This window comes from Candidatus Methylospira mobilis (assembly GCF_009498235.1).
GTDB classification, from domain to species: Bacteria; Pseudomonadota; Gammaproteobacteria; order Methylococcales; family Methylococcaceae; genus Methylospira; species Methylospira mobilis.
Map to the genome: position 1 here is coordinate 3,738,382 of NZ_CP044205.1, position 57,671 is coordinate 3,796,052.

Below are 57,671 nucleotides of genomic sequence, written 5' to 3' on the forward strand. Positions count from 1 at the left end.
AGCGGCGGTATCGGCTCCATCGGAACCGTGTACGGCATTTTCATCTATGCTGTCGGCAAAATCGGCACGTATAGTGCCGGGAGCAGCCTGCTCAGGATTGGTTGCGCCCATCAGGTCGCGGTTTACGGCAATCGCATTTTCACCTTCCAGCACCTGGATCATGACCGGACCGCTAATCATGAAACCTACCAGATCGTTAAAGAATGGGCGCGCCTTATGTACGGCATAAAAGCCTTCGGCCTGCTCGCGGCTCAAATGCGCCATTTTCGCCGCCACAATCTTCAAACCCGCCTTTTCGAAGCGGGCGTAAATCTCGCCGATTACGTTTTTGGCAACGGCATCGGGTTTGATGATGGAAATAGTGCGTTCAACTGCCATGAATACTCCTCTAGGATTTGACTTTATAATATACAAATAAAAACGAGTATTGTCGCATGATATGCATCGTGTGGCGAATATTATCGAATATTGAGAAGCCAGCCTGCAGACAGGAAACTGCCGATATCAAGTGTTCGCATAAAAAACGGGCCCAACATTTCAGCAAGCTGCCGGAACGGATAAAAAACCATGAAGCCCCTATTCTCGCGTGGTATTATCCCCTCCGTACAACGCCGAACTTCTTCCTCGCCAGCCGCACCCTGCGCAGCGACTTGCATTGCCGCTACTCAAAACTACGAAAGGTCGAACCCGGCGAACAGAGCGGCGCATCGTACTGCTTGGGCATACGGATGGCGCAGCTCTGATTAAGGCCTGACCGTCGAAATCCAATTCTATTTCAGGGATTCCGCACGGCTTTCAATAATAAATCAGCACTTGCGCGGATGCTCAGCGCGCCCGGTCCAGCCTACCGGCGCCATACTAATCGGTGAAAACAAACGGAATACCCAACCTGTCCTGACGGTTGCGCCGAACAACGGCAGTGGAGTACAAGACAAGTATGCTGAAGCCCCTCCCCACCAATCTTCGTTTTCGGCAGATTTGATCAGGCGGCCTGCATCATCTATGCGCTGACTACAGGAGGATTTCCGGAGATAATCAGGCCTGGACGTAGAAATCGGCAGCATTCTCTTCCGCAAAGGCTTTTTCAACAGACAAATTAAACAGTAGAAACACACCAGAAATCAATAAATAAAGTCGCACTGAAAACTGAAACACTCAAATGACCGACTTGTTTAAAAAACTTAAAGGTACGGAAACGATACCATTGATCGCCATAGCGGACGCCCTGCCGTGCATGATCGGCTATTGGGACAGAGATTTGCGCTGCAAATTTGCAAATCGTGCCTACCTGGAATGGTTCGGCAGGTCACCGGACGACCTACTCGGCGAGTCGATACAAGATCTGCTGGGAAAGCGCCTATTCGATTTAAATAAACCCTATATTTCCGGCGCGCTGACAGGCGTTAAACAACAGTTTGAACGTACGCTGACCAAGGCAAACGGAAACATCGGCTACACCCTGGCGAACTACATTCCCGACATCAACACCGAAGGCGCAATTACGGGATTCTACGTCCTAGTCAGCGAAGTAACGCCCGTTATAGAAACGAAAATTGCGCACAATCAGACCCCCGGCATTTTTCTCAATACTGCCAACGACAGCATTATCGCAACAGCAGACAAAGCCGACGATCCCGGCATTAACTCGCTCTCTCACCGTATATTGTTTGCATCGGAGAATAGCAAGTGGCTGCTCGACACAGACAAGCGCTACCTCTTCGATCCCAACGGTCGAGTCCTGCATCTGACATCTACAGAGACAGATATTCTAACTTTACTTATTTATCATTGCGGGGAGCTAGTTACTCGCGCCAACATTATTTCCGCTCTGGGTTTTGACTACGCCATTTCTGCAATAACGCGCTTAAACACTCAAATGAGTCGGCTTCGCCAAAAACTTTACAAATTTGATGAGTGTTTATTTATTCAAACCTGGCGAAATAGAGGTTACGCATATATAGGACCCCAGATTATTAGCACTCGCCCCATACACTCATCTGTGAAACGCTGAAAACTATTTTTCTGTTTCTAAGAAACTTTCTTTTTCATAACACTTTGAGGCCAAGCACGACAAGGAACAATGTATGACAGTCGGCATATAAAAAGGCTTGAGTAAACGCTGGTTTCATCGATTTTTACCACAAAGCCACATTGCCAATCCTTTGATTTTACATGCCTGGAGTCGGCCGATTTTGATTAAATCCGCGTTTCCTTATAAAGCCATTCGTTTATCAAAACTCCTGCCAATCGTTTACACCGTCAGCAGAGGCCACCGTCGCGGTCTTATGCCTCGCGGTCGTTGTTGCGGATTTCTGCGGGTCTGTGTGCGCAGTGGCGGACGACCGACGGATAGCGATGTTATGTTGCCCGCCGGCTTCGTTGGCGAGTTTGAAACGGGCAACTATTTTCGCCATATTAACAGCTTGATCTTCAAGGGATTCGGCAGCCGCTGCCGCTTCTTCCACCAGCGCGGCATTCTGCTGGGTCACTTCGTCCATCTGTGTGATAGCTTGGTTTACTTGAGCGATGCCCGAGCTCTGTTCCACGGAAGCGGCGGAGATTTCCGACATAATGTCGGTCACCCGTTTGATGCTTATGACGATTGCCTCCATGGTTTCTCCAGCCTGCGCCACCAGCTTGGTGCCGTTATCGACCTTCGCCACCGAATTGTCGATTAACGCCTTGATCTCCTTGGCGGCCGCAGCAGCGCGCTGGGCGAGATTGCGCACTTCCGCCGCCACCACCGCAAAGCCTCGCCCCTGCTCTCCGGCTCGAGCTGCTTCTACCGCTGCATTCAAGGCCAGGATATTGGTTTGAAAAGCGATACCATCGATCACAGAAATAATGTCCACGATCTTGCGCGAGGATTCGTTGATCGAATTCATGGTGTCGACTACATTACCGACTACTGTGCGCCCCTTGGTGGCAATATCGCTTGCACTACCAGCGAGCAGATTGGCCTGCTTGGCGTGCTCAGTGTTTTGTTGTACTGTGGAGGTGAGCTCATCCATGCTGGCCGCGGTCTGTTCCAAAGAGCTGGCTTGTTCCTCGGTACGCTGCGAAAGATCTTGATTCCCTGCCGCTATTTCCGTAGTGGCGCTAGCAATGGAATCACTGCTTTCCTTGATGAGGGTAATGACATCAAACATGTTTCCGACCAACGCATTGACGCTGGAGCAGAGCTGTTCAATCACGCCTGTTTTACCTTCCATGGGAATATTTCGAGTAAGATTTCCGTCCATGGCGGCTCCGACAACCTCCTTAGTCTGTTCTACAGCCAATTTCATCGCTTGAGCGGTTTTGACCTGTTCGGTGATGTCGGTAGCATATTTAACGACCTTGAACGGTTTTCCGTTCATGTCCATGATCGGGTTATAGGAGGCTTGAATCCAAACTTCCTTTCCTCCCTTGCCGATGCGCTTATACTGGCTTGCGTCATATTCTCCACGCCCCAGTTTTTCCCAAAACTGGCGATATTCCAGACTCTCGCTATAATCCGGATCTACGAAAATACGGTGATGCAGTCCCTTCACTTCATCCAGCCTGTAGCCGAGGGGATTGAGGAAGTTTTCATTGGCATAAAGAATCTTGCCATCCAGCGAAAACTCGATGACTCCCATAGCCTTACTGATAGCAGCCAATTGTCCTTTAAAATCGGCGTTGAGCTGTTGCTGTTCGGTAATATCGGTGGCATATTTAACGATTTTGAAAGGTTTGCCGTTTATATCGGCGATCGGGTTATAGGACGCTTGAAGCCAAACCTCCATCCCTCCCTTGCCGATACGTTTGTACTGCCCCGCATCGTATTCACCGCGCCCAAGCTTCTCCCAGAATCGGCGATATTCCTGACTCTCGCGATAATCCGGATCCACGAATATACGGTGATGCCGGCCTTTAATTTCATCGAGCGTATAACCGCCGAGCGTATTCAGAAAGTTCTGGTTTGCATTGATAACCGTACCGTCCAGAGAAAATTCTATTACAGCCATCACTTTATTGATCGCGGCGACTTGCCCCGTCATATCTTGCATTAAGGTCTGTTCTGCAGCTTTCCGAGAAGCATCCCTTTCGCCAAAAATAGATCGTAGAACTCCCATTTACTTTCCTTTCATTACTATTGCAAAACAATCAAAAAACCTAAAAATTAAATATGACTGCTCAAGACTTATCCTTGGTCGTCAGTTGACCAGCTCCATATCGCGACTCATGACAAGTTCTTCGAGATCGACAAGGATAAGTATACGATCCTCGACTATCCCAACGCCAGTAACGTAATTAGTATCAATGCTGGAATCGAACTCTGGAGCGGGTTTGATCTGAGTGGCGCCGAGGGCAATCACATCGGAAACTCCGTCTACCGCTATGCCGACAATCCGGCCGGCCACGCCGATAATGATCACCACAGTGAGGTCATTGTACTCTACCTTAGCAAGATTGAATTTGATACGCATATCGATAATTGGCACGATAAGGCCGCGCAGCCTAACAATACCTTTAATGAACTCCGGCGTATCGACCAACCTGGTTACGGCGTCGTAGCCGCGTATTTCCTGAACATTGAGGATAGGCATGCCATATTCTTCCCTACCAAGCGTGAAAGTCAGATATTCGTTGGTGTGGGATGGTAATAAAGGTGATGATTCTTGGTTCATAGCTGATAACTCTTTTTTCAAGGCCTGCGTCTTATGAAAAAGCGCTCTGCGCCATAGTCAACCTGGTTCGTTAGCGATGCGCGAGGAGGCGCGTATTTCCACGCGGCACTGTCTTATAACTGTCATATTTTCGTTGACGCCATTCTAACGCTGAAATTGATAAAATTCGCGAAGCCTCTGCAAAATGTAATACTTTGTAAGATTGAACAGCCTGGGGCGCCGCGATTTAATCAAAAACGCAGATCAAATAAACGCATAATCAAATAGTTACCATTCTTTTTTTGTGGCAAAAAACGGACAACCGGTTCACTAGATGAAACAAGTGTCCTTTGCTGCGTTGGCTAAAATGAACAAGAAGCGCAAAATCGAGCACGAACGTTTTCTGGATGAAATGAAAGCGGTCGTGCCTTGGCCAATTCTGACTGTCCTGATTGAACCCCACTATCCCAAGGCAGACAAAGGACGCCACCCACGGGACCTGGAAACAATGCTGCGCATCTATTTCATGCAGCGGTGGTTTGCACTCTCCGATCCAGGCATGGAGGATGCGTTCTACGATGTGCCTTACATGCGAGCTTTTGTCCGGATGGACTTGCTTGATGAATCAATGCCGGATGAAACAACGATTCTAAACTTCCGTATGACTCTTTTGCGCTCTTGGGGCTCATATCGCGGTTGCCGCGCAAACCTGCCGCCTGACGGCCGGACGGGGGCGGCGGCAGTTGTGACGATTAGCGCCAAGCGCCAAATAACCTGGCTGATCGCATTACCAAACGAAGAAGTCCCTGCACAGCAATCAACCCAACGGCAAAACCGCCGATGAACAAAATCGACTGATATTGCTCATTCAATTCAGATAGATAACGGCCTAAAAAATAACCTGCGATGACCGCGATTCCGACCTTGGCGCGTCTGATGAATTCAGGCAGATGATGATTAACGGATATTTTGTTTTGCATTGCGGTTTTCTCTCACACGCTCCAAACGTCTATCGGCATATAGTCGCACGATAGCTTTCGATGCCGGATTTTATCACCATACGCAGTCTTGGGGTCATGGTTGAACCTGAGTGCCGGCAACAAGCTATTGAAAAAACATTCCTTCGCGGCTTACCATAACTACTGCCGTTTGAGTCCAATATGATATGAAACACGCCTGTAATGATTCGGCACACACAGAAAACACCGGCTTATGCATGTGGATTTACCCTGATCGAGCTGCTGGCGACGCTGGCCGTTATGGGTATCGTATTGAGTATAGGCATACCCTCTTATCATGAACTGATACGCAGCAACCGGCTGACCACGCAGATCAACGAATTCTCCTCATCGCTGAATCTGGCGCGCAGCGAAGCGATACGCCGCGGTATCCGGGTCACAGTTAGAAAACACGGAGACGAATGGGAGTCCGGCTGGCAAATTTTCACGGACTTATCCAACAACGGCCTTTTCGACGAGTCGTCGGGAGACGAACTGCTCAGACAGCACGACGCTTTGGCAGGCGGCTATACGCTGCGCGGCAACCATAATTTCGTTAACTTCGTTTCGTTTCTCCCCGACGGCAGCTCCAACAACATGGGCGCGTTCGCGCTGTGTGACAATAGCGACGACTCATACATACCGCACCCCGGCGCTTCGAAACTGATTATCATCAACAATATCGGCCGCACACGCATCGGAGCCGACAGCAACGGCAACGGTATCCCGGAAAAAGAAACGAGCAACGGCAACGCGACGGATATCAGCTCATGCGCTTCGCCATGAAACCGGCTGCGGGATTTACCCTGCTGGAAGTCCTGGTGACCTTACTGATTCTGTCTATCGGCCTGCTGGGACTGGCAGGACTGCAGATAACGGGATTGCGCAGCAGTCAGAACAGTTACTATCGACTGCAAGCGACATTGCTGGCGCAGGATTTATCGGAACGCATGCGCGCCAATAAGGCAGGCGTCAGCCTGGGTGCTTATGATGCCGCACCGGATGGCGCGAGCGCTGCCGATTGTACGAGCGCGGTTTGCTCGCCGGAGCAGATGGCGGCTTACGATCTGGCGCAGTGGCGGGCCGACATCGCCAAACAGTTGACGGCAGGCAGCGGAGAAATTTGCCGAGGCGCGCCCTCCTGCGGCACAGGCCCTGCTTTTACCGTCACTATCCGCTGGTACGAAAAACGCGCAGGCGCGCAACCCAGGGAGTTTACAACCAGCTTTCAGCCTTAAGGCCGGCCTCAAAAAAACCGTGCGTTGATCAGAAAGTGCACGCCGATGCTGGCGAAATACCCCAGCAGAATCACAGGAAACCATTTCATGTGGCCGCTGAAAGTATAAAATCCTTTGCTTTGCCCCAATAAACCGATGCCGGGCGCGGAACCGATCGCCAGCAGGCTGCCTCCGACGCCCAGCGTCAGCGTAATCAGCAGCCATTGTCCTTGCGGAAGGTCCGGGTGCATGCTCAGTACCGCAAACATCAAAGTACCGTTGTCCACGAACGCGGAAGACAGGCCAATCAGAATATTGGCCGTGGTCGGACTATGCTGTCCGTACAGCAGGTGCGACACCGTGTCCAGATAACCGATGAAACCCAGCCCGCCGATACCGACCATCGCGCCGTAAAAAAACAGCAGGGTGTCCCACTCCAGACGTCCGACCTTTTCGAAAATATTGTAGCGGTTGCTGCTGCCGATGATTTCTTCGGCGACATCCGGCACCCCGGTGCAATCGAGTAAAACCACCTGATCGCGCTCCGAGGTTTTTTGCAGAAAGAACGTAAAAAACTGCAGCAGCGACAGCCCCGCCATCATGCCGGCGGCGGCGGGCATATGAAAGTAGGTATCGGAAAGGACGGCCAGTCCAACCGTGGTTGCAAATAAAAAAATGACGCGCTTGGCCCCGCGCTGCATGTTCACATGCAAGGATTCAAAATCGGGTTTGTCTTTCGGCACCGCGAAATGCATGATGCAGGCAGGTATCAGAAAGTTGACTACGCAGGGAATAAACAGGTTAAAAAAGTCTCCAAACCCCAGCATGCCGCGCTGCCAGACAAACAGCGTTGAAATGCCGCCCAGCGGGCTGAACGAACCGCCGGCATTGGTCGCAATCACTATGTTGATACAGGCCAGCGATACGAACTTCGGACTTTTCTTGCCGACCGCCATCACCACGGCGCCCATCAGCAGCCCCATGGTCAAGCCGTTCAGCGCGCTGGACAGAAAAAACACCAGTACGCCCGTGATCCAGAACATCCTGCGGTAGCTGAAGTGCTTGCCGACCAGCCAGATGCGCAAGGCGTTGAATACTTTCATGTCTTCCATCGCATTCAGGTAAGTCATCGACACCATGATGAACAGGAACAGCTGGATATAAGCCAGCAGGTTGCCGGTAAAGGCATTGACCGCAACTTCGGTAGCTCCATGCCCGCGGTAAACATAAACAATGGCGAACCAGATCAGCGACGAAGCCAGCAGCATCGGTTTCGATTTGCGTAACTCGGTAGACTCTTCGAACATGGCCGCCACATACGCGATGATGATGGCCGCCAGGGAAAAATAACCGACCCAGTGGTGAGTCAGATCGATTTGCAGATTATTGGCCGCTGTCGCGCCGTCTCCGGCAAAAGCCGGCAAGGGGGCAAGCAAAGCGGACCCGGCAAACAGCTTATGTGCTTCCTTACGCATGATGAAGGGTCAGTCAGTCGTCGAATTTAACCGCGGCCAGCCAGTACGGAAACTGTTCGCATGGGGCTGTGCGGGGTTTGTGGTGATCAACTTTTCGGTTACGTTTCCAGTGCCGCTGTAAATCCGCCGCTCCGTCAACTCTAAAGGGGCAATTGCTGTCGTAGCGTGGAGGATATATACAAAAGTAACTATTCAGCTACCGTTGCCTATCTGTGTAGGAGCGGGCTTTAGCCCGCTCCTACACAACTTTTCTGCCGGAAGCTCTCGCAGATTCCGTTAGCCGAACTCAGCACATGTTGAATAGTTACCGATGAAATATTTATATCGACTCAGTTATAAAAAGCAATCGTAAAATGTTATCACAAAGCGTTTCTTTTATCCGATTCCCCCAAAGAAAAACCGGGGCTTTTCGAAAATGCCGGGCAGCGCACAGGCAACCTGTGAGTACGCTGTGAAATAAAAGTCTATTTCAAGACTGGTGCCTAGCAACCACTCTTTTACTACATTATCAGGGCATATCAACCTTCCAACACCAACAAAGTTACATATACGCATACTATTCAATCAGATACCAACAATGGCCTGACGATTGCATAAAAAGGCGTGCATAGCTTTTTTCTTTTCGGGATGCAGGGCTTCGGCTTCGCACTATTACCTGAATCGCGTTGTAAACTTACCGGGAGAGGCGCTTTGGCTCTGTTTTTCGCCTATTTATCAGTACTTGCTGCACTACTTTCTGGCTTTGCGGCAATCGCCGCACGCTCCGGCGTGCGGCTGCCTGCGTCGATAAGCGCAATTTTTCTGTTCGGCAATCCGGTGGTTTCCGGTTCGGACGAAAAGCTTGATGGTCAAATAAACAAGCAGGTTGCGCGTCGCTTGCGCAGCCTGGTTTTCATCCTTCTAGGCGTTTCCGGCGGGGCAGCTCTCAGTTCGGGGTTGACCGCTCTATTGGCCGGGAGCGCCGCGGTAGCCCAGCTGCCGTTCGGCCTGCCCTGGCTGCACTGGCACATCCGCATCGACGCGCTATCCGCTTTCTTCCTCGTCATTGTCGGCATCGGGGTCATAGCCGTCAGTCTATATGCTCCCGGTTATCTGCATGAAAGCCGTGACAGCGGCAGGTCTTTCGGCCGCCTGAGCGTCGCAACGGCGCTGTTTATCGCCGGAATGGAACTGCTGCTGCTGGCTGACGATGCGTTTTTTTTCGTCATCGCCTGGGAGCTGATGTCGGTTTCCAGCTACTTTCTGGTTGCGCACCGGCATGAGCGCGCGGCTAACCGGCGCGCATCTTTTTTATATTTGCTAATGGCTCAAGTGGGAGCAAGCGCTATTATTTTGAGTTTCGGCGTCCTCGCCGGTTTTGGGCACGCGTTCACTTTCGACGCCATGCGCGCCGCCGATCTTTCGCCCCTGTGGGCTACGGCCGCTTTTGCGCTGGCGCTGATGGGCTTCGGCATGAAAGCGGGGCTGGTTCCTCTACACGTCTGGCTACCGGAAAGCTATCCGGTTGCGCCCTCTCATCTTGTAGGGCTGATGAGCGGGGTCATGTCCAAACTGGCGGTCTACGGACTGATACGCTTCAGCTACGACCTGCTCGGTAATATCCATTGGGAGTGGGGCGTGGTTGTTCTGCTGCTGGGCACCGCTTCTGCGGCGATGGGGATACTTTACGCCATGCAGGAAAACCAGCTTAAACGCCTGCTGGCTTATTCATCCATAGAAAATATCGGCATAATTTTTATCGGACTGGGATTCTCCATGATCTATATCGGCAGCGGGCATCGCGGCATGGCGGTGTTGGGGCTGATAGCCGCGCTTTATCACACCCTCAACCATTCATTGTTTAAACATCTTTTATTTCTTGCGGCCGGCTCGGTGCTGCATCAAACCCGCCACCAGACCGATATGGAGTATCTGGGCGGATTAATCCGGCGCATGCCGAAAACCGCTTTTCTATTCCTGATCGGATGCATAGGCATATCAGCCCTGCCGCCGTTGAACGGTTTCGTTTCCGAGTGGCTGACCTTTCAGGCCGCCTTGCAGGCTCCCGCCATCGAAAACGGGATTCTCCGCAGCATGATACCGGTCGCATCGGCAATACTGGCTTTCAGCAGCGCACTGGCGTCGGCCTGTTTCGTCAAGGCGTTCGGCGTTACCTTTCTCGGACAGCCGCGCAGCCGCCACGCTCACCACGCCAATGAAGTGACGCACCGGGGCATGCTTTCCGCTCCCGCGCTACTGGCCGCTTTGTGTTTGCTGTTCGGGTTGTTTCCCAACGTAGTGATACATATGCTGGGCAATGTCAGCGCGCTGTTGCTGGAACAGCCCATGCCTGAGGCAACCGCGCGCGGCTGGCTGTGGCTGACTCCCGGAACACAGGTGAAGTCATCCTATTCCGCGCCGTTGATAGTCGGAGTTCTCGCAGCCGTCGGATGGATAAGCTATCGCTTATCCAACAGAAAAAACGCGCAAGTGCGCAGAGCCGCGCGCTGGGATTGCGGTTTCGGCGCGCTGACTCCGCGCATGCAATACACGTCCACTGCCTTCTCGCAGCCTATCCGGCGCATTTTCCTTCCCTTTCTCGACGCGAAGGAAAACGTCGAAACCAGCGTTGCCGAGCGCAACAAGCTGCAAGTCACCGAGGTGCGCCATCAACTGGATGTCGGCGATCACATCTGGCGGGCGATCTATCTCCCGATTGCGCATTCGGTTGAAACGGCGGCAAAACAGATCAGTCATATCCAGGGCGGAAATATCCGCACCTATCTGGCCTATTCTTTCGTCACATTGGTGTTTCTTCTGGGAGTGGTGAGTTAATGCGCTGGTTATTCGCTTTATTCGAAACCCTGATCTTCATCGGCAGCGCTCCGTTACTGGCCGGATGGATAAAATGGGTCAAGTGCCGTCTGCAAAACCGTAAAGCGCCGTCCGTTCTTCAGCCCTACCGTAATCTCTTCAAGCTGTTTACCAAAACGCCGGTCGTCGCAGAGCAGGCGTCATGGCTGTTTCTTGCCGCGCCCTATGTAATCTGCGCATCAATGATACTATCCGCGGCTATCGTGCCTTTTATAGCGGCGCATCTCCCTACGGCTGAGGTCGCGGACCTTATCGTACTGGTCGGTTTTTTTGCGCTCGGGCGGTTTTTTCTGGCCTTGGCGGGCATGGACCTCGGCACCGCATTCGGCGGCATGGGGTCATCGCGGGAAATGACAATTTCTGCATTGGCCGAACCCGCCATGCTGATGGCAGTGTTCACCCTGGCCATGAGCGCATCCACCACCAATCTATCCAACGTCACGGATTACGTGCTGAATAGCGGCCTGGTGTTGCGACCATCGTTTATTTTCGCTTTGGGCGGCATGCTGCTGGTAACGATAGCAGAAAACGGGCGCATACCGGTCGATAACCCGGCCACCCATCTCGAACTGACCATGATACACGAAGCCATGATACTGGAGTACAGCGGGAAATATCTGGCTTTCATAGAGTGGGCCAGCCAGATTCGCTTAATGTTGTACGGTGTGGTCATTTGCAACGTCTTCTTGCCATGGGGTATTGCCGACGAGCTCACGCTGCCGGCGCTGAAATATGGCGCGCTGGCCATCGCCGGTAAACTCATGGTGCTGGGGATTTTGTTGCCGGTTTGCGAAACGGCATTCGCCAAGATGCGCGTGTTCCGGATACAGGAATTTCTGGGCTTTGCGTATCTGCTGAGCCTGCTGGGCATGCTCAGCCACATTATTCTCGAGGTCGACAAATAATGAATGTCACGCTTACACAGCACACGCTCCACGAACAGGCGATTCTTTTTATCGCCGCATTGATAGTCTTCATATCATTCCTGATGCTGGCGCAAAAACGTCTGATTAACCTGGTCCTGCTGTTTGCCGGTCAAGGCCTGCTGTTGTCCCTGGCGACAGCGATAGTCGGCTATTCGCAATCGTCGCATCACCTGTACGGATCTGCGCTGATCACACTGATATTAAAGGTAGCCATCATTCCCGCCATGCTGTTCAGGCTGATCGTGAGCCTGGATATCGAAAAAGACGCGGAAAAGGTGCTATACCCCGGCGTTATCATGATGATAGCCGCATCGCTGGTGCTGTTCAGTTATTACGTGGTGCTGCCCATTGCGCAGCTGTCCACGCTTGCCACCCGCAACACCATTGCCGTGAGCCTTGCGGTCGTGTTGCTGGGCATGCTGCTGATGATTTCCAGGCGTCAGGCCGTGGCTCACGTCGTCGGTTTCATGGCTATCGAAAACGGTTTGTTCTTCGCCGCAGTGGCATCAACGCGGGGTATGCCGCTGGTAGTCGAACTGGGTATTGCATTCGATGTGCTCGTTGCAGCCATATTATTTGGCGTATTTTTCTTTCACATCCGCTCCAGCATCGAATCCCTGGATGTCGACCGGCTCAACCGCCTTAGCGAGGTCGAGTCATGATCGCGCTCTATCTGGTTCTTATTCTTCCCTTGCTGGGCATGGTTTACCAGGTTTTCTTCGGCCACTTGCCCAATGCAGGAGGCATGAACGTCAAATTCAACGCAGCAACGTTTCTGATAACGCTGTTCCTGGCTTACGAAGTGCTGGATCAAGGCCGTCTGGTAACGCGCGACGAACAGTTTTTGCTCGACGCATTCAATGTTTACCTGATCGTGCTGACTGCCTTTATCGGCACCACGACGGCCATGTTTTCCAACCCCTATATGGAAAACGAACGGAAGCACGGACGTCTGACCGAGCAGCGTTTGAAATTCTATCTGGTCATGTACCAGGGCTTCATGCTGAGCATGTACCTGGTGTTGACCACCAACAACATGGGGTTAATGTGGGTATCCATGGAGGCAGCCACGTTGACCACGGTTTTGCTGGTCAGTTTGTACCGAACGCCCGAGTCGATAGAAGCCGCGTGGAAATACTTCATCCTTTGCGGCGTCGGTATCGCGCAGGCGCTGTTCGGCACCGTACTGCTTTACTTTGCAGCCAACCAGATCGGTCTTACCGGCAATGATGCTCTGTTCTGGTCCGTGCTTTACCAGCATGCGGCGGAACTGAACCCAACCGTACTCGGCCTGGCGTTTGTATTCCTGTTGATGGGCTACGGCACCAAGGTCGGTCTGGTGCCGATGCATCACTGGCTGCCCGATGCGCATTCGGAAGGACCCACGCCAATGTCGGCGGTTTTATCCGGATTATTGCTGAACGATGCGCTCTATGCGGTCGTACGCTGCAAAATGGTGGTGGACAGCTCCGTGGGGACGCATCTCGCCGGTTATATGATGATGGGATTCGGACTCCTATCATTCCTGGTAGCCGCGCTGTTTCTGCATCGCCAGCGCGACGTCAAGCGGCTGTTCAGTTATTCTTCCATCGAACATATGGGCTTGATGACTTTTGCCTTCGGCGTCGGCGGCGCGTTGGCCACTTTCGGCGCATTGTTGCACATGACCGTCCATTCCCTGACCAAATCAGCCATTTTTGTAACGGTAGGCCATGCCGCACAAATCAGCAAAACCCAGAAAATTGAAAAGATTCGCGGACTTATCAATACCCAGCCCATGGTCGGCTGGGGACTGCTGGTCGGCACGCTCGCAATCGCCGGCTTTCCTCCCTTCGGCGTATTCACCAGTGAATTTCTGGTATTGACGGCTACCATGGAGGCCTATCCCTGGCTGACGCCCTTGTTATTGCTGGGCCTGGGCGTCGCGTTTGCCGGCTTGTTCCGTAACCTGCATCCGATGGCTTATGGCGCGCCGCCCAAAGGACAGATTCCGGTTCGGGCCAACTTGTGGCCTGTCATGGCGCACCTGGCCCTGGTGTTATGGCTGGGATTTGCAATTCCCGACGTGCTTTCCAACTGGTTTAATCAAGCCACGTTGCTGATAACAGGGAGTATGCCGTAGTGGAGAATACAACTTTGCGCTCACGCTTTCAGTGGCTGCCTGAATTGCAGACCAGCCTGGTGTATCGCGACATTTCTTTAAAAGAGATAATCAACGACGGCTTGCAACCGGCGCGCCTGTTCGAAGTCGCCCACCAACATTGGGGGGCGGATCTGGCGCATGAAGTCAAGCAAATGAACTTCCGCTTTGTGGCGCTGTGGGTCGAAGACGGAGAAGATAGCTTCACGCTAACCGCATGCCTGGAAAAACAGGCGGACTATATACTGCTGCGCTGTTTTGTTCCGGGAGAAATTGCGGAGGCGCCCTCCTTCACGCCTTATTTCCCGGCTGCGGATAGAATGGAAAGGCACGCAACCGACTTGTTCGGCATTCGTTTTCCTGATCATCCCGACCCGCGCCGCTGGACCCGCCATCAAGCCTGGAGCGAACGACAGTTTCCGTTACGCAAAAACTTCCCTGTGTCCGGCACTCCCTTGCCCTTAACCCCTCCCGATCATAACTACCCGTTTATCGGAGCGCAAGGCAACGGCGTCTACGAAATCCCGGTGGGTCCGGTGCATGCCGGCACTATCGAGCCGGGGCATTTCCGTTTTCTTGCAGTGGGTGAAACGGTGCTGAATCTGGAGGAACATCTGGGCTATGTCCATAAAGGCATCGAAAAAATCGCGGAAGGGCGCGACCCGCAAGGACTGGCCCGGCTGGCGGGCCGGGTTTCCGGCGACGCTACCGTAGCCCACGCCTGGGCGGCGTGCATGGCGATGGAGAACGCGGCCGGCATAACCGTACCCGCAAGAGCGGTGTTTCTGCGGGCAATTTTCGCCGAACGCGAGCGTATAGCCAATCATCTGGGCGATATAGGCGGAATTTGTAACGATGTCGGTTTCGCCTTCGCCAATTATCAGTTCAGCCGTTTGCGCGAAATATGGCAACGTGACAATTATGCCTGGTTCGGGCACCGTTTTCTTATGGATGCCGTCGTCCCGGGCGGCGTGGCAAAAAATATCGATGAGAAAATCGTGGATGCAATGCGATCCGCCCTTTTACGCTTGCGCGGCGAACTTGATGAATTGCGCCCGATACTGGAAAACAACGGATCGCTGCAGGATCGCCTGGTTACGGCCGGCTATCTGTCGCAAGAACTTGCCCAGGCCTTCGCTTGCGTGGGATATATGGCCCGCGCCAGCGGCGTCGACTACGATGTGCGCCGCGATGCGCCTTACCCGCCTTACGATGCATTCCCGACCAAGGCGGTCTGCAGTGCGGACGGCGATGTAGCCGCGCGCTTGCATGTGCGTTATGAGGATATTTATGCCGCGCTCGACCTATTGGAGCGCCTGCTTGCGTCGTTGCCGCGGCAACGGGAAATCCTTGCCGCCTGGCATGTTCCTCCGGCGGGCGCCGAAGGTATCGGCATCCTGGAAAGTTGGCGCGGCGAACTGCTGTGCCATGTCCGGTTCGGCGAAAACAACCGCATTGCCCGCTATTATCCCCGCGATCCCAGCGTGCTGAACTGGCCTTCGCTGGAAAAACTGATCCACAATAATATCGTGCCGGACTTCCCGCTTTGCAACAAATCGGTCAATGCATCGTATTCCGGTCAGGATCTTTGACGCCAACCTCTCTCGCCGAGCGATATCAATGAGCTTATTTGGAAAAATATTTAAAACCGGTATCATCACCGAACGCTTCGACGCCTACAGCGACGCAGAAATGAATCAAGTTGGTGCAGAATTGAGGCGCGTGGTCGATCGCCGCTTCAGCGGCAACCTCGTCATCAGGCAGGTGGATCCCGGCTCCTGCAACGGCTGCGAACTGGAAATAAACGCGCTCGGCAACGGGTTTTATGATATCGAGCGCTATGGCATCAGCTTTGCGGCTTCGCCTCGCCATGCCGACGTTTTGCTGGTAACAGGACCGGTGGCGCGTCATATGCAGGCCGCCCTGCTCGCCACGTACGAGGCCACCCCCGATCCCAAATGGGTAGTCGCCGTCGGCGACTGCGCGGTCAACGCCGGCGAATTCGGCCAGACCTATGCAAGTTGCGGCGCGGTAGAGCAGGTCATTCCCGTCGATCTCGTTATCCCCGGTTGCCCCCCTACGCCGTTGAGTCTCATGAAAGGATTATTGAAACTGGCCGGACAATGAAACTGCGCGAGCCGGAATGACCGGGCAAAACACTTAACGTCTTCGCATGTTTGTCAGAAGGCCGTAGCCAGGCGGAGCCTGCTCGGCAACGATTTCAAAAGGGTCTGGCGCTTTGATGGTAAATATTGGCACCGGACCCGCTGCTGAACCTAGATTAAAGCAATCACTACAAACACGCCCATCAGCGCAGTAAACAGCAAAGGTGCAACTTGTTCCAGGAATTCCGGATCATTGCTGGCTTGCAGAAGGTTTTTCATATGGGTGTTAATTCTCAACGTCGTCATGGCATGAATATCCTGTTTTTTTGATTTTGTATATTCTATACCTCAGCACAATTCGGACCATAAAATTATTATAAAAATTTCAACACACTAACTTAACTCCTGCTTTCCATTCATGCTCATTTTGGTGCAAATTCACCACGAATCCACAAATGAAACCCATGGACCGAAATTCGCATGCCTGTTAACTATTCAGCGCCTTGGAGCCTGCGACTATTCGGCATGCCGTGGAACAGGAAAAAAGAGGTGGGACAGGGAAACCTTTTACAACTCGCTCAGCAAGCCTGTGGGAGTTGCTGGAAAGTGTAAAATACGCGATCCCCGCGAGCAAATCAGGCTGCAGCCCATCCCTTCGCCCTTTTCAGCAAAGCCTTGACTTCCGCATCGCTGGTTTGTGAAAAATCGTCGTAAGCGCCCCCGACGCTGTAAAACGGCTTGGGAATATCCAGACAAATCATTTCATCCGCCATTTTACTTAGCAATGCGCAGGCAGAATCTGAAGCCACCGGCGCCGCGACGACCACTCTACCGGCCTGCTGTTGGCGGGCGGCAAGTAGCGCGGCCTGCATATTGGAGCCGGTAGCCATTCCGTCGTCGACCAGGATCGCAGTTTGCCCCGAGAGTACCGGAGCCGCGCTGCCGCCGCGATAGGCTTGGTTGCGCCGGAATAACTCCGCATGCTCCGCTTTGATTACCCGCTCGATTGCTGCGGAGGAAATGTGCAGGCTGCGCACCAGATCTTCATCCAGCACCTGTACATTACCGTTGGCGATGGCCCCCATGGCGACTTCTTCATGTCCTGGAATGCCAAGCTTGCGGACCAGCATCAGATCCAGCGGCAGATGCAGAGCAAGAGCGATTTCGAATGCGACCGGCACCCCTCCGCGCGGCAAAGCCAGCACAAGAGTATTCGGTTGCCCCTTGTAAGAAACAAGCGCTTCCGCTAATTGCCGCCCCGCATCATTTCGATTTTGAAAATACATGGCGAGCACCCCGCTGCTGTCTATTTACCCGGTTGTTTTCGTGCTTATATACTCGGTTTGATACTGTCGAAATCAAATTTAACTATATTATATTCAGCACGGTCCGATTCAAGCTTCATCGCTCCGCCAAAAGTTCTCCGCAAGACGTTTTTCAACATCACCTTCCCGCTTAAACTAAAGCGTACCGCCCACTCCGAAATTGGTACTGCCTATCGTAACATTCTTTCACAAGCCTGTTTAAATCGTCGCTGTTGACAGCATTTCAGCATACGCGCATGCTCTAGCACTACTTGACGCTACGAGGCTATGCATGATCTCTCGAGATTACTTGCGCTGGATATGGTTCGAGGCTTCCGCCCAATTGAGTCGCAGCGACCGCCTGCATCGTTCGCGCGTAAACCCGGCAAAGGCGTCGAATCAACCGAACTGGGAGCCGCCGGTCGATGTATTTGATCTGGGAGACCGCGTGCGGGTGCTGGTCGCATTGCCCGGCGTGGAAGCGTCCACCATCGAAGTTTCGTTCGAAGCGGGGGTGCTGCGCATTTTCGGACACCGCCCTTTCCCGGACGTCTCATGCCGTGCAGCCATTCGTTTGATGGAAATCCCGTGGGGCCGTTTCGTGCGGCGCATTGAGCTGCCGGACTTTCGCTTGAGCCCAGAATCCTTTGAATTTTCAAACGGCTGTCTCGACATTAGCTTGCTTAAGGATTGAATGTTGCTGTAATCAATCAGACACAGGACTATCACCATGCTTCCTTCCGAAACCGATCAATCACCGCTCGGCGCTCCCGATCAAACGCGGCAACATGCGACATTGCCCGATACGCTGGCCATTATCCCGATGCGCAATACCGTGCTGTTCCCCGGCGCGGCGCTGCCGATTACCCTCGGCAGACAGCGTTCCATCCAGGCCGTTCAGGAAGCGGCGCGCGCCAATCAGCCGATAGGTCTGGTGCTGCAACGCAACCCCGAGTGCGAGGAACCCGGCGCCGGCGATTTGTACGAGGTCGGCACCGTAGCGGTAGTGATTCGTTACATGGCGGCGGCAAACGGAACGCACCATCTGGTTTGCCAAGGTACGCAACGTTTTAAAATCCGCGAGTTTCTGCCCAATATGCCGTATCCGGTAGCGCGCATTGTGCTGATCGAAGACGCCGACCCGAACGATTTGCACACGCCGGAAGCGCTTGCCCGCCTGTTGCAGCTGCAGGAACGTACTTTGGCATTGCTGCAGGCGCTGCCTGAACCGCCGGCCGAATTGATCGCCGTAGTGCGGCAGGCCGACTCCGCCTCCACGCTGGTCGACCTGATACCCAGCGTCATGGATCTCGAAGCGACCGAAAAACAGGCATTGCTGGAAACTTTCGACTTATCGAAACGAGTCGACCGGGTACTGGAAATACTGGCGCACCGCACCGAAGTCATGCGTATCTCGCAAGACATCATGACCCGGACCCAAAAGAAACTGGAAGGGCGCTCGCGGGAAATGATACTGCGCGAACAGATGCGCACCATAGAAAAGGAACTGGGAGAAGAGGACGGCGGCGCGCGCGAGGAAATCGCCAAACTCAGGCAGGCCATAGCCGACGCGGCGATGCCGGAAGAGGTTGAAAATCACGCCAACAAGGAACTTAAACGCCTGGGACAAATGCAGGCCGGCTCGGCTGAACATTCCATGCTGCAAACCTATCTGGAATGGTTGTCGGAACTGCCGTGGGCCAGAACCAGCGCCGGCGAAATCGATATCGCCGCCGCGCGCGCGATACTGGATGAAGACCATTACGGCCTGCCGAAAATCAAGCGGCGCATATTGGAATATCTGGCCGTGCAAAAACTGAAACCGGAAGGCAAAAGCCCGATTCTGTGCTTCGTCGGGCCGCCCGGAGTCGGCAAGACTTCGCTCGGTCAAAGCATAGCGCGCGCTACCGGGCGCAAGTTCGTTCGCGTCAGCCTCGGCGGCGTACACGACGAAGCGGAGATACGCGGCCACCGGCGGACTTACATCGGCGCATTGCCCGGCACCATCATGCAGGCCATGAAAAAGGCAGGGACCCGCAACCCGGTGATGATGCTGGATGAAATAGACAAACTCGGCCACGGCGTGCACGGCGACCCCAATGCCGCACTGCTCGAAGTGCTCGATCCCGAACAGAACGGCACTTTTCGCGACAATTATTTTGCCGTGCCGTTCGACTTGAGTTCGGTCATGTTTATTACCACAGCCAACGTAATCGACGCCATACCGGGTCCGTTGCGGGATCGCATGGAAGTGATCGAGCTATCCGGCTACACCGAGGAAGAAAAACTTCAGATAGCGCGCCGTTATCTGGTACGCAGACAAATCGAAGCGAACGGCCTGGAGAACAGCGACGTCGAGGTGACCGACGGCGCGCTGGATGAAATCATCCGTTACTACACGCGCGAAGCCGGTGTGCGTAATCTGGAGCGAGCGATCGCAAAGACACTGCGTTCGATCGCTATGAAAGTCGCCGAAGGCGGCGCGCCTCCCTATCGCATCGACGGCGACGATGTCGCGGTCATCCTGGGCGCGCATCGCTACGAACGCGAAACCGCGATGCGCACCAGCGTACCGGGCGTGGTAACCGGTCTGGCGTGGACGCCGGTGGGCGGCGATATCCTGTTCATCGAAGCGACCAAGGTTCCAGGCAACGGCAAGCTGATACTGACCGGACAACTCGGCGAGGTAATGAAGGAAAGCGCGCAGGCCGCATTTACGCTGATCAAGTCGCGAGCCGCAGATCTCGAAATCGACCCCGGCTTGATCGCGGAAATCGACATTCATGTCCATGTCCCTGCCGGGGCGATCCCGAAAGACGGCCCCAGCGCCGGCGTGGCGATGTCGTTGGCGCTGGCATCGCTGCTGACCGGACGGCGCGCGCGCCCGGATGTGGCGATGACCGGCGAAATCAGCCTGCGCGGCCTGGTATTGCCGGTTGGCGGCATCAAGGAAAAAGTAATCGCCGCATTGCGCGCCGGAATTACCGAAGTGCTGCTGCCGGCGCGCAACAGGCACGACCTGGAAGATATACCGAAGGAAGTGGTCGAACGCACGCGCTTCGTCTGGCTGGAAAATATCGAGCAGGCGATAGATGAGGCGTTGCAGGAGCGGGATTAAAGGCAGGCTTAGCCACCCCGCCCTGAAGATGTAGACCGGGTGAAGCTTTAGCTAACCCTGGGGAACAGCGGAACCACCCTGCATTACGTAAGGGAAGGGCTGATTTATTCTTTTTCCGGCGCACCTGAAATTCAGACCATTTACTTTACGGAACAGATCCGCAGCGGATTCTAATTAATCAGCGACTCCCAAACGCCATGCCGGCTACGTTTTTGCAGCCGCAGCACGTAGCTTTTGTTCTGCGCGCAAGGGCGGCGCGGGCATGCGCAGAATACAGGCAGAGACTTAAAGCTTGGAAGTGTATATAGTCGGACAGAAAGTTTTGTCGATCCGAGCGGAACATCGAGCCCTGGCTAACTATCTAACTCAACGAGACAGATTTCCGTTTAAAGGGTTTTCATGAAGCTCGATTTGCTTAAGTTTCTGCTACTGTTCCTGGGGGCAAGCAGCCTTCAATTCAGTTCGGCCGCAGCAGCCGGGATGGGGGAGGAGCGGATAGCGCTGGTAATAGGCAACGATGATTATCAGAACGCGCCGCTGATGAATCCGCTGAACGACGCCCACGACATGAAGGCGGCGCTGGAGCAAGTCGGTTTCAGCGTGATTTACAAGGAAAATCTCGATCTGCCGTCCATGGAAAAGACTGTGCAGGAGTTTACCCATAAGTTGAATAAGAATAGCGTAGGGTTGTTTTATTATTCGGGCCATGGCGCGCAGGTCGACGGCTCCAACTTTCTGGTTCCGGTCAAATCCAGTATCAGTAATAAATCCGAACTAAAAGCACGCTCCTACGATGTCGAAATTATCCTCGACGATATGGAGGAAGCGGGCAACGGGACCAACATCGTAATCCTAGATGCATGCCGGGATAATCCGTTCAAAGGCGTCAAGGACATAGGCGACGGTTTAACGCTGATGAGCGCGCCCAGAGGTTCGCTGATTGCCTTCGCAACCGCGCCGGATTCGGTGGCGAGCGATAAACCGTTGGGGCAAAACTCGCTATACACCAAATATCTCAAGAAATATATCGTTAAACCGAATCTGGACATCCAGGACATGTTCGTCAAGGTTCGCGAGGGAGTGGAAGCGGAAGACCCGGACCAGGTGCCGTGGGAATATTCGTCGCTCACCGGAAGTTTCTGCTTTGCCGGCTGCTCCGGCGGCAGTTACAACCAGGTCAACCTGATTGCGCCGGAACCGAACTCATTGCGGGTGGAAGTCAGTTTCTGGGAAAGCATCAGAAACAGCCATGACCCCGGCGACTTCAGAGCCTACCTTAAAAAATATCCGGACGGCCAATTTGCACTGCTGGCGCGCAACCGCTTAATACCTCCTGAATCCCCCGCGCCTGCCCGGACCTCGATAGCGAAAGCCTTCGTTTCTTCTATGGATTGCGCTTATTGTCCCGAGACGGTCAAACTACCGGAGATGGGGATTTCCTTCGGCAAATACGAAGTCACCCAGAACCAATGGCGTGCGGTAATGGGTAAAAATCCGTCTTATTTTTTTCGCTGCGGCGGTTTTTGCCCGGTTGAATACGTCAGCTGGGACGAAGTGCAGCTCTATATTCAACGCTTGAACCAGATGACAGGCAAGCGCTACCGACTGCCGACCGAAGACGAATGGTTCGCAGCTTGTCAGGCCGGCGGAGACCAGGAATATTGCGGATCGGACGATATCGAAGCAGTCGCCTGGTATAACGACAACTCGGGAGGAATATCCCATCCGGCCGGCCAGAAAAAGCCCAACGCCTGGGGGCTGTATGACATGAGCGGAAATGTGGGGGAATGGACATCAAGCTGCAAGAACGAAAAATGTCTCCTCAGGCGCGCCTGCGGCGGCTCCTGGTCTGACATAAAGTCGCGCGTCGACTCAGGCTACCATTCCAACTTCGGCGTCGCGGTGCATTATCATGACCTGGGGTTCAGGTTGGTTCTGGATTGAATTGATGGCCGCTTGAGCGCTTTTCCTTCGTTTACCGGCGGTAGCAGCGAAAACAGGAGGATACTTGCGCCCAGAGTCTTTCGCCCTGATGCATCAACCGATCATCGGGCCTATAGAAGCAACCTGACCGCAATACCCTATTCAGATTCTCTTAACGGAGCAAAAGACATTCATGAACGCATTCAGTCAGCTTAACAACAGCGAACGCCGTTTCACATTCAACAGCGATAAACTCGCGGAAAACACATTTGAAGTAGCGCGGTTTGAGGGCGAGGAAGCCCTGTCCGCGCTTTATCGCTTCGAACTGCTGCTGGTTTCTCGAAACGGTGAAATCGACGAACGCAGTCTGGTAGGCACCAGCGCGCAGCTTTCGCTGAACGATGGCGTCGAAAACGGCAACGCCACGATTTATCGCGGATTAATACAGGAATTTTCCTACGAGTATAGGATTGAATCCTGGACATTCTACCGAGCCATATTGGCGCCCAAGTTGTGGACGCTGAACACTTATATACTCTCGGAGGTTTATCTCAACAAAAACCGTCCTGAAATCTTCAAAACGATACTGGAAAACGCCGGGTTGACGCACAACGACTTCGATTTGCGGTTGAGCGATAGCGCTTCCGATGCATTCAGGCGCGATTATATCTGCCAATACCGGGAAAGCTACTGGGCTTTTATCTCGCGTTGGGCGGAACGCCTGGGCATCTACTGGTGGTATGAGGAAATCGACGGTATGGAAAAAGCAATTTTTACCGATACCCGCATGGTGCACAACGACAACGCAATAACGCTTCATTACCAGCCGCCCGGCGAGCCGGAAGCCGGTATAGCCCGGACACGCGCCTATCAAAGCCTGCGGCGTATTGCGCAAAATCTGCCCAGACAGCTGGTTATCCGCGATTACAGCGCCGACCGCGCCAGCCAGGAATTGAAAGGAACGGCGCAAGTCGATCAGGCCGGCACCGGCGAAATACACCTGTTCGGTCGAAAATTGAAAAGCAATATGGAAATCGAACAGCGCGCCAGACTGCACGCGGAAATGCTGTTATGCCGCGCCGACATCTTTTCGGGCGGCAGCAACGCCACCGGTTTACGCTGCGGGCATTTAATCCGGCTGGAGCAGCATCCGCGCGCCGGCTTCAATCGCCGCTACCTGCTGACCGAAGTAAAACACCGCGGTTCGCAAGCCGGATTACTACTCGATGGCCTGGGTATTCCTGCCGAATCGGGCGGCAACGATTTTTATTCCGCCGAGTTCAGCGCCATTCCCGACAATGTGCAATTCCGCCCGGAAATGAAGCATGCCTGGCCCATGGTAACCGGCAGCATCAATGCATTCATTGATGCCGAAGGCAGCGGCAAATACGCCGAGTTGAACGAGAACGGCGAATACAAGGTGCAATTACCGTTCGACATCACACAAAAGCAGGCCGATCGCGGTTCAGCCTGGATCCGCATGGCCACCCCCTATGCTGGGCGCGATCACGGCATGCATTTTCCGTTGCATAAAGGCACGGAAGTATTGCTGTCATTCATCAACGGCGATCCCGATCAGCCGGTGATTATCGCCGCAGTGCCCAACTCGGTAACGCCGAATGTGGTTACCAATGAAAACGAGACACAGTCGCGCATACAAACCGCAGGAGGCAACAGCCTTGAATTCGAGGATATGGAAAACAGACAAGGCATACATCTGTTTTCCCCGGTAGCCAACACTAAAATTCACATTGGCGCGCAGCCGCCCAAACCCAAAGCGGCTGGTTCCGACACCAGCGATTTTTGGCAAGCGCCAGAGGGGCATGGCGACACAGTTGAAGGGAACCTTGCTTCAGGGGAAGGAAACGTCGTTTCAGGAGAGCTAAATGGGGTCTCGATAGAAACCGGCGGTCTTCTTTTTGAAGCCGCAATCGGACGTATTTCGTTTTTCGCGGCCAGCAATGAAACAATAACAGGCGCTAAAACAGAATCGGTTACCGGATTGTCCACGGAAATTATGACCGGAGGCAAAATAGAAACGGTTACCGGACTGTGCACCGAAACAGTCGCCGGGGACAAGACCGAAACAATTACCGGATTATGCACGGAAACGGTCGCCGGCGGCAAAAACGAAACAGTGAGCGGCTTATGTATTGAGAATTTCAATGGCGATAAAACGGAAAGTGTGTTGGGCGATCTTACAGAAAATACTACCGGGCTTAAAACGGAAACTGTTGCTGGAATGTGCACGGAAAGATTCAATGGGTCCAAATACGAATACATAGTCGGAACTTCTACTGAATCCGTGCTGGGCGATAAAACGGAAACGACGACCGGAGCCTGTGTGGAGTCCATACAAGGCGATAAAACAGAAACCGTTACCGGAGACTGCACGGAAACCATAATCGGCGACAAGACAGAAATCATCACCGGAATGTGCATAGGCAACGTTACCGGCGATAAAACGGAAACGATATCCGGCAGCCTGATAGACGGCGTGTTTGGCGACCGTCAGGAAACTACCGTGGGCGTTAAAACAGAGATCAGCACGGTTAAAACACAGGAGATAGAAACGAATGTGCTGACGGCGACTATACTGATGACTACAGGCTGTGCAATATTTACCGCCTAGGCGGCTGTCCGAGAACTCGATTTTTTAAATTTAGGATATGGTAAAAAATAACACCCCGAATCAGCCACCGACTCCGTTCGCCCTGAGCCTGTCGAAGAGCCGTTCATGGTTCGACAAGCTCTCTTGTCGCATTCGCGGCGCTACGCCCACGAAAGGGGAAGTTATTATTCTCGACCATATCCTTACTCGTGGCATTTGCGTCAGGCTCTGTACTTCCTCACGCCGCCACCGTAAAACTGAAGTGGCTACACTAAACCGGACCCACAGATAAACTACCTCGAAAAGGGAGAGTGTGTCAGAAATGAGTCAAGAAAAACCGAAAACCTATACAGCAGAATTTAAGGCCTCGGCAGTTAAGCTGGCGAATGAGTCGGACAAACCGGCTGCGCAGACGGCGAAAGAGTTGGGTATTAATCCGAATACGCTTTATACCTGGATTCATCAATACAGCCGGCCTCAGGCGAACGATAAGGCAGTCCGAACCGACGAGCGTTTGTACGGGGAGCTAAAGCGCCTAAAGCTGGAAAACAGCCGCTTGAAGGAGGAGCGTGATTTATTAAAAAAGGCGGCAGCGTACTTTGCCAAGGAACAACGGTGAAGTACGCCTGGATCAAACAACACCGCGATGAATTTTCAGCGAAAGCGATGTGCCGTTTTATGAAGGTTTCCCGTAGCGCTTATTATGCGTGGCTACAGGGTCCTGCGTCGGTCACAGAAAAGTCTGACGCTAAGCTGTCGGATAAAATCTGCACGTTATTTAAAAAAAGCCGCGGGAGCTACGGCACACGACGGCTGAAAATAGAATTGGGAAAGAGGGATATCCATCTGAGCCGCCGAAGAATTGGGCGCTTGATGCGACAAGCCGATTTACGCTGTAAGACCCGGCGCCGCTTCAAGGCGACCACAAATTCGCAGCATAACCTGCCGGTTGCAGCCAATCTTCTGGGTCGCCAGTTTAGCGTCCAGCGGCCCAACCAAGCTTACGTGGGTGATATTACCTATATTTCGACGCAAGAAGGCTGGCTGTACTTAGCGGTGGTAATCGACTTATACTCTCGCCAAGTCGTAGGCTGGTCTATGGCTGAACATATGCGCACTGCGTTGGCCAACGATGCCTTTTTGATGGCGGTTTGGAAGCGTAAGCCGGAAAAAGGCCTGATCTGGCATACCGACCGCGGCAGTCAATACGCGTCGGAAAGTCATCGGATGTTATTGAAGCAACACGGTGTTCGGCAAAGTATGAGCCGTAAGGGGAATTGCTGGGACAATGCCGTTGCGGAAAGTTTTTTTCATACGCTCAAAACAGAGCTGATTTATCAGGAAAACTACAAAACTCGGGAGCAAGCCAAGCAGAGTATATTTGAATATATTGAAGTCTTTTATAACCGGGAGCGGCTTCATTCGGCCAACGAGTATATGTCGCCAGTGGACTACGAATTGCAGTTTAAAACTGCTTAACTTTGTGTCCGGAAAAGTGTTGACACATCATCCCAGGGTGGAGGCGTTTTAAGCTTTCTTTGGAGGGCATAGGGAACACATCAGCCTCTGAACGCAACGACACTTTTGTGCGCCGAATTGCTGAACTGGGTGCCGAATTGGCGCCCGACGAGTTGGACTTCATTTGGGAACGCGCCGGTGGCAAACATCAGCAGTTACCGACTGGAGGCACCCCATCAAGCCGATGGCAAGACGCTGCTCGCTTGGCGCATCAGGGTACGCTGAAAAATGGTTTGCCTGCATTGATACGTGAGTTGAAAGCAGAGCGACCGCACAATAAGGATTTAAACGAGCTGGAACAACTCATTACTCCGCACCTTCGTAATTGATAAGTGTGGTTTACAGGCGCCAGTGTTTTGCTCGTCGACGCGAATGGACTGTTTTAAGATCATACCGCTTTACCCTGTTTTTTCCTGTGCGGCTTTGCAAAATCAGACTCAATCGGTGCTGTTGACTTCGATCCTTGATTGTCGTTGAATGACACTATTGATATAGCTTTACAGTAGCGGAGATAATGTCATGATGCGGTATTTTAAAAATATCATGGACGGTATGCGTCAGGTGCTGGTTATGTATCCTGGGAGCGATTATGTTCGGCCTACTCGCAAAGGTTTTTTAATTGATAATGCCAACCTGCGTGGCGACGCAACCCGCGTTGCCAATGCGCTACGCGACAACATAAAACAATACGATGGCGAAGCATACTACCGCAAACATGCGAGAACGCGGTAAAGAGCTTACCGTTCAGCAACATGAAACTGACTCTCCGGTCTTGCCAATCGCGCAGATTGAGAAACTACATGCGTTCAGGCCCGATCTGGTTGATTGGGTTTTCAACCAAACGCAAGCCGAAGCAGAACACCGGCGCGACGAACAAAGACGCATAAATAAATTTGTGTTTATAGAGCGCCTTGTTGGTCAGGCGTGCGCGCTGCTTATCGGTTTAGCAGGCATAGGCGGCGGCGTTTACGCAGCAATAAACGGCCATGAGTGGGCAGGCGGCACCATTGCCAGCCTTGCAATAACCGGTTTGGCCGTCGTATTCCTCACCGGTAAACAAGTAAAGTCATAGTCCCGTATATCCATCCATTACTGGATGCACAAAACCTACAAATACGCCTTCAACTGCGGCGGCAATAGTTTGCGCTGCAACTGGTTTTTGATCGCCCACTCGTCTTCCGGCTCTATCTGCGCCAGGAATTTGGTTTCCTTTCCTGCCAATACGGCGACAGGAATACCGGCTCTGAACAGGATGCGGTTGCCCGGCAGCGCGGCGATTTTGGGGCCGGGCAGCAGGATGCCGAGCAGGTTGAGCGGATCGGAGGCGCTGATTACGCATATTTCGTTTTCGCCGTCCTGTTTGCGCAGCGCGCGCAATGCTTCCACGGTTTCCGGCAACGCGAATTGTTCGCCGTATTGCCCGGCGATAAAGCGTCCGCCGCGTATTTCGCCGCGCGCTTCCATGCGGCGCAGCACCGGCAGCAAATCCTGCCAGGAAGGGGCCAGCGTTTCGCGCGTCAGCAATGCGCGGAACAGCACGCCGTAGCGTTTCAGCAGACAGCCTGCGATATGCTGCAGCCGTTCGTTTTCGTTGATTTCCGCCGGCGACGCTTTCAGCTGCGCCCAGCGTCCGGCGTCTTCGATAGCATAAGGGTGTATGCCGCGATAGCGGCGCTTCTTGTCTTCGGTGGTCAGCAAGGCGCGCAGGCCTTTGAAGCTGTCGGCATTGACCAAGCCTTTGCCGACCAGTTCTTCCAACGCGGTTTCGGCCTGCGTTTTCAGCATTCCGGAATTTTCCGCCAGCTCTTCGAAGAACGACGCACCGTGCGCGCGCAAGGTCGTCAGCAATAGCTGCGCGCTGGAACCGAGCGCGGGCTGTTCCCGCTGGGCGACGTGCCAGTAGGCCGCCTGCCGTCGCGGCAACAGCGTAATCGGCGTCGATTTGACCGGCCCGGCGCCGTTGCCGGAGGCGCGCAGCCAGACCGTTTTGCCGGACAGACACAGCGCGTCGAGCCAGGCCGGATCGTAGCCTTGCAGGCGCGCGGGCAACAGGTCGCTTTCCCAGGCGATGGCGGCGGCTTCGCAGCCTTCCAGCAGGTTCAATATCTTCGCCAGCGCTTCCGGCCCTTCGCCGCGCAGGTCCGGCAGCAGTTGATGACGGCGCAGCAGATAGCGCATGAACAGCGCCGATGTCACCGGTTCGATTTCCTGGCGCAGCCGGTGCAGCGTGTAGTAATGAATGCGAGCCAGCAGACGGCGTTCGCACCATTCCGTCGCTTGCGCATCCGGCGTGTAACGTCCCGCCAATACGAAGCCTTCGGTTTGCAATGCCAACAGCGCGCTGTCGATGTCGCGTAGCGGCAGCGCCAGGTCGTCGGCGAGACGCTGCGCTGCCACCGGCCCCAATGCGCCGAGGCGCGCGCGCAGAATTTCAACCAGCGCCTGTTCCCTGCTCCATTCGCGTTGCAGCAACTCGTCCGGCAACTGCGGGCTGGGGTTGGGCATTAATTCGGGATACAGCGTTTGAAACTGCGGCAGACGTTCGGCGGCGATCCACAAGCTATGCGCGGGCAGCGCATAGGCCGCGACGCGGTTCTGCTGTTGCAGTTGCTCGAAGTATTTGGCCCAATGCCGGTTGCTTTCCTCCGGGTGCTTGATGAAACCGGTGGTATTCAACGCATCGTGAAACTCGTCGCGGCTGGCCGCTTCCGGCCAGCTCTCGCGGCGCACCCGCTCAATGGCGTCGGCGTCGAGTTTGCCGAGATCGTCGGCTGCGGACGGATCGAGCCAGCGGCGGCTGGCGACCGCGCGCGTGCGGCGTTCTTCCAGCGGCGCGCCGTCGAGAAAGCTGTAGACGCGCGCGTTGACGATTTCCGCCGCCAATGGCGACGGCTCGACCAGATCGCGGCTGACGACCTGGATACGGCTCTGTTCTATCCCGCTGATAATGTCGAGCAGACGCTCGATATCCATCGCCTCAGTCAGACAATCTTCTATGGTTTGAAACACCAGCGGGTGATCGGGAATCTGGCGGTCGCCGACGATGTTTTCCAGACAGGCCAGTTGATCGGGAAATACCGAGGCAACCAGATCTTCCGCCTGCATGCGTAATAGATGCGGCGGCGTTTTCTTTCCGCCCTGAAAACGGCGCAGCGCCAGCGCGCAGACCGCGTTCCAGCGCCAGCGTATCGTGAACATCGGCGCGGCGAGCAAAGCCTGTATCAGCAGGTCGCGCACAGTTTTGCTGTTCAGATAGCGCGCGACTTCATCGAGCGGAAAACTGTGCGAGGTGCTTAACGACAGGATCACCGCGTTTTCAGTCGCGGCGGCCTGCAGTTCGAAATTGAAACCGCGGCAAAAGCGCTTGCGCAACGCCAGCCCCCAGGCGCGATTCACGCGCGAGCCGAACGGCGCATGGATGATGAACTGCATGCCGCCGGATTCGTCGAAGAAGCGCTCGAATACGACCGTTTCGAAGCTGGGCATCACCCCCAGCGTGACCGCCGCCGCCGACAGATAGGCCACGGCCTGCCCCGCAGCCGTTGCCGACACATTCAATTGTTGTTGCAACCAGCCGCCGACCGCAGCTATGTCCTGCCCGCTGTCTTGCAGGCGTCCGGCGATCTCCACGCGCAGCCGCGACACCGCCAGCGACAGCTCATGCGTCCGTCCCGGCGCTTCGCCGAACCAGAACGGAATGCTGGGCGGCACGCCTTGCGCGTCTTCCACGCGCAAGCGCCCCGCTTCCAGACGCAGCACGCGCCAGCTGGCGTTGCCCAGTTGAAACACATCCCCCGCCATGCTCTCGATGGCGAAATCCTCGTCGACGCTGCCGATGAAATCGCCGGACGGTTCCAGTATCACCCGGTAATCGGCATTGTCCGGTATCGCGCCGCCGCAGGTAAGCGCCGTCAAGCGCGCGCCGCGCCGTGCGGACAGCCGCTTGTTGATCGCGTCGCGGTACAAATGCGCGCTACGCAGTCCGGCACGGGTATCGAAACCGTCGGTCAGCATGTTTACCACGTCGTCGAAGGTTTGCCGTTCCAGCACGCGATAAGGCCAGGCGATGCGCACGCAATCGAACAGATCGTCTTCCTGCCAGTCTTCACAGGCGACCATCGCCACGATCTGCTGCGCCAGCACATCCAGCGGCTGGCTCGGGATACGCAGCTGATCCAGCTCGCGGCGGCGTATCGCATTGAGCAGCGCCAGGCATTCCACCAGTTCGTCGCGCGTGGTCGGAAACAAACGTCCTTTCGGTACGCCCCCGGCAAAATGCCCGGAACGCCCGACGCGCTGCAGAAATACCGAAATCGAGCCGGTGGTGCCGAGCTGGCACACCAGATCGACATCGCCGACATCAATGCCCAGCTCCAGCGAGGCCGTGGCGACCAGCGCTTTCAGTTCGCCGTTTTTCAACCGGCATTCTGCGGACAAACGCTGTTCGCACGCCAAACTGCCGTGATGGGAAGTGACCCGGTCTTCGCCCAGACGCTCGCTCAACGCCCGCGTCAGCCGTTCCGCCATGCGCCGCGTGTTCACGAACACCAGCGTGGTGTGATGCGCACCGATCAGTTCGGCCATGCGCTCGTGTATCGATTTGGCGGCATCGTTGGACAGTACCGCTTCCAGCGGCGTATCCGGCAGCTCCAGCGCCAGATCGAGTTGACGCAAATGGCCGCTATCGATGATTTTGCAGCGTACTTGTTCGCTGTTCTGGCGCTCTGGTTTGGTAGAAGCTGGCTTCTGCCCGCGAAAATCGCGGTCTGAAGACCGCTCCCACAGGATATTTTTCTGCGTTGCGCCCACCAGAAAATCCGCCACCGTCTCAATCGGACTTTGCGTAGCCGACAGCCCGATGCGCGCCAACGGCGCGCCGGTCAGACGCTGCAACCGCTCCAGCGACAGCGCCAGATGTGCGCCGCGCTTGCTGCCGATGATGGCGTGAATTTCATCGACGATCACCGTGCGCACCGATTTCAGCATGCGCCGCCCGCCTTCGCTGGTCAGCAGGATATAAACCGACTCCGGCGTCGTCACCAGAATATGCGGCGGATGTTTCAGCATCGCGGTGCGTACCGCAACCGGCGTGTCGCCGCTACGCACCATCGCCCGTAAATTCAGTTCGATGCCGCTGATTTCCTGCAACTGCTGCTGGATGCCCGCCAACGGCGCTTCCAGGTTCTTCTGAACATCGTTGCTGAGCGCTTTCAGCGGCGAGATATAAAGTATCTGCGTATTGTCTTCCAGCCGCTGCTCGAACCCACGCCTCACCAACTCGTCTATCGCCGCCAGAAACGCCGCCAGGGTTTTGCCCGAACCGGTCGGCGCGGCAATCAGGGTATGCCTTCCCTGCTTGATCGCCGTCCACGCTTCAGCCTGACACGCGGTCGGAGCGGGAAAGCTGGCGTTGAACCAGGCGCTGACGGCGGGGTGGAATGAGGTCAGGGGCATGAGATTTAAATGTGAGGAAAGAACCAAGCAATTATTCACGGCTTGGGGTTGTTGAGGCAAGAGCAAGCTTCCTGCGTGGCGAATGCGCTTATCCACCCCACGATAATCCAACTTCATCGGGTAAGGGTGGATAGCGTAGCGCATCCACCAAAATCAGGAAACGCACTACACTCTGACAGGAAAGCCATCCGGGGATGCTCTGACGCTTCCGCCCTGCGACAGCACCCGTTAAATCAAGCCGTAAAAAACACGCATAAAAGCAAATATGATCTCTTGCAGGCAAACAAGCGACCACGCCCCTGGAACCACAACGCGCCTCTATTTTTAGTTTCTACAAACGCTAAAATAAGTGACAGTTTCATCAGTTTTGTTATGGATTGGATATATACCGATCTCGGAGAGACGTTGTAATCGATGGTAGTTACTGACTTTGGGGCGTTCAAACAGTTCAAGTGCCGTCAACAGTTCACAAGATCATGATTATCCGCGCAACTACAGATATACCGTTGATATAATGGAGCTTTTTCCAACTCTTTATATTGCACCCCACTACACCTGCCCTGCACGTTCGCGCACGGTCTGGTAATCGGTTTTTCCGGTAGCCAGGATCGGCATGGCGGGAACACTGACGATCCTGCGCGGAATGTGAAATTCGCTGTAGCCTTCGGCATGCACCTGTTTGACCAATACGGCGCGCTCCGCTTCCGCGTGATCGGTCAGCAGGATGATATGCTCGCCTTTTACCGGATCAGGCAGACTTACCGCTGCGTTTAAACTGCCCGGCCAGGCTCTGGCTGCCAATTCCTCAACCAGCAGCAACGAAACCATCTCTCCGCCGATCTTGGCAAAACGCTTGACCCGCCCGCAAATGCGCATATAGCCTTCGTCGTCAATTTCAACCAGATCGCCGGTATTATGCCAACCCTCGCCGAAAATAGAACTCGCCGGCGTCAATTTTCCGTTATTTCCCGCCAACAGATAACCCGGCATGACATTGGCGCCCTTGACATGCAAGCACCCGCCTTGCGCGATGCCTTCCACCGGTTCCAGGCGGTATTCCACTCCGGGGAACAAGCGCCCCACAGTCCCGGCCTTGCAGCGCATCAAGGTATTGACCGCCAATGCCGGGCTGGTTTCGGTCACGCCGTATCCTTCCAATATACGAATACCGAACTTGTCGAACCAGATCTGGCGCGTTTCAGCATGCAGCTTTTCCGCGCCGGCAAACACATAGCGCAACTGGTGAAAGTCGTAAGGGTGGGCATGTTTGGCGTAGCCGGTCAAAAAGGTATTGCTGACAAACATGACCGTGGCATTGATATCGTAGGCCAGCTCGGGAATGATGCGGTAATGCAACGGCGACGGATACAAAAAAGTGCGCATACCGGTCAGCAGAGGCAGCACCATGCCGGCCCAAAAACCGAAGGAATGAAACACCGGCAACACATTCAGCAGGACATCGGCAGCATTGAGATCGACCCGCGCCAGCAATTGCGCGCGATTGGCAATCAGGTTCGCATGAGTAAGCACCACGCCTTTGGGCACGCCTTCGGTACCCGAGGTAAACAGCACGACAGCGGAAGCTTCGCCATCGCCCAGATAGGCTTCCGGGGTTGCCTGCCGGCACTCAAGCCAGGCGCGCAACTTTGCCGCGCGCCCTATGCCCAGCGCGATATCTTCCAGAAACAACAGGGTATACTGCGATTGCAAGGCATCAATTACCGACTGCAGTCCGGCTACTTCCACAAAACGGCGCGATGTCACCACGGTTTTGATTGCCGCGGTCTCGCAAGCCGCGACTATGTTGCGCGCACCGGAGCTGCTATTGAGCATGGCCGGGACGCGCCGATTGATTTGCAGACCCAGCAGCACCGCGACGGTATTGATCATGCTCGGCAGCAAAACGCCGACCACTTCCTTCTCGACGGTCAGGCGCTCCAGTTCCTCTGCCAGAGCGAAGGTACGCGTAATCAATCCGTTATAACTTATCGGTTGACGCTGTATGTCTTCCAGCACCACGCGCGCGCCGCCGTGCAGGCGGCGCGCCTCCAATACGCCGGAAAACAGGCTGCCGGCGCGCCGCTCGGTCATAAAGATCATTTCGCTCATCAGGTCTTCCACCTGCAACGCCGCTTGCTTGCGCCGCTTGTCGCCGTGCAGATCGCCGCTCAACGCCAGTTTGCGCGGAGGGCAAATATGCAGCGCGATTTGCGGAAACCAGCGTTGCCGCAGCACGCCTTCGGTACGCGAAAACGGCGAGTATTGCGTCCCTTCGATACGCACCGGCAGGATTTCAGCGTCGGCCTTGTCGGCAATCACTGCGGCGCCTTCGTAGATTTTCATCAACAGCCCGGTGAGGGTTATGCGCCCTTCGGGGAAAATCACCGCCTTGCGCCCGCTGCGCACATAATGCGTCAACGCTTTTATCGACATCGGCTGCATCGGGTCCATCGCAAAGGCCGGCACCAGCTTCAACGCCGGTTTGACCCAGGCGCGCGTGGCGATATGGGTGTTGATCGCGAACGTTACATCGTCCGGCAGAAACGCCCACAGCACCACGGGATCGAGAAAGGATGCATGGTTGGCGACGATCAGCACGCGCTCGCCGGTTTCGTGGAAATGTTCGAGACCTTCGACCTTGATTCTGTACAGCAAGGTCAACAGAATACGTACAAAATGCTTGATCATTTATATCCTAGCCGTTTTTTATTTTTTTAATCGGCGCCTGTTCAGCTACCGATGCCCGTCCATGCAGGCATGGATACCCACACAAGCCAATAAGTTATTGTTTTAAATATATCTCACCAACAGGAGAGGGTTGTGTGTAGAAACTTATGCCGAGTAGGAGCGGGCTTTAGCACGCGAGCGATCTGCTATTCGCGGGCTAAAGCCCGCTCCTACAAAATAAATCCCGGCAGTTATTTTCCCAGTGCTTTTGCCAGCGCCGATGCCATTGCTCCCGGCGCGGCGGCTTCCTGTTGGCGCGGGCGCGCGTCGCGTTTTTTACCGGCCGGCGCGTGGTTATCTCTGGCGGCCGGTTTGGCTGCCGCCGTTTTTACTTCCTCGCCGTCGCTCTCGCGTTTCATGGTCAACGATATACGCTGCCGTGGTACGTCCACTTCCAGCACCCGCACATTGACGGTATCGCCGGTTTTAACCACTTCGCGCGGATTTTTGACAAATCGGTCGGCCAGATGGGAAATATGCACCAGACCATCCTGATGCACACCGATATCGACGAAAGCGCCGAAGTCGGCGACGTTGGTCACCACGCCCTCCAGATGCATGCCGGATTTGAGGTCGGTTATTTTCTCCACGCCCAGTTTAAAGCGAGCGGTTTTGAATTCGGGACGCGGGTCGCGTCCCGGTTTTTCCAGCTCGTTCAGGATATCGGTGACCGTCGGCAAGCCGAACTGCTCGTCGACAAACTGCGCGGCATTGACGCTGCGTAAAAATGCGCTGTTGCCAATCAGACTGCGCACGTCCTGCGCCGTCGATGCGACGATACGCTGCACCACCGGATAAGCTTCCGGGTGAACCGCCGACGCATCCAGCGGATTTTCTCCATCCATGATGCGCAAAAAACCGGCGGCCAGCTCGAAAGTCTTGCCTCCCAGGCGCGATACTTGCCGCAACTGCTCGCGGCGCGTAAACGGTCCGTGCTGGTTGCGGTAATCGACGATATTTTGTCCTACGCTCTGCGTCAATCCCGATACATAGCGCAATAGCGAAACCGATGCGGTATTCACATCGACGCCTACCGCGTTCACGCAGTCCTCGACCACCGCATCAAGGCTGCGCGCCAGTTCGTACTGATTGACGTCATGCTGATACTGCCCGACGCCGATGGATTTCGGGTCGATCTTGACCAGCTCGGCGAGCGGGTCCTGGAGGCGCCGCGCGATAGACACCGCTCCGCGCAACGATACGTCGAGATCGGGAAACTCGTGCGCCGCCAACTCGGACGCCGAGTACACCGACGCGCCCGCCTCCGACACCACGATACGCGTCAAGTTCAGATCGGGGTGGCGTTTCATCAGATCGGCGGTCAATTGATCGGTTTCGCGCGATGCAGTGCCGTTTCCAATGCTGATGATGTTGACGCCATGCCGGCGCGCCAGGCGCTCCATAACAGCAATGGATTCGTCCCATTGATTGCGCGGTTGATGCGGATAAATGGTCGCCGTTTCCAGCAATTTTCCGGTTTCATCGACGATCGCCAGCTTGACGCCGGTGCGTATGCCAGGGTCCAGGCCCATGGTTACGCGCCTGCCGCCGGGCGCGGCCAGCAGCAAGTCCTTCAGATTGGCGGCAAAGACGCGGATGGCGTCCGCTTCCGCCGCTTCCTTCAGGCGGTTTCGCAGATCCAGATCAATACGCGTCAGCAGTTTGACGCGCCAGGTATAATGCACCACGTCCAGCAGCCAGGCGTCGGCAGCGCGGCCCCGTTCGCCGACGCCGCTGGCCAGCGCGACCCGCCCCTTGGCCCAGGCGTGAGCGGCCTCTTCATCCTGCCCCGGCTTGAACGTAACCTGCAGAATATCTTCGTTACGCCCACGCAACAGCGCCAGCGCGCGATGCGACGGGATACGCGCTATCGCTTCCTCGTAATCGAAGTAATCGCGGAACTTCGCGCCTTCCTGTTCCTTGCCGGGAACCACCTTTGACATCAGCCAGCCGTCCTGCCACAGCCGCTCGCGCAATTCGTGGGTCAACGCGGCGTCTTCGGCGAATCGTTCCATCAGTATCTGGCGCGCCCCCTCCAGCGCGGCGCTTTCATCGGCGACGCCTTTCCCGGCATCGACAAAATCAGCCGCGCGCAGCTGCGGATTTAGCGAAGGGTCCGACAAAATTGCATCGGCCAGCGGTTCCAGACCGGCTTCGCGCGCAATCTGCGCCTTGGTGCGCCGTTTCGGTTTGTAGGGCAGATAAAGATCTTCCAGATGCGTTTTGTTGTCGGCCGCCAGTATGCCCTGCTCCAACTCCGGCGTCAGCTTGCCCTGCTCGCGTATGCTCGCCAATATGGTGTCGCGCCGCTCGTTCAATTCGCGCAGATAGATCAAACGCGTCTCCAGCATGCGCAACTGCGTGTCGTCCAGACCGCCGGTCAGTTCCTTGCGGTAGCGGGCAATAAACGGGACTGTCGCCCCTTCATCCAGCAACGCCACCGCCGCCTGCACCTGTTTTTCATGAACGCCCAGCTCTTCCGCAATGCGGCGAATCACATCCATACCACCTATCCTTCAAACTTGAATGAAGGCGCTTCAGTCACCCATTGTGCCTGAACCGCTAAAGTTGGGTATTGTCCCATCCCTGCACAGCGGACGAAAGCCCAAACCGGTAATTAAGGTTGAGACGCCGTCAAGAAGAGAGTCCCGGCCCGGAAATATTTCGTAACCTCCCTGTTTTATGATAGAAAGATCAAATCAGGGCGGTGAACAGCGCCGCCTCGAACAACATACGCCAACAAAACACAATAAAACAATGGAAAACAATGAATTGATAGGCCTGGTAGCCGGTACGCTAACGACTGTTTCGTTTGTACCGCAAGTGTTGAAAACCTGGAAATCACGCTCGGCAAAAGATATTTCTCTGGGCATGTTCCTGATGTTCAGCCTGGGAGTCGCGCTGTGGCTGATTTACGGCATCGGTATTTCCTCCATGCCGGTCATATTGGCCAATGCCATTACGCTGGTGCTGGCTATAGGCATCATACTGATGAAAGTCACCTTCAAATGAACCAGTCCGATACCGCTGAACTCTACAATCGGTTCAACCTCGAAACGGGTACGCTGCAATGGCGTGAACTGGAACGGCATTTCGCGCGCGGAGTCGTAATTGCTGTGGCTCCCGGTCTCGATCTGATCAAGGTTGCCTCCTGCATGGCGAGGGATAACAAGGAGCAAATCGCGGGATGGCTGGAAACCGGCCTTATTTTTCACGCCACGGAAGAAATGGCGCGGGAATGGCTGCGACGCGATCCGGCATTTTGGGCCACAGTGGTCGCGCCATGGGTGTTGATACAGGAAAAAACCAGCCAAGGATCCGTTAATTAACAACTATTACAGTTACAACATAAAATAACAAGAAAATAAATAACATATAAAAAATTCCTGCCATTATTGTTTTTTAACTGCTCCTAAGTATCCGCACCGGCGACGACAGGAACATCGCCGCGCGCGCCCCATTCCGACCAGGAACCATCGTAAACAGCAACGCTATCGTTGCCCAGCGAGTATAAACCCAGCGCCAGGATCGCCGCTGTGACACCGCTGCCGCAAGTCGCGACCACAGGCTGATACACGTCGATACCGGCGGAGGCAAAACGCTGACGCAACGTTTCTTCCGGCAAAAAGCAACCCGTCGCTTCATCAAGCAACTGCTTGAAAAACAAGTTCACACTGCCGGGAATATGTCCGGAGCGCAATCCCGGACGCGGCTCGGGCTCGATCCCGGCAAAACGCGCAGGCGGACGCGCATCGACGATCTGAACGTCTCCCTGTTCGGCCAAATTGCGCATCCGCTCCAAATTGCAGACCAGTTCCGGCGCCCACCGGGCTGTAAAGGGTTGAGAGACCGGGTTACTCAAAGCGTCGGTGACCGCGCAGCCCATCGACTTCCATTGCCGAAGGCCGCCATTCAGCACCGATACGCGCTGGTGGCCGAAAACGCGAAACATCCACCACAATCGTGCCGAAGCCATAAAAAAGTTGTTGTCGTAGATCACAACATGGGTTTGACTACCGATACCCAAAGCAGATACCGCCTCGGCAAACAATCCGGGGGCGGGCAACATGTGCGGCAGCCCACTATCGTGATCGGCCACGGCATCTATGTCAAAGAATCCCGCTCCAGGAATATGCTCGACGGCAAACTCCTTTTGTGCACTGCGATTCTGCGCCGGCAAATAAAAACCGGCATCCAGCACCGCAACCTCGGGAGATTTCAGAGCGGTAGACAGCCAGGCACTATCCACCACAGCGGATGACGATACGCTCATTGTTCACACTCCTTTTGCCATAACTACAGGTTGCTCTTCCGTCCGAAAGTTTCCGGAAAAACGCTTACGCGCTCAATTCGCAGGCTACGATGTGCGTGTACCTCAATGTCGTTAAGCCCTAAAGAAATACATGGCAGACCATTGATTTACTTGATCCGTCATACCGGCGGGGCTTGCCCTGAGCGTAGTCGAAGGGATTGCCGGTATCCAGTCTATAAGAACGTTACTTCGCAAGTCGTCCCGCAGATCCGGGTTCCGGCAGGGAAGATAATTATTCCTCTATCTTAACGGCATTGGCGCGGACGCTGCTTGGCCTTGCGGTTTGATTCTTAACAGCCCGCCCGCGGATCAAATCCGGTAGCTGAATAGTTGCGGCCAGCGTACCGTTTTTATGAAGCGCGTCATATCCGACGCCCCGATTTTTCGGGATGGAAATTTACAGCTGTCGAATCAATCTGCACTTCCCAGATGACGGCTGGGAAAAACGCAATCGCGGCCGTTTCGTTTGGCCTGATACAATTGCGCATCGGCCTGGCTCAACAACAATTCGCTGCTGCAAGGCATTTTCGGATCGTACACCGCAACACCCGCGCTGCAGGTAACGCCGCCCGCCGGAAGCGTGCCGATAGACGTGCTCCGCACCGACTTGATTAACTCCTGGGCGCGGGCGATGCCGCCGGCCAGCGTGCACTTAACCAGCAGCACCACGAATTCCTCGCCGCCGTAACGCACGAAAACGTCGCAATCGCGCAGCCTGCCGGCGATAAGAAGAGAGAAATCCTGCAGCACCTGATCGCCCAACTGATGCCCGAATGTATCGTTTATCATCTTGAAATGATCGATGTCCAGCACCAGACAAGCTATCGGATGTTGTATGGATCGGGACTCCTTGAGCCGCTGATCCAGCCACTCGTTCATGAAGCGCCGGTTATATAATCCGGTCAGCGCGTCGCGGTTATTACTCTCCTTGAGACTGCGTGCGGCATCGCTGAGCGCCTGGGATCGAATGACGTTCTCCGTCACATCGACAATGCTGATCAGCGCCAGTCTTAGCTCATTCGCCGCGACAAATAAGGATATCTGCACTTTTTGCTGCATCAGCGATATACCATGATACCCCATGACCTTAATCTTGATAGGGATCAGATACTGATTTAATGCTTGAGACAAAATCTGCGGCGAGCCGTTTGTAAACACCTCCTGTAGCGCCCAGGTAAAACGCGGCTTGTCGAATCCGGGAAACAGCTGCTGCAAGGTTTTACCCAGCGCTTCTTGCCGGACAATACCGGTTTTATCCGCCAGCCAGGTATTCCAGCCACAAACAACACCGCTTTCATCCAGTAAGAAAACCCCCAGAGGCAACATATCTACAATATCGCTCCCCGGCAATAACATGGCTTCCGGTTTCATGAGCTCATTTTCGCAAGCCATTCATCAATCTGCCGCAACAGTGAATTCAAATCGTCAAGTGAAAATGTAATAACCAGCGATCCGTTCACGTTGCGCTGCACTGCGCTGAGCTTGGTCCCCATCACCAGCATATACCGGGCCTGAGGCATATCGCCGCCTTCGAGCTGATGCCAGATGTCGCTAAAACTGCCTTCCACATAAACAGGTATGGTCAAACTGACGCGCCCGCCCAACAGGTCGGCTATCGTGCTGATGCAAGCCGAGACAATGATATTACCTATTTCAGTCATCGCTTCATGCTCGAACGCGCTCATATCGACATCGTCCAGGGGTAAATCGGCCCCCACCAGCGCCTGCACCAGCTCCCGACTTTCCTGTGAATGGAACAGCAATGCAACTTCGGCATTAAGCAAACCGCTCGCTTTTTGAAAAACCGCAGCAGTGTCGTCTTGAGGGGCTACCGCGATCAGATCCAATGCTTCACGCCGGCTACCGATGGTAAGACGAGGGACACTCATCTCCACGATATCATGGAGTAGCAGCGACAACTGTTTGGCCGCCTTGCTGGCGCCGATGTTGGCGATTTCACTCAAGGCATCCATCTGCTCCAGGGTCAAATTCATCCATCCGCCTCCGCCAGCAGCATGGCGATTTTTTCACTCGTAATCGGTTTTTCAACCACCAGCCGGAAATTCAGGGCTTTCGCATCTTCGACTACCGATTGCTGGGTATTTGCGGTAAGCAGCACAAAGCGCGCGTTGATTCCTGCGTCCATCAATGCCTGCGCTACCTCGATCCCATTGTGATCCGGCATATTGTAGTCCAGCACCACCAGCTCCGGCGCATATTCCTCTGCAAGCCGCAAAGCGCTGGCCAGGTCCTTGCTCTCATGTATGACATAGCTATGATCTTTTGGCAAATTTACTTTGAACAACATGCGGGAAGTTGCGCTATCGTCAACAATTAAAATATTTTTCATAAGCTTGTTCCTCTTTGGAATTTTAACCTGTACAGACTCTGTCTTCCGGTTTCCATGAAAGACAGGTAACATCCAAAACTTGGCAGGCGAATAGCCGTATAATTTTTATGTTTATTTTAATATTTTCGCACAGCGGCGCTGCTAACAGAGCATATTCATCAGATAAACAGGCATCTTGTCCAGCCGGACTATCCGATCCACTGCATCGACAGCAATAGCCGCGCCGGGCATTCCGTATACTACGGCGCTTTCTTCGTCCTGCACCAGGGTATGCGCGCCCGCTCGCCGCATAGCCAGCAGCCCGTCCGCGCCATCCGACCCCATGCCGGTCAGCAACAGTCCGATAGCGCCCGAGCCGCAACTCAGCGCCACAGAAGAGAGCAGTCGAGTTACCGACGGACGAAAACCGTTCAACACCGGCGCATCGTCCAGCCGGGCAATCAACAAGCCGCCGCTATTTTCAACCAATAGATGAAAATCATCCGGCGCAATGTAAACCGTCCCCGCCTCAAACGGCAGATTATCTTCCGCCAGCCTGACGCGGAGAGGGGTCCGGCTCTGCAGCCACAACGCCAGACCGCCGACAAATCCTTTGGACATGTGCTGGGCTATTACTATCGGCGCTGGAAAACTTACAGGCAACGAGCCCAGCAGGTCATACAAGGCCTGCGGCCCCCCGGTCGAACATCCGATCGCGACCAGATCGAATCCTTGAACATTTTTTCTGGCGGGAGCAACAAAAGTCTCCGGCGCTTCAATTGCCGGCTTGCGTGCAGGATAGCGGTGGCGTATGACCTTAACCTCAGACATGATGCGCGCAGTCTCTATCATCTGTCCGCGTATGGCCGCGAAATCGGGGTGCTCCAGACCTACCGGCTTCTCGATGATCGACAGCGCCCCGGCTTCGATGGCGCGAAAACTGATCTTCAACTCTTCATTATCGACATTGGAACTGATCACTATAATAGGCACCGGCTCCGTAGACATGATCTGGCGCGTAGCCTCAAAGCCATCCATGACCGGCATGCGGATATCCATGGTAATCAGGTCGGGTTTTAACGCGTACGCCATGCGCACGGCTTCCTGTCCGTTTCCGGCTCGGCCGATTACCTGCATGTCAGCTTCCCCTTCGAACATCGCCGTAAGCAGCAGAGCGACCACGTCCGAATCCTCGGCGATTAAAATACGAATCATCTATTTTTCATGACTTCTAGAATAGGAACCCCCGGCTGACCCTGAGTTCATATCAACTGGTTGATAACGTCCAGCAGCACCTTGGTTTCGAACTGCCCCTTTACAATATAAGCGTCGGCTCCTACCTCGACACCCCGGCGGCGGTCGGCCTCACTGGCCAGTGAGGTAACGACTATGACCGGAATTTCGCGGTAACGTTCGCTGCTCTTGATACGTCCTGCAAGCTCGAAACCATTCATCACCGGCATCTCCACATCGGTCACAACCAAATCGAATTTTTCTTTCTGCAGCGCCTCCCAGCCCAGCCTGCCGTCAACCGCAATGCTGACCCGGAAACCCTGGCTTTCCAGTATGTTCTTCTCCAGGGTACGCGTTGTAATCGAGTCATCGACCACCAGCACATGCGGCGCTACCGTCGAGCGGCTTTGAGTCTGTACCCGTGTCCGCATTCCGGAGTCCATGCGCAAAGCGGATGTCACCAGATCGCCGGGATTGAGTACAATCACGACTTTACCGCTGCCGGTCAGCGTGCCGCCGATTACGTTGCGTATGGAAATCAACGGCGCTTTCAAACGTTTGACCACACACTCGCGCTCGCCTACGATTTCATCCACCAGCAAGGCAACGCTCTGCCAGCCATTGGACAACATGACAACCGGCAGCCTCCCCTGCTGCAACGAGGAGAGTCCCTGCGCCAATTCAAGCACAGCGGACAGATCGCGCACCGGCACCGCTTTTCCCTCAATGACGATGGCCTGGCTTGCTTCAATATCGATCAGTTCGCTCGCATCGACTTCCATCACGCGCACGACCGATACGCTCGGTATGGCAAACTCGGCGCCACCGGCGCGCACCATTAATCCGCGGTCCGTAGACAGCGAAACCGGAAAGCCAAGGATAAAACTGGTGCCCTCGCCCTCGACGGTTTCTATTTGTACGCTGCCTTTCAGACTGTTCAAATTGGACAGCACCACATCCAGCCCGACGCCTCGCCCGGAAATATTGGTAATCATTTCCCTGCTTGAGAAACCCGGGCGAAAAATAAGCTCCAGGGCTTCCCGCCGGGTTAATGCTTCGGCCTCGGATGCAACCAGAAGTTTCTTTCTCACCGCTGCGGCGGTTATTTTCGCCACGCTGATACCGGCGCCGTCGTCGCGAACCGTCAACAGGATACGATTACCGGTACTGGCGACGCTGATGCTGATACGTCCAGCCTCCGGCTTGCCCTTGGCCAATCGCTCCACCGGAGTTTCGAGGCCATGGTCGATGGCATTGCGTATCAGGTGCATCAAGGGGTCCTTGATGCCCTCCAATACCGGACGATCCATTTCGATTTCATCGCCGACGACTTCGTATTCGACTTTCTTGCCCAAATCCTGCGCTATATCACGTATCGAACGCGCCAATGGCCGCAGCAGACTCGCAAGCGGCACCAGACGCAGCGTACGCACCTGATCCTGCAGGGAGCTCGAAATCAAACCAAGACGGCTGCTGCTGCCGCACATTTGCTTATAGATGCTATGTATCCCCAGTTTCAGACTGCCGATGGCATCGACAGCCATCACAACGGGACTCTGTTCCCAGGCCGATGCCACCGACTCGAACTCGCGAGGCGACATTGAAGCCAGACGCGCCCAGTTATTGGCGTAAGATTGCGCCTCATGATGCAAACGCTGCAGCGCGGACAGATGATCCTCTATTTCAATTTTCGAAGCGAGCAAGTCTTCAGCCAAAGCGGAGACAAGGTCGAGTTTATGCAGCGCAACGCGGGTCATTACCACCCCCTCGCGCACGGCATCGGCATCATGGACACCCAATGCAGTTGATTTCAACGCATCTCCCGCGGGCGCCCCCCCGTTGGATTCCGGGCACGATACCGCCGAAACACCGGAGGGGGTACGGGGGCCGGAGGCAATGCTATCAGGAGTCGACCCGTGCGCATCGTTGGCATCGCCCCGGTTTCCCTCGCTTTTATCGCCTTCCGCCACAAGCGGCGCATCGGCTTCGGCTTCACCGGTAATCTGCCACTGATTCAGCTGCTGCAGCAGGGTTTGCAGATCGAAACCGGACGGCTTCTGCAATTCGAATGCAGTCATTGCCTCGCGCATGCAATCCACGCTGAACAGGCACAGATTAATCGTCCTGGCGCTTACCTCGGCCATTTCCCTGCGCATCGCACTGAACAGAGATTCCAGAGCATGTGCGATTTCGGCAATATCGCGCGCATCGACACCGCGCGCGGCGCCCTTGATGTTATGTGCGGAACGAAACATACTGTCGATGCAGCGATCGCGCCCGGCTCCGGTTTCGTCTTTTTCCAGCGCGATCAGTCCTTCGGTTATCGCCAGCAAGCGTTCGTCCAGCTCGGCGGCGAACACCTGGATCAATTGCTTGACAATCTCGGGGTCAAGATTCATAGCCACCGGACTCCAGCGTTCGTATAGGGCGGTATAAGGTCATTGAGCGTCACAGCGACGCTGCCTCACACCTTGTAGGTGCCGACACTGATTTTCAATTTGCCCGCCATTTCGTCCAGCTTCATGGATGCCGCCTTGGTTTGCTGAGTACCGGCGACAAACTGGGCCGTTACCTTGTTGATTTCGCTCATTGCCGTGGCTACCTGATCTATGCCGACCGCTTCCTGCCTGACTGCCGCTACGATCTGCTGACTCGCCAGCGCCGCCTCGCGGATAACTTCGCCCAATTGTTTCATTACCTCGCCGCTTTTTTGCACCAGCACCACGCCGGCATCCACACCCTTGCTGCCCTCTTCGGTCGCCATTACCGCGCGATCGGTCGCGTGACGAATATCCTGCAGTATCTTTTGCACCTGCGCGGTCGATTGCTGCGACTGCTCGGCCAGTTCCTTGACTTCTGCCGCCACCACGGCAAACCCTTTACCCGCATCGCCCGCCTTGGCGGCTTCGATCGAGGCATTTAGCGCCAACATCTTCGACTGCTGGGCAAGACTGCTTACGACGCCGGTAATTTCCCCGATTTGCTGCGTCTGTTCGGACAGGGCCAGGATGGTCTGAGCGATATTCTCCACGCGCGCGCGTATCGCCTCCATGCCGGTTATCGCCTGCTGGACGGCCTGCAACCCCTGATCTCCCTCGCGGCGCGCCCGTTCCGCAGTTTCGCCCAGCTGCTGGGTCTTGGACAATGTTTGCGCCGAAGTCGCCTTGATTTGCTCCAGCGTCGCCGTCGTCTCATTCACTGCCGCTGCCTGCTGCGCGGCGCCTGCCGACTGCGCATTGATCGCCGACTGCATTTCCACCAGCGTACTCATCAGCGCATTGCTCGCTTCGCCGCTCTGCTTCGACATGCCGGCAAGGCTTTCGACCATCGCGTTCAAATTGACCCCTATCAGGCTGAGTTCATCGCTCCCGCCGCCCTCATCAACTTTGACGCGCTGCCGTAAATCGCCATGCGCCACCTCTTCGATAAACGCGCTGTAACCCGCGACGCGGCGCTGATATTCGGCAAACTTGTCGTCGGACGATTTTCTGATATAAGTTTCGATTGCCAGCTCGGAATCGATGAATACGATCTTGTACAACGCATGCAGCGCCCGTGCGCGCGCAGCCGCGTTAAGCCAGTAGCGGCGCATAATCAGCGGCGTGATGGTTTGCAGATAAAAACTATAGCTGCCGAGATACCAGCGCGGCGTAAGGCCGATTTTGTTATGCATCGCGCCTATGCTCAAGCGGCGTTCGAAATATCCGTCTCCGTAATCGCCCTCGAACCATTCCAGCAAATAGCGCTTCTGCACCACTTTCAGCCGTTCGATATTGGAACCGGCAAGATCGACAATGGACATCATCTCCGGGTATTTCTGGATATTGCCGTAAAACCGGTTCACCAGGTCATCCGCATGAGCGGCGATCAGAGGCAATAATTCTTTCAATGCCCGGGCGTCATCCTCGCCAAAGCCGACAAAAGCCTTCAAGTCGGCTTGCTGTTTCGCATCGATAGCCATCAACTGCGCCAGCGATTGCTTCCGGTTTATCTGATCCATTAATTTACCTCGATAATATTCTGCATCTGAACCTTAGCTGACGGACTCGTCGACTTGTAGCGCCGGATCGGCAAGCAATGCGCCGATATTCAGCATGGTCACCCGTCCCTGATGAATACCCTGCACATAAATCCGGTTTGCCGCGCCCATCAGAGATAACGGCGGCGCAAGACGGGCCGGCGCAAATTCTTCGTTGCCTTCAACCGCATCGACGACCAGACCGACTCTCACACCGCCGGCCTTCACCACAACAACCGCCTTACTCTCATTGTCTTCGCCTGACTTGATATGAAAAAACCGTTTCAAATCCAGCAGGGTCAACAGTTCGCCGCGATAATTGACCACGCCGGCAATAACGGGCGGAGTACAGGGAACCGGGGTGATGTCCATGGCATTCGTGACTTCCTCCAGATAATCATAGGCGACGCCGTAACTCTCGGATGCACCCAGCCTGAAACAAACGAATTGACTCCGCTCCTCTTCCTGCACTTTCACCGGCTTGCGCGCGAACAATTGCGCGCGCGCCTCCAGAATGCGCCGTGCTTCATCGCCCTGCGGCATCAGCGACCAGCTCGGGCACTCGCAGGTAACCGCAACGCCGTCTATCTCCGGCGCCGGTAAAGAGGTTTCAGGCATATCACCCGGCTCGTTTGCCATCACAACCCCGTTTTTAGTAACATTGAATTCAACGCTCCCTAGTGCGACGCGTCAGCGTAAATGCAAATTTCCTTACGCAGAACTTCGGCGAAACGTCCATAATTCATTCCAGAAGCATTGTGGATGCCACGATGCGGGTCCCCGCGCTCGGCCAGCGCCAGTGCGTTGCTCAGGCTTTTCAGACCCGCATCGCGCCGCCCCAGCCGTAACTGCAATAAGCCGAGGTGATGGTGCGCCTCCAGAAACGCATGATCCAGAAAAATCGCCTTGCGTAATGCGGTCTCCGCCTGCGGCAGGCGATCATGCTCGATCAGCACCATCCCCTGCATCAAATAGGTATGCTTGTCGGTTGGGTCCAGAGCAATGCTTTGTCCGCACGCCTGCAACGCTTCTTCCAGATTGCCAAGATTGGCAAGCGCCTTCGCTTTGAGCTGCAATATTTCCGAGGAAGCGCCCGACTTATCGATCTCTTGCGCGATCAGCGTCAATGTGTCGCGCCAGCGTTCCGCGCGCACCAGCTCGATTATACGAGCCAACCCTCGGTCACCGGCCGATACCGCCTCTTTTTCAACTGGACGGCTTCCCGTTTCCAGCGTTTTAAGCGCGGCCTCCACCATCGCGTCGGTAACGGCGGGCTGGGCTGCGAGCGCCGGAGATTCGTCCGTGACATACAAGGTGACTTGCGGCGCCTCTCTACGCCTGAGATAGGACGCATCTCCAGTCTGCTCGCGAACGAGCGTTTCGTCCGGCCAGCTTACATGATCCGACGCTCCCAGCAGCAATAAACCATCAGGCACCAAACAGGCGGCGAACCGGTTCATAATGCTGCGCGACACTTCCGGCTCTATATAAATAAATACGTTACGGCACAAAATGAGATCCAGCCCGCTGGTTTCCGTAAACATCGACGGAAAGGCGTCTTCGGAAAGATTCAGATAAGCAAAGCGGACACGCTTGCGAATACTTTCCGTCAGCACATATTCATCGCCAATCCGCGTAAAATAACGCTCCACCATGGCGGGAGGCGTCGCTCGCAAGGACCATTCACTGTATTTACCGCACACGGCGCTTGTCAATGCGGAGGTATTGATATCCGTCGCCAGGAGATGCAATACCCAGCCATCGAAATCAGGCAATATTTCATGCAGCAGCATGACGATGCTATAAATTTCCTGGCCATTCGAACAGCCGGCGCTCCAAATGCGTAACGAATAATCATTGTCTTTTCGTTTACGCGCGATAATCCCGGGCAGCAAGCAGTCCTGAAGCAAGGTCATTTGTCCGCTATCGCGAAAAAAATAACTTTCTCCGACGGTGACGCCGGCAAGCAAATACTCAAGTTCAGGTGAAAAATCAGCTTTTTCCTGTAAAACCAGAAGGTAATCCGCCTCGTGTCCATAACCGAAGCGCTCACAGGCCAGCCTTACCGTGTCACGCAAATGCGGCATCTGGTAATCATAGAGAGTGATACCGGTACGCGCGGTAAGCAAACGGCGAAACGCTTCCTCGACATGAGAAGTCATACCTTGCCCGACACTCGTATCCAAATTGACCGTCGAGAACGTCATGCCGTCGTCAGAACGGAAAGTAAGTGCGCATCCACCTGACAATTTATCGCGGCGTCAGCGAAATTGAGTGTCATGATCTGCTTCATATCAAGCAACAAGGCTAACCCTGCCCCGGTATTAAGAGAGGCCGCAAACGGCGATCCGCTACTCGAGAAAGCAGCCTGCAACTGCACGGTAGACGCCTCCGCCTGCTCGATTTGCATCACTTCGTTCACCACAAAGCCAATCCGGGTTTGACCATCACTGCATAATAGCATCGGGGTATCGATATGATAGGGCTCCTTACCTGCGATACCGAGCCAGGCGCCCAGGTCCACCACCGGCAGGCTCAGGCCGCGATAATTCAGAAGGCCGGCCAGATGATGCGGCGCGCCCGGTACCGGCTGCAATGCCGCCAAAGGCAGTACGCGCTCGATATAATCGAGATAAATCGCGCACTGCAGCTTGCGCAGCAGCACCCGCAATACCAGGTCTGACTGCGGCGGCTCAGGCGTGCGCGCCTGCATCATTCAACGATTTACCTTGATCAAATCGATGTCGAAAATCAAAGCGGCGTTAGGCGGAATCACGCGTCCGGCGCCGTGCTCGCCATAGGCCAGCGCCGACGGGATAAAAAACCGGTAACGCGAACCCTCGCTCATCAATTGCACGCCCTCGGTCCAGCCGGAAATCACCGCGTTCAATGGGAAGGTGATTCCTTTACCTTCGTCAAAGACCGTTCCTGAAATCAGCGACCCTGTATAATTGACGGTTACGCTATCGCTGGCCGCCGGTTTTTTGCCGGTTCCTTCGCTGATAACCTGATACTGCAGCCCCGACGGGGTTTTCACGACCCCCGGTTTGGCGGCATTATCTGTCAGAAAGGCCTCGCCCTGCACCAGGGTCTGTTTCGGGTCCTGCTTCGAGTCCGGCGCTGAACAAGCGTTGGTAGTCATAATCAATACGGTCGCTATATAAAGTTGAAAAAGACGGTTTATAAGCATGCTGCTTTCCTGTTAATCTGTAATCTCGTAATATGCCGGGTATTCTTTCACTCTTATGCCCCCTGATTCAACTATTATAAGGCGGCCGCGACGCGGAATAACGCTACACCCGGTATTTCTCGCGATAATATTGTGGTTATCGGTTCTGTGCGGGAGCGGTTGCGCCGATGTCTACCGCTGGCAGGATACCCGCGGACAGACGCATTACTCGGATCAAGCGCTGGCTGGCGCCGAAAAGCTGCCCATCGTCGAAACCCAACCAGCGACAAACGCAACGGGCGACAACCATATTGTAAGCCGGGTATACGATGGGGATACCGTTACACTGGATGACGGCAGCAAGGTACGGCTGCTCGGGCTTAACACGCCGGAGATCGAGGGCATCAGCAAACACGACGAGCCCGGCGGGCAAACAGCCCGCGCATGGCTGAAACAACGCATCGAAAAAAAGGTGGTGCGCATAAAAACCGATACGGTCACGCGCGATAAGTACCAGAGACTGCTGGCCCATATCTTTACCCTGGAGGACAGGCATATCAACCTGGAACTGGTGGAAGAAGGTCTGGCCGCGACCGATATACACCCGCCTAATCTGGCTTACGTGGACGCGTTGGTCGCCGCGGAAAAGCGCGCGCAAAACGCAAACAAGGGGCTGTGGGCGCTACCCGAATATCAGGCTCATGAGTTGGGCGCGCCCGGAAAAGTACCCGCTTCCGGCTGGCAGCGCCTGAGCGGAACGATCAGCGCCACAGAGGTAAATCCAGGCTATCAAAGCTGCCGGCTCGCTGCAAACGGCAACGCTATCGAGATACGCGTCGACAATGACAATCTACCGCTGTTCCCTCCGTTATCCGCTTATAAAAACCACCGCGCCGAAGCCAGAGGCTGGCCAAAATGCAGGCAGAGCGGGTGCTTCATGTATATCAAACACCCTTCGGCTTTGATCGTCCTGGATTGAAAGCCCGCGCGGATTCAGGCTACAAACCGCAGCGCGCGCCTATGCTCCAGGCCATCAAGTACAGATCGACAGCAGCAAAACTGAGGTCATGGTTCCCCCAAATCAGATCGCCGCATTCGATGCGAAACGCAGAAAATTTATCCAGTTCCAGCCAAACGCGAATATCGGGATGACTGGAACAAGCAAGCAAAGGTTCGAAATTGATAATCTGTTCGCTTTTATCATCGAACTTCAGCAGAAGGCTATAGTCGCCGACATGCTGGGCGGCGACTATATTAATCTCAGCCGGTCTCATTTCAATCTCCTGGCAATTGTTTCCGGCTTGATGGATTTGTACAGAACAAAAAATCAACCCATTTCGTGAATGCCGGCAACTATTCGGCTACCGTTGCATATCTCCCTGTAGAAGCAGGCTTTAGCCCACGAGCCGTCTGCCATTCGCGGGCTAAAGCCCGCTCCTACAATAATGTTTCAGCCAAAAGTTTTTTTGTGCACAATCAATTTAAGCGCAACTACCCTGCGCGGGTTCCGCTGGCTGAATGAAGTTAATCATGATTACATCGGCATGCGCTGCCGCCCCATCGCGCCCTTCATGCCGCGCATCATATTCATCAGATTGCCGCCCTTTAACTTTTTCATCATTTTCTGCATCTGCTCGAACTGCTTCAGCATCTGGTTCAGCTCCTGCAACCCGGTTCCCGAACCATTGGCGATGCGGTTTTTGCGCGAGGGGTTGATAATATCCGGCGATTTGCGCTCCTTTACCGTCATCGAATCGATCATCGCCAGTTGCTGGAACATTTCGCGATCGTTGACTTTTTCCTTGACCGACTGCGGCACATTGCCCATGCCCGGCAACTTGTCCAGCATCGCCATCATGCCGCCCATGCTTTTGATCTGCAGCAACTGATCGCGATAATCTTCCAGGGTAAACGCCTTGCCCTTGTGGATCTTGTTCGCCAGCTTCTCGGCCTTTTCCTTGTCCATTTTGCGCTCGACCTCTTCGATGAGGGAGAGCACGTCGCCCATGCCGAGTATGCGCGACGCCAGACGATCGGGATGGAACAATTCAAGCTCCGCGGTTTTTTCGCCGACGCCCATGAACTTGATCGGCTTGCCGGTGATATGCCGTATCGACAACGCTGCGCCGCCGCGCGCATCACCGTCGGTCTTGGTCAGAATGACGCCGGTCAACGGCAATGCGTCGTGAAAAGCCTTGGCGGTATTGGCCGCATCCTGACCGGTCATGCTGTCCACCACGAACAAGGTTTCGATCGGCTTGATAGCGGCATGCACCTGCTTGATTTCATCCATCATCGCCTCGTCGATATGCAGACGTCCCGCAGTATCCACGATAACCACGTCCATATATTTTTTGCGCGCATGTTCCAGCGCCGCCAGCGCGATATCCACCGGCTTCTGCGACGGATTGCTCGGGAAAAACTCGGCCTTTACCTCTCCGGCAAGCGTCTGCAGCTGTTCTATCGCAGCGGGACGATATACGTCGGCGCTGACTACCAGGGTGGATTTTTTCTCGTTTTCCTTGAGCCAGCGCGCCAGCTTGGCAACCGTGGTCGTTTTACCGGCGCCCTGCAAACCCGCCATCAGAATCACGGCCGGAGGCTGACAAGCCAGGCTGAGCTTTTCGTGCTTGCCGCCCATGATGGCTTTCAACTCGTCGTTTACGATCTTCACCAGCGCCTGCCCAGGCGTGAGACTCTTCTCGACCTCCCGCCCCAAAGCGCGCGCGCGCACATCGTCGACAAAAGCCGTCACCACGGGCAGCGCCACATCGGCCTCCAGCAAGGCCATGCGCACTTCGCGCAGGGTTTCCTGGATATTGCTTTCGGTCAGACGACCGTGACCGCGAATTTTTTTGAAGGAATCGTTGAGGCGCGAGGTTAAATTATCAAACATGATCTGAGTTCTCTGTGCGTGGGCGGGCGTGCCGTTGTTTATTTTTTGGGGCGGACGGGGGACGGGTATTATAAACGCGAGTAGAAGCAAAGGCGATGCTACAAACCTTCCCAAGGCTGAAACAGATGCGGAATATCAATGCCGAACAGGCCCAGCACCCGCCCGACGGTTTCGTCTATCAGCGCATCCAGGGTTTTGGCGCCGCCATAGAAGGCGGGCATCGGCGGATAAATAATGCCGCCCATTTCGGTGACGCTGGCCATGTTGCGTATATGCGCCAGATTCAGCGGCGTTTCGCGCGGCATGATCACCAGCCGCCGCCGCTCCTTCAGCGTTACGTCGGCGGCGCGCGCAATCAGATTGTCCGACAGGCCGTGAGCAATCGCTGCCAGGGTTTTCATTGAGCAGGGAGCAACCACCATGCCCTCCACCTTGAACGCGCCGCTGGCGATAGCCGCCGCCACGTCGTCCACTTTATACACCACATCGGCCAGCGCGTGAATTTCATTGCGCCCCATATCCAGCTCATGCTTTAAATTGATAAAACCGGCGCCGGAAACCACCAGATGGGTTTCCCAACAATTGGTTTCGCGCAATATTTCGAGCATACGCTTACCGTAAACGGCGCCGGTGGCGCCGGTCATGGCGACGATCAACCTGGGTTTGGCTTCACTCATGGCGTCATGCCAGCCGTTGCGCCAGACGATCCGAGGCCGACACCAGCGCATCCAGCATTTCGTCTCCCATCGGCAAATGCCCGGAGTTGGGCAGGACCAGCAATTCGGCGGCGGGAAGACGTTGTTTGAGCAGATAGGAAGCCTCGGGAGGACACACGACATCATGACGTCCGTGTATCAGTATGACCGGTAGTTTTTTCGGAATTTTATGGCACTGCTGCAATATCTGATTTTCCTCGATAAAGTATTTGTTCATCGCATAATGCAATTCGATATAGGTCTGCGGCATATAACCGGCGTCGGCGCGCGCATCTATTTCGCCAGGGTCGTATGTCGCGCCCAGCGCCAGTTGCGCCCCCCAGGCCAGCCAGGCTTTGGCGGCGCGATGGGCGGCAACTTCGTCCTGACCGTACAGAAAACCGTGCAACGCGCTAATCAAATCGGGCTCCGGGGAGGCGACCACCCGTAGTAACTCGTCCCACTGCTCCGGGTAAAAACGATTTGCTCCGTCGCGTATATACCAATCAAGATCGCGCTGCCGCGCCAGAAAACTGCCGCGCAGCAACATCCCGGCAACACGTTTGGGATATTGTTGCGCATAAAGCAGCGCCAGCGTCGATCCCCACGATCCGGCAAACAATACCCAACGCTTTATTTTAAGATAAAGGCGCACCGCTTCCAGGTCGCCGATCAAATGTTGCGTTGTATTGTTCACCGTGCCGCCTGACGGCGTCGAACGCCCGGAACCACGTTGATCAAGCAGAATAGTGCGGTACCGTTCGGGGTTAAAAAAACGGTGGTGAAACGGCTTGCAGCCCGACCCCGGCCCTCCGTGCAAATAGACTACGGGAAGACCTTTACGATTGCCGCTTTCCTCGACATACAGGACGTGCCCGTCCCCGACATCAAGACGATAGGTCTGGTAGGGCTGGATAGGAGGATATAAACTTTTCATTAAGTCGTGCATACTAGCAGGAAACCCGCAGCACATCCAAACGAAAAATACAACCAGTTACCACAAGGATAGTAACTATTCAGGAGAATCAAGCGTAGTGCGCCATTATTCACGTGCACCACAATGGATCATTTATCTTCCATGACTATCATTACTGGTGCAAACAGAGCACTTTTCATGACGCCATTAACCGTAGTCGAATGCAACAAAGCAAGCTTGGCAACCCCGCATACCGGTGGAATGGATATTGCTTACATACAAACAGAGTTCACACTTACGTGAAAACAAAACCGTTACGCCTCCGGGCGGTGAGTAACAAGATCAATTGTAGCGAGGAAATACTCAATGAAGAAAAAGGCATGGCTTTCAGTTCTGGTTGTTATGGCATCGTTGTATTTAGCCGGGTGCGCATCGACCAATACATCCCAAAATCTGGTAACGGCCAACGAAGTCAAGGCGGCAAAAACCAAGGCCGACCACCTTGCTCTGGCTGACAAGTACGAAGCGATAGCCAAGGACATGCAAGCCAAGGCGGACGAGCACAAGAAGTTATTGACTGCCGATATCAAACGCCCCTACGAAGTAGGCCGTAACGTGGAAGATGAACAGGAGCACAACCAGGCGCTGGTTGATTCTTACCAGAAAGCAGCCTCTTTCAACCTGAAAATGGCAAAAATTCAGCGGGATATCGCATCAGAGACCCGTTAACGGCAATAACCGCGCTGTAACTTGCCGGGTAGCGGAGCCTCTCGCGCCGCTACCCGCGTCTCACTACCAGCAACCGTCCATAGCCGCCGAGCGCATGCCGCCGCTATCCAGAACGAACACTCCGCACGCATCTCCAACCTGGACGCTTCCTTCTGCGGGCTTGGCATAAAGCGTAAACCGGGATGACGACAACTGCTCCGCACCGGAACCGTTCTTACTGGTTATACGGTAGTAGCCATCCGGCGAACGCGTATCGACGCTGCCTGAACCTGACACCAAAGTGACACACCCTGCATGGTTGTATGCGTTAAACTCGGTAAAACACGCTTCCAGCGCTTGGGCGCTCTGCATCAACCCAATCTTGGCGTCATTCCGGCGGGCTTTCTGCATGAAATCCTGGTAAGCCGGTACGGCGACCGCCGTCATAATTGCGACTATCGCCAGCGTTATCATCAGTTCAGCCAAAGTAAAACCCGTCGCTACCCTGCCGCAACAACCTGCCCTCATCCTCATCGCAACTGCCTCCACGATTGCCTACCCATGAATTTTGCCGGAACCGCCGTTTGCTCATCCGGCGCCAACAAATAAACTGCCTGCAACATGACCACAGCCTCGGCGCTGCCGCCGCTTGCCCGCACCGTAACACGAAAAGGGAAATGATCGCATTTTTCCAAGGGCCAGGGATAGCAATCGAGGCGCTCCACTATATATTGCGGCGGCATAACCACATGGGCAAGCTCGCCCGTTGCTGCGCCAACGCTCCCGCGCAGCCAGAAATCATCAGACAAAACGGCGGGCAAGGGACAGCTGATGCGCTCATACCAGCCGGACCGGCATGGTTCGGCTGCCGACGTTTCAATAATATCCGCCGAAGCGGCAAGCATAGCCTCCACAGATCGCAACGCCGTTTCCGCCGCCTGAAACGCCAGACTGCGGTCCCGCAGGTTGCCCGCCATTTTTTCCTCCAGCAGCGCGACATTCATCGCCGTCACGCCCAACAGACTCATGACCAGCAAAAACAGCAAACCGGTAACAAGAACAGCGCCGGCTTGACCGGTTCGAAAGCTTATCTGCCGTTTATCGCTCATTGCGCGCGACTACGAACGGCGACGGTTGCAGCAAACTGACGAACCAAACGCCGGTCGGACCGACTTTCATCATCCAGCCAGTATTGCCTGGCGTTCGCCAGCACGCGATCGTCAATGCTGCGCAAGGTCAACACCACGCGCACACTGACTATCTTCGACCAATCGGATACGGCGGACGCATTCAAAATACGATCGGATGCGCCATCGCCGCTGGTATCGACGCCATAGCTCAATTGCAGGTTTTCCACGCCTTCAACCAGCTCGGACACAGTGTCGGCAACATGGTCGACGCGATACAACGCGGGCTGGCCCGCCGGGTTCAGGCGTATAAAAAAACTGCGCGACCGCAGCGCCATGACTTCCGAACCCGGACGGTAAAGCGCACCCAAACGATTGGTCGCCACCTCCGCCTGATCGACATTCTGGGTAAAATCCTGATCCGAGGCCCCGGCGCGGAACAGATGGGCCGACTCGCAATTCGCAACCAGCAGCGGCGTACCGGTATCGAAGCGGCAGCTGGACCCGGACTGCAGACGTCCGCGCGGATTGGTCAGCAACAAACGGCTGATCAGGATACCGCTGCAGGATTCCGCATACAGCACCGTCAGGGTATCGGTGCCGCTCAAGGCCGACTTGATGCGCGGTACGGATGAAAGCCTGATGTCGTCCTCCCCGCTCAATAGCGGCGCAGCAATGAGGCCGGACGGCATGTGCTGCGCCGTATCAGGCACCAGCAACGCTTGCGCCTGAGCGTTGGCCAGCACCGTCAATGGCGCGTTGCGTCTGCACCCCAGCTGACCGGCCGAATGAATCTCGCCGGTCAAAGCCTCCAAGGCATAACGACCGCTTTCCATCAATACCGACTGGGCATCCGTCAATCGGTACGATTGTTTACTGGAAAGATATATCCGGCTCAAACCGAATAAAAGCACCAGCCCGACGGCAAGCGCCATCATCAACTCAATCAGCGTGGCGCCCGCTTCGTGATCTGTCACCCGCTCTTTGGCCCGAGGAAAAGACTTTGCGCATCCGCTCATAAAAACAGTAAGCTATGGTTTATTCTCGCCTTGATAAATAATAACGCTACCCATCCGACATGAAAACCATCGTTAAACCGCTATTGTCCGCACTCTGCCTGATCACCCTGTTTGCCTGCCAGCCGCGCAGCACGGAAAACGAGCTTTCCGGAGCCACGCAAGGCACCACTTATCACATCAAGGTTGTACTCCCCACCTCCGGCAACCGGCAGGTGACGATAGAAAGCCTGCGCCCGCTAATCGAAGCCG

At 54.9% G+C, this 57,671-nt stretch carries 49 protein-coding genes and 2 pseudogenes (2 of these 51 only partly in view); 23 read left to right on the forward strand and 28 right to left on the reverse strand.

All coding sequences use genetic code 11. The annotated features are described in order from the left end of the window. Positions 1 to 378 carry the 5' portion of a nucleoside-diphosphate kinase gene (ndk, locus tag F6R98_RS17030; protein ID WP_153250082.1) on the reverse strand. Its footprint begins 54 nt before the window's first position, so 378 of the gene's 432 nt are visible here — the first part of the coding sequence; it begins with the start codon at positions 376 to 378; the stop codon falls past the left edge of the window. 781 nt (positions 379 to 1,159) lie between these two features. Between ndk and F6R98_RS17035 the strand changes: the two genes are divergently transcribed. Further along, entirely contained in the window at positions 1,160 to 2,011 is an 852-nt protein-coding gene (locus F6R98_RS17035) for a PAS domain-containing protein (protein WP_153250083.1), read from the forward strand. A 220-nt stretch (positions 2,012 to 2,231) separates the two neighbouring features. Here the strand turns inward: F6R98_RS17035 and F6R98_RS17040 are convergent, their stop codons facing one another. The 3 genes and pseudogenes from F6R98_RS17040 to F6R98_RS17045 form a co-directional block, all read right to left on the reverse strand. Beyond that, positions 2,232 to 3,620, reverse strand: a complete 1,389-nt coding sequence (locus tag F6R98_RS17040) for a methyl-accepting chemotaxis protein (protein WP_228125261.1) — start codon at positions 3,618 to 3,620, stop codon at positions 2,232 to 2,234. Positions 3,621 to 3,671: 51 nt separating this feature from the next. Beyond that, positions 3,672 to 4,097 (reverse strand): annotated as a pseudogene (locus F6R98_RS22890) (PAS domain-containing protein); the annotation flags it as partial. A gap of 81 nt (positions 4,098 to 4,178) precedes the next feature. Continuing rightward, a complete protein-coding gene (locus F6R98_RS17045; protein ID WP_153250085.1) occupies positions 4,179 to 4,652 on the reverse strand; it encodes a chemotaxis protein CheW in 474 nt (157 codons plus the stop codon). Positions 4,653 to 4,965: 313 nt separating this feature from the next. On the opposite strand from F6R98_RS17045, the pseudogene F6R98_RS22180 reads away from it, so the two are divergent. From F6R98_RS22180 to pilV, 3 genes and pseudogenes are all read left to right on the forward strand, one after another. Further along, a pseudogene (locus F6R98_RS22180) lies at positions 4,966 to 5,301 on the forward strand (transposase); the annotation flags it as partial. A 511-nt stretch (positions 5,302 to 5,812) separates the two neighbouring features. Then, the gene (locus F6R98_RS21705) at positions 5,813 to 6,415 is read left to right on the forward strand and encodes a GspH/FimT family pseudopilin (RefSeq protein WP_194269993.1); all 603 of its coding nucleotides are present in this window, start codon (positions 5,813 to 5,815) and stop codon (positions 6,413 to 6,415) included. Then, a complete protein-coding gene (pilV, locus tag F6R98_RS17060) occupies positions 6,400 to 6,867 on the forward strand; it encodes a type IV pilus modification protein PilV (RefSeq protein ID WP_153250087.1) in 468 nt (155 codons plus the stop codon). Before F6R98_RS21705 ends, pilV begins: the two co-directional genes overlap by 16 nt. An 8-nt stretch (positions 6,868 to 6,875) precedes the next feature. Here pilV and nhaD read toward each other — a convergent pair whose 3' ends face one another. Next, positions 6,876 to 8,321, reverse strand: a complete 1,446-nt coding sequence (gene nhaD, locus F6R98_RS17065; RefSeq protein WP_153250088.1) for a sodium:proton antiporter NhaD — start codon at positions 8,319 to 8,321, stop codon at positions 6,876 to 6,878. A gap of 690 nt (positions 8,322 to 9,011) precedes the next feature. Between nhaD and hyfB the strand changes: the two genes are divergently transcribed. The 6 genes from hyfB to F6R98_RS17095 are packed head-to-tail and all read left to right on the forward strand — an operon-like array spanning position 9,012 to position 16,367. Then, positions 9,012 to 11,135, forward strand: coding sequence for a hydrogenase 4 subunit B (hyfB, locus tag F6R98_RS17070; protein WP_153250089.1), 2,124 nt, complete (start codon positions 9,012 to 9,014; stop codon positions 11,133 to 11,135). Beyond that, positions 11,135 to 12,079, forward strand: coding sequence for a respiratory chain complex I subunit 1 family protein (locus F6R98_RS17075; RefSeq protein ID WP_153250090.1), 945 nt, complete (start codon positions 11,135 to 11,137; stop codon positions 12,077 to 12,079). The genes hyfB and F6R98_RS17075 overlap by 1 nt, the downstream gene beginning before the upstream one ends. Continuing rightward, positions 12,079 to 12,762 (forward strand): formate hydrogenlyase, encoded by a 684-nt coding sequence (locus F6R98_RS17080; protein WP_153250091.1) that lies wholly within the window; start codon positions 12,079 to 12,081, stop codon positions 12,760 to 12,762. The genes F6R98_RS17075 and F6R98_RS17080 overlap by 1 nt, the downstream gene beginning before the upstream one ends. After that, entirely contained in the window at positions 12,759 to 14,222 is a 1,464-nt protein-coding gene (locus tag F6R98_RS17085; RefSeq protein ID WP_153250092.1) for a hydrogenase 4 subunit F, read from the forward strand. The genes F6R98_RS17080 and F6R98_RS17085 overlap by 4 nt, the downstream gene beginning before the upstream one ends. After that, positions 14,222 to 15,832: a hydrogenase large subunit gene (locus F6R98_RS17090; protein WP_228124931.1), complete on the forward strand. Its 1,611-nt coding sequence runs from the start codon at positions 14,222 to 14,224 to the stop codon at positions 15,830 to 15,832. The genes F6R98_RS17085 and F6R98_RS17090 overlap by 1 nt, the downstream gene beginning before the upstream one ends. Positions 15,833 to 15,860: 28 nt before the next feature. After that, entirely contained in the window at positions 15,861 to 16,367 is a 507-nt protein-coding gene (locus tag F6R98_RS17095; protein WP_153250093.1) for an NADH-quinone oxidoreductase subunit B family protein, read from the forward strand. 149 nt (positions 16,368 to 16,516) lie between these two features. Here F6R98_RS17095 and F6R98_RS22550 read toward each other — a convergent pair whose 3' ends face one another. After that, positions 16,517 to 16,651: a hypothetical protein gene (locus F6R98_RS22550; RefSeq protein ID WP_265588108.1), complete on the reverse strand. Its 135-nt coding sequence runs from the start codon at positions 16,649 to 16,651 to the stop codon at positions 16,517 to 16,519. A 329-nt stretch (positions 16,652 to 16,980) separates the two neighbouring features. After that, positions 16,981 to 17,631 carry a phosphoribosyltransferase gene (locus tag F6R98_RS17100; protein WP_153250094.1) on the reverse strand — a complete coding sequence of 217 codons (651 nt, stop codon included), beginning with the start codon at positions 17,629 to 17,631 and terminating at the stop codon, positions 16,981 to 16,983. Positions 17,632 to 17,941: 310 nt separating this feature from the next. Here F6R98_RS17100 and F6R98_RS17105 point away from each other — a divergent pair, with 310 nt between their 5' ends. The 8 genes from F6R98_RS17105 to F6R98_RS17135 all read left to right on the forward strand — a co-directional run bounded on the left by F6R98_RS17105 (position 17,942) and on the right by F6R98_RS17135 (position 27,891). Then, positions 17,942 to 18,343 (forward strand): Hsp20/alpha crystallin family protein, encoded by a 402-nt coding sequence (locus tag F6R98_RS17105; RefSeq protein ID WP_153250095.1) that lies wholly within the window; start codon positions 17,942 to 17,944, stop codon positions 18,341 to 18,343. Between the two features lie 36 nt (positions 18,344 to 18,379). Then, entirely contained in the window at positions 18,380 to 20,767 is a 2,388-nt protein-coding gene (gene lon, locus F6R98_RS17110; protein ID WP_153250096.1) for an endopeptidase La, read from the forward strand. A gap of 399 nt (positions 20,768 to 21,166) precedes the next feature. Further along, complete coding sequence (locus F6R98_RS17115) at positions 21,167 to 22,711, forward strand: caspase family protein (RefSeq protein WP_153250097.1); 1,545 nt, start codon at positions 21,167 to 21,169, stop codon at positions 22,709 to 22,711. A gap of 172 nt (positions 22,712 to 22,883) precedes the next feature. Next, positions 22,884 to 25,322 (forward strand): type VI secretion system Vgr family protein, encoded by a 2,439-nt coding sequence (locus F6R98_RS17120; RefSeq protein WP_153250098.1) that lies wholly within the window; start codon positions 22,884 to 22,886, stop codon positions 25,320 to 25,322. Positions 25,323 to 25,623: 301 nt separating this feature from the next. Beyond that, positions 25,624 to 26,780 (forward strand): IS3 family transposase gene (locus F6R98_RS17125; RefSeq protein ID WP_153250099.1). Its coding sequence is split into 2 segments (ribosomal slippage): positions 25,624 to 25,873 and positions 25,873 to 26,780, totalling 1,158 coding nucleotides; the frame shifts between segments, so codons are not numbered across the junction. A 107-nt stretch (positions 26,781 to 26,887) separates the two neighbouring features. Next, on the forward strand, positions 26,888 to 27,148 hold the full coding sequence (locus F6R98_RS21710; RefSeq protein WP_194269994.1) for an effector-associated domain EAD1-containing protein: 261 nt from the start codon (positions 26,888 to 26,890) through the stop codon (positions 27,146 to 27,148). A gap of 190 nt (positions 27,149 to 27,338) precedes the next feature. Then, a complete protein-coding gene (locus F6R98_RS17130) occupies positions 27,339 to 27,551 on the forward strand; it encodes a hypothetical protein (RefSeq protein ID WP_153250100.1) in 213 nt (70 codons plus the stop codon). Next, positions 27,511 to 27,891, forward strand: a complete 381-nt coding sequence (locus F6R98_RS17135; RefSeq protein ID WP_194269995.1) for a hypothetical protein — start codon at positions 27,511 to 27,513, stop codon at positions 27,889 to 27,891. The genes F6R98_RS17130 and F6R98_RS17135 overlap by 41 nt, the downstream gene beginning before the upstream one ends. 35 nt (positions 27,892 to 27,926) lie before the next feature. Here F6R98_RS17135 and F6R98_RS17140 read toward each other — a convergent pair whose 3' ends face one another. The 3 genes from F6R98_RS17140 to F6R98_RS17150 form a co-directional block, all read right to left on the reverse strand. Beyond that, positions 27,927 to 32,273 (reverse strand): DEAD/DEAH box helicase, encoded by a 4,347-nt coding sequence (locus tag F6R98_RS17140; RefSeq protein ID WP_407079255.1) that lies wholly within the window; start codon positions 32,271 to 32,273, stop codon positions 27,927 to 27,929. A gap of 549 nt (positions 32,274 to 32,822) precedes the next feature. Next, the gene (locus F6R98_RS17145) at positions 32,823 to 34,961 is read right to left on the reverse strand and encodes an AMP-binding protein (RefSeq protein ID WP_153250102.1); all 2,139 of its coding nucleotides are present in this window, start codon (positions 34,959 to 34,961) and stop codon (positions 32,823 to 32,825) included. A 230-nt stretch (positions 34,962 to 35,191) separates the two neighbouring features. Then, positions 35,192 to 37,504: a Tex family protein gene (locus F6R98_RS17150; RefSeq protein ID WP_153250103.1), complete on the reverse strand. Its 2,313-nt coding sequence runs from the start codon at positions 37,502 to 37,504 to the stop codon at positions 35,192 to 35,194. Between the two features lie 253 nt (positions 37,505 to 37,757). On the opposite strand from F6R98_RS17150, the gene F6R98_RS17155 reads away from it, so the two are divergent. Together F6R98_RS17155 and F6R98_RS17160 are read left to right on the forward strand one after the other, a co-directional pair. Next, on the forward strand, positions 37,758 to 38,012 hold the full coding sequence (locus F6R98_RS17155; RefSeq protein ID WP_153250104.1) for a SemiSWEET transporter: 255 nt from the start codon (positions 37,758 to 37,760) through the stop codon (positions 38,010 to 38,012). After that, a complete protein-coding gene (locus F6R98_RS17160; RefSeq protein WP_153250105.1) occupies positions 38,009 to 38,329 on the forward strand; it encodes a DUF2288 domain-containing protein in 321 nt (106 codons plus the stop codon). Before F6R98_RS17155 ends, F6R98_RS17160 begins: the two co-directional genes overlap by 4 nt. Before the next feature lie 83 nt (positions 38,330 to 38,412). Here F6R98_RS17160 and sseA read toward each other — a convergent pair whose 3' ends face one another. The 11 genes from sseA to F6R98_RS17215 all read right to left on the reverse strand — a co-directional run bounded on the left by sseA (position 38,413) and on the right by F6R98_RS17215 (position 50,082). After that, complete coding sequence (sseA, locus tag F6R98_RS17165; protein ID WP_153250106.1) at positions 38,413 to 39,273, reverse strand: 3-mercaptopyruvate sulfurtransferase; 861 nt, start codon at positions 39,271 to 39,273, stop codon at positions 38,413 to 38,415. Between the two features lie 450 nt (positions 39,274 to 39,723). Further along, positions 39,724 to 40,704, reverse strand: coding sequence for a sensor domain-containing diguanylate cyclase (locus F6R98_RS17170; protein ID WP_153250107.1), 981 nt, complete (start codon positions 40,702 to 40,704; stop codon positions 39,724 to 39,726). Continuing rightward, a complete protein-coding gene (locus tag F6R98_RS17175) occupies positions 40,680 to 41,306 on the reverse strand; it encodes a chemotaxis protein CheC (protein WP_153250108.1) in 627 nt (208 codons plus the stop codon). The genes F6R98_RS17170 and F6R98_RS17175 overlap by 25 nt, the downstream gene beginning before the upstream one ends. Further along, on the reverse strand, positions 41,303 to 41,662 hold the full coding sequence (locus tag F6R98_RS17180; RefSeq protein WP_194269996.1) for a response regulator: 360 nt from the start codon (positions 41,660 to 41,662) through the stop codon (positions 41,303 to 41,305). Before F6R98_RS17180 ends, F6R98_RS17175 begins: the two co-directional genes overlap by 4 nt. A gap of 141 nt (positions 41,663 to 41,803) precedes the next feature. Next, a complete protein-coding gene (cheB, locus tag F6R98_RS17185; RefSeq protein ID WP_153250110.1) occupies positions 41,804 to 42,856 on the reverse strand; it encodes a chemotaxis-specific protein-glutamate methyltransferase CheB in 1,053 nt (350 codons plus the stop codon). 47 nt (positions 42,857 to 42,903) lie between these two features. Beyond that, positions 42,904 to 45,273, reverse strand: a complete 2,370-nt coding sequence (locus tag F6R98_RS17190; protein ID WP_153250111.1) for a hybrid sensor histidine kinase/response regulator — start codon at positions 45,271 to 45,273, stop codon at positions 42,904 to 42,906. Positions 45,274 to 45,338: 65 nt separating this feature from the next. Continuing rightward, entirely contained in the window at positions 45,339 to 46,874 is a 1,536-nt protein-coding gene (locus F6R98_RS17195; protein ID WP_153250112.1) for a protoglobin domain-containing protein, read from the reverse strand. 33 nt (positions 46,875 to 46,907) lie between these two features. Next, the gene (locus F6R98_RS17200; protein WP_194269997.1) at positions 46,908 to 47,510 is read right to left on the reverse strand and encodes a chemotaxis protein CheW; all 603 of its coding nucleotides are present in this window, start codon (positions 47,508 to 47,510) and stop codon (positions 46,908 to 46,910) included. A 59-nt stretch (positions 47,511 to 47,569) separates the two neighbouring features. After that, positions 47,570 to 49,054 (reverse strand): CheR family methyltransferase, encoded by a 1,485-nt coding sequence (locus F6R98_RS17205; protein WP_194269998.1) that lies wholly within the window; start codon positions 49,052 to 49,054, stop codon positions 47,570 to 47,572. Between the two features lie 41 nt (positions 49,055 to 49,095). Continuing rightward, positions 49,096 to 49,608 (reverse strand): chemotaxis protein CheW, encoded by a 513-nt coding sequence (locus F6R98_RS17210; RefSeq protein WP_153250115.1) that lies wholly within the window; start codon positions 49,606 to 49,608, stop codon positions 49,096 to 49,098. Continuing rightward, positions 49,609 to 50,082 carry an FKBP-type peptidyl-prolyl cis-trans isomerase gene (locus F6R98_RS17215; protein WP_153250116.1) on the reverse strand — a complete coding sequence of 158 codons (474 nt, stop codon included), beginning with the start codon at positions 50,080 to 50,082 and terminating at the stop codon, positions 49,609 to 49,611. It abuts the gene before it with no gap. 130 nt (positions 50,083 to 50,212) lie between these two features. Between F6R98_RS17215 and F6R98_RS17220 the strand changes: the two genes are divergently transcribed. Then, complete coding sequence (locus F6R98_RS17220; protein ID WP_194269999.1) at positions 50,213 to 51,040, forward strand: thermonuclease family protein; 828 nt, start codon at positions 50,213 to 50,215, stop codon at positions 51,038 to 51,040. 19 nt (positions 51,041 to 51,059) lie between these two features. On the opposite strand, the gene F6R98_RS17225 is transcribed toward F6R98_RS17220, so the two are convergent. The 4 genes from F6R98_RS17225 to pip all read right to left on the reverse strand — a co-directional run bounded on the left by F6R98_RS17225 (position 51,060) and on the right by pip (position 54,589). Next, the gene (locus tag F6R98_RS17225; RefSeq protein ID WP_153250118.1) at positions 51,060 to 51,335 is read right to left on the reverse strand and encodes a DUF2442 domain-containing protein; all 276 of its coding nucleotides are present in this window, start codon (positions 51,333 to 51,335) and stop codon (positions 51,060 to 51,062) included. 260 nt (positions 51,336 to 51,595) lie between these two features. Next, a complete protein-coding gene (gene ffh, locus F6R98_RS17230) occupies positions 51,596 to 52,957 on the reverse strand; it encodes a signal recognition particle protein (protein ID WP_153250119.1) in 1,362 nt (453 codons plus the stop codon). Positions 52,958 to 53,055: 98 nt separating this feature from the next. Beyond that, positions 53,056 to 53,634, reverse strand: coding sequence for a UbiX family flavin prenyltransferase (locus F6R98_RS17235; protein ID WP_153250120.1), 579 nt, complete (start codon positions 53,632 to 53,634; stop codon positions 53,056 to 53,058). Positions 53,635 to 53,638: 4 nt separating this feature from the next. Then, on the reverse strand, positions 53,639 to 54,589 hold the full coding sequence (gene pip / locus F6R98_RS17240; RefSeq protein WP_153250121.1) for a prolyl aminopeptidase: 951 nt from the start codon (positions 54,587 to 54,589) through the stop codon (positions 53,639 to 53,641). Between the two features lie 345 nt (positions 54,590 to 54,934). Between pip and F6R98_RS17245 the strand changes: the two genes are divergently transcribed. Beyond that, positions 54,935 to 55,297 (forward strand): hypothetical protein, encoded by a 363-nt coding sequence (locus F6R98_RS17245; RefSeq protein ID WP_153250122.1) that lies wholly within the window; start codon positions 54,935 to 54,937, stop codon positions 55,295 to 55,297. Positions 55,298 to 55,360: 63 nt separating this feature from the next. Here F6R98_RS17245 and F6R98_RS17250 read toward each other — a convergent pair whose 3' ends face one another. From F6R98_RS17250 to F6R98_RS17260, 3 genes are read right to left on the reverse strand one after another with little or no spacing between them, the layout of a single operon-like run. After that, the gene (locus F6R98_RS17250) at positions 55,361 to 55,810 is read right to left on the reverse strand and encodes a type IV pilin protein (protein WP_153250123.1); all 450 of its coding nucleotides are present in this window, start codon (positions 55,808 to 55,810) and stop codon (positions 55,361 to 55,363) included. After that, a complete protein-coding gene (locus F6R98_RS17255) occupies positions 55,807 to 56,385 on the reverse strand; it encodes a pilus assembly PilX family protein (RefSeq protein ID WP_153250124.1) in 579 nt (192 codons plus the stop codon). The genes F6R98_RS17250 and F6R98_RS17255 overlap by 4 nt, the downstream gene beginning before the upstream one ends. Next, on the reverse strand, positions 56,382 to 57,422 hold the full coding sequence (locus tag F6R98_RS17260; protein WP_153250125.1) for a PilW family protein: 1,041 nt from the start codon (positions 57,420 to 57,422) through the stop codon (positions 56,382 to 56,384). Before F6R98_RS17260 ends, F6R98_RS17255 begins: the two co-directional genes overlap by 4 nt. Before the next feature lie 59 nt (positions 57,423 to 57,481). Between F6R98_RS17260 and F6R98_RS17265 the strand changes: the two genes are divergently transcribed. Beyond that, positions 57,482 to 57,671: the 5' end (the start) of an FAD:protein FMN transferase gene (locus tag F6R98_RS17265; RefSeq protein WP_153250126.1), read on the forward strand. It continues 848 nt past the right edge of the window; the window shows 190 of its 1,038 coding nt (coding positions 1-190); it begins with the start codon at positions 57,482 to 57,484; the stop codon falls past the right edge of the window.

Bases quoted from the DNA above. Each gene is read 5' to 3' on its own strand.
- F6R98_RS17130 (WP_153250100.1), top strand. From the start codon at position 27,339: ATGATGCGGTATTTTAAAAATATCATGGACGGTATGCGTCAGGTGCTG.
- cheB (WP_153250110.1), bottom strand. From the start codon at position 42,856: ATGATTCGTATTTTAATCGCCGAGGATTCGGACGTGGTCGCTCTGCTG.
- F6R98_RS17040 (WP_228125261.1), bottom strand. From the start codon at position 3,620: ATGGGAGTCATCGAGTTTTCGCTGGATGGCAAGATTCTTTATGCCAAT.
- F6R98_RS17195 (WP_153250112.1), bottom strand. From the start codon at position 46,874: ATGGATCAGATAAACCGGAAGCAATCGCTGGCGCAGTTGATGGCTATC.
- F6R98_RS17085 (WP_153250092.1), top strand. From the start codon at position 12,759: ATGATCGCGCTCTATCTGGTTCTTATTCTTCCCTTGCTGGGCATGGTT.
- F6R98_RS17200 (WP_194269997.1), bottom strand. From the start codon at position 47,510: ATGCCTGAAACCTCTTTACCGGCGCCGGAGATAGACGGCGTTGCGGTT.
- F6R98_RS17205 (WP_194269998.1), bottom strand. From the start codon at position 49,054: ATGACTTCTCATGTCGAGGAAGCGTTTCGCCGTTTGCTTACCGCGCGT.
- F6R98_RS17120 (WP_153250098.1), top strand. From the start codon at position 22,884: ATGAACGCATTCAGTCAGCTTAACAACAGCGAACGCCGTTTCACATTC.
- F6R98_RS17035 (WP_153250083.1), top strand. From the start codon at position 1,160: ATGACCGACTTGTTTAAAAAACTTAAAGGTACGGAAACGATACCATTG.
- F6R98_RS17115 (WP_153250097.1), top strand. From the start codon at position 21,167: ATGAAGCTCGATTTGCTTAAGTTTCTGCTACTGTTCCTGGGGGCAAGC.
- F6R98_RS17155 (WP_153250104.1), top strand. From the start codon at position 37,758: ATGGAAAACAATGAATTGATAGGCCTGGTAGCCGGTACGCTAACGACT.
- F6R98_RS17245 (WP_153250122.1), top strand. From the start codon at position 54,935: ATGAAGAAAAAGGCATGGCTTTCAGTTCTGGTTGTTATGGCATCGTTG.
- nhaD (WP_153250088.1), bottom strand. From the start codon at position 8,321: ATGCGTAAGGAAGCACATAAGCTGTTTGCCGGGTCCGCTTTGCTTGCC.
- F6R98_RS17080 (WP_153250091.1), top strand. From the start codon at position 12,079: ATGAATGTCACGCTTACACAGCACACGCTCCACGAACAGGCGATTCTT.
- F6R98_RS17105 (WP_153250095.1), top strand. From the start codon at position 17,942: ATGATCTCTCGAGATTACTTGCGCTGGATATGGTTCGAGGCTTCCGCC.
- F6R98_RS17250 (WP_153250123.1), bottom strand. From the start codon at position 55,810: ATGAGGATGAGGGCAGGTTGTTGCGGCAGGGTAGCGACGGGTTTTACT.
- F6R98_RS17215 (WP_153250116.1), bottom strand. From the start codon at position 50,082: ATGCTTATAAACCGTCTTTTTCAACTTTATATAGCGACCGTATTGATT.
- F6R98_RS21705 (WP_194269993.1), top strand. From the start codon at position 5,813: ATGATTCGGCACACACAGAAAACACCGGCTTATGCATGTGGATTTACC.
- pilV (WP_153250087.1), top strand. From the start codon at position 6,400: ATGCGCTTCGCCATGAAACCGGCTGCGGGATTTACCCTGCTGGAAGTC.
- F6R98_RS17135 (WP_194269995.1), top strand. From the start codon at position 27,511: ATGGCGAAGCATACTACCGCAAACATGCGAGAACGCGGTAAAGAGCTT.
- F6R98_RS17075 (WP_153250090.1), top strand. From the start codon at position 11,135: ATGCGCTGGTTATTCGCTTTATTCGAAACCCTGATCTTCATCGGCAGC.
- F6R98_RS17095 (WP_153250093.1), top strand. From the start codon at position 15,861: ATGAGCTTATTTGGAAAAATATTTAAAACCGGTATCATCACCGAACGC.
- F6R98_RS17045 (WP_153250085.1), bottom strand. From the start codon at position 4,652: ATGAACCAAGAATCATCACCTTTATTACCATCCCACACCAACGAATAT.
- F6R98_RS17150 (WP_153250103.1), bottom strand. From the start codon at position 37,504: ATGGATGTGATTCGCCGCATTGCGGAAGAGCTGGGCGTTCATGAAAAA.
- F6R98_RS17255 (WP_153250124.1), bottom strand. From the start codon at position 56,385: ATGAGCGATAAACGGCAGATAAGCTTTCGAACCGGTCAAGCCGGCGCT.
- pip (WP_153250121.1), bottom strand. From the start codon at position 54,589: ATGAAAAGTTTATATCCTCCTATCCAGCCCTACCAGACCTATCGTCTT.
- F6R98_RS17140 (WP_407079255.1), bottom strand. From the start codon at position 32,273: ATGCCCCTGACCTCATTCCACCCCGCCGTCAGCGCCTGGTTCAACGCC.
- F6R98_RS22550 (WP_265588108.1), bottom strand. From the start codon at position 16,651: ATGACGACGTTGAGAATTAACACCCATATGAAAAACCTTCTGCAAGCC.
- ffh (WP_153250119.1), bottom strand. From the start codon at position 52,957: ATGTTTGATAATTTAACCTCGCGCCTCAACGATTCCTTCAAAAAAATT.
- F6R98_RS17170 (WP_153250107.1), bottom strand. From the start codon at position 40,704: ATGGCTTGCGAAAATGAGCTCATGAAACCGGAAGCCATGTTATTGCCG.
- F6R98_RS17160 (WP_153250105.1), top strand. From the start codon at position 38,009: ATGAACCAGTCCGATACCGCTGAACTCTACAATCGGTTCAACCTCGAA.
- F6R98_RS17210 (WP_153250115.1), bottom strand. From the start codon at position 49,608: ATGATGCAGGCGCGCACGCCTGAGCCGCCGCAGTCAGACCTGGTATTG.
- sseA (WP_153250106.1), bottom strand. From the start codon at position 39,273: ATGAGCGTATCGTCATCCGCTGTGGTGGATAGTGCCTGGCTGTCTACC.
- F6R98_RS17100 (WP_153250094.1), bottom strand. From the start codon at position 17,631: ATGTATTTTCAAAATCGAAATGATGCGGGGCGGCAATTAGCGGAAGCG.
- F6R98_RS17190 (WP_153250111.1), bottom strand. From the start codon at position 45,273: ATGAATCTTGACCCCGAGATTGTCAAGCAATTGATCCAGGTGTTCGCC.
- F6R98_RS17260 (WP_153250125.1), bottom strand. From the start codon at position 57,422: ATGAGCGGATGCGCAAAGTCTTTTCCTCGGGCCAAAGAGCGGGTGACA.
- F6R98_RS17180 (WP_194269996.1), bottom strand. From the start codon at position 41,662: ATGAAAAATATTTTAATTGTTGACGATAGCGCAACTTCCCGCATGTTG.
- F6R98_RS17235 (WP_153250120.1), bottom strand. From the start codon at position 53,634: ATGAGTGAAGCCAAACCCAGGTTGATCGTCGCCATGACCGGCGCCACC.
- F6R98_RS17145 (WP_153250102.1), bottom strand. From the start codon at position 34,961: ATGATCAAGCATTTTGTACGTATTCTGTTGACCTTGCTGTACAGAATC.
- F6R98_RS17225 (WP_153250118.1), bottom strand. From the start codon at position 51,335: ATGAGACCGGCTGAGATTAATATAGTCGCCGCCCAGCATGTCGGCGAC.
- lon (WP_153250096.1), top strand. From the start codon at position 18,380: ATGCTTCCTTCCGAAACCGATCAATCACCGCTCGGCGCTCCCGATCAA.
- F6R98_RS17175 (WP_153250108.1), bottom strand. From the start codon at position 41,306: ATGAATTTGACCCTGGAGCAGATGGATGCCTTGAGTGAAATCGCCAAC.